We start from the raw sequence: 57,043 nt of genomic DNA, 5'->3' as shown, positions 1-57,043 counted from the left end.
TGTTGACGCGAAAGCTGTCGGGGCAATATTTGCGCCGCATGCCTTCGTTGAAGACAAAGCCGCCGGTGGCCAGCACCACGCCCCGGTTCGCCCGCACGAACCGGTCCTGATTGTCGATCCGCACGACGAGTCCGGCCACACGGTCGCCGTCGGTGATCAGCGCCACGGCGCGGGCATCGACCTGAATATCCGTGCCCAGATCGCGCGCGCGGCGTTCGAGAATATCGACCAGCGGGCGACCGCCGCCCCAGCCCATGTGCTGAATGACATGGCCGCGCGGCGCGGGCCTCGCCTTCAGCCGGAATGGCGTGGCAGCTTCGCTGCCCGACCAGATCAGCGTGGAATCGTCGGTCGGTTCGATGACTTTGCCGGGCAGGAAATTGCCGCGATAGGGTACGCCCTGGTCCTTGAGCCACTGGTAATGCGCCAGCGCTTCGCGGCCATAGAGTTCGCATTTGGCCTCGTCGGCGCAGGGGCCGCCCGCCAATTTCAGATAGGCGGTGAAATCCTCGACCGTGTCGTCGAACCCCGCCGCGATCTGCGCGTCGGTGCCACCGCCGATATAGATTTCCCCGCCCGACAGCGCCGAGGCGCCGCCGCTGCCCGAAGAGCGTTCGAACAGCATGATCTTTGCCCCCGCACCGGCCGCCTCGATGGCCGCGCAAGCCCCGGCTGCGCCGAACCCGACAACCGCGACATCGGTGGTGAAATCCCAGTGCGGCACGTTCGCCAGGGCGAGCGGCTGATATTGGGAATAGGACGGCATCGGCGTTCCTCTCCATTGGCGCCGCGCCCTGTCGCCGGGCGTCGGCCGAACCTGTTCAGGCGCTTCGGGCTTCGTTGATTCGATCAGCGGTGGGAATCGAGGAAATCGATCGCGTAGGCGTTGAACTCTGCGGCGCGTTCGACCTGCACCCAGTGCCCGGTGCGGCCAAAGGTCATGGCGCGCACATCGGGGCAATGGTCGAGGAACAGGCGCGCGTGCGCTTCGGGACAGAATTCGTCGTTGAGGCCCCACAGGACGAGGATCGGTTGTGCGATTTCGCCCAAACGGGGGGACAAGTCGGGAGTGCGCATGCGCACCAGAACGTCCTTGGGCTGGGTGCGTGCGACGGCAAAGCGTTCGGCGATCAGCGCGTCGGAGATGTTCGGCGCAAAATCGGGGTGGACCAGATTTGAAACCAGCCGCTTCTGTTCGGCCAGATTGAAATCGGGGCCGCCGAAATTCGACACCATCCTGGCGATGCCCGGCATGACGAAATAGGATTCGCGCTCTGCCACGCAGCCCGGCGCCATCAGCACGAGATTGCGTGCGAATTCCGGGTGGTCGAGTGTCAGCAGCAGAGCGATGCCGCCGCCCAGCGAATTGCCGACCAGGCCGGCGGCGGAAATGCCGTGCGCCAACAGGGCTTCGTAAACGGTGTCGGTAAACAGTTGCAGCGTATAGTCGATGCCTTCGGGCTTTGACGAGGCGCCATAGCCGATCAGGTCAGGCAGGATCACGCGGTATCCGGCACCGACAAAGGCATCGATGTTCTGACGGAAATTCGAAGCACCCGAAGCGCCCGGGCCGCTGCCGTGCAGGAACACGAGTGCAGGAGCGGCTGCGTCGCCGGCTTCCTGAATGTGAATGTCATAGCCACCGCTTACGCAATAGGTGGCAGAGCGCAGTTCAGCCATGGCTCTGGGGTCCCGGTTGTCAAAGGAAAGTGAATGTCGGCGCCTGGCCAAGAATACCCCCGACAAGATCCTGCGTGCGGTTGTTGGGATCGTTGGCGACATGGGCGCGTCCGGCATGGAGGTCGAGCCAGGGCTGAATGATCGGGCTGGAGGTGTAGATCGCCCGCCCGCCGAGCAATTCCATCATCCCGTCGACCAGTTCGGCCATGCGCCGTACCACGCTCGATGAATTGTAGGCATAAAGCGTGCGCTTTTCCATCGGGATGGCCTCACCCCGTTCGGCATGGCCCATCAGGTCTTCGAAGGTCAGGTGCAGCGTCTGCTCCATCTCCGTGACCTGGGCATGGGCCTTGGATATTGCGGCCAGCAGGAACGGGTCGCTTTTCGATGCCTTGCCGGTGTTGGTCGACACGCGATTTTGCGCGATCTCGATGGCCGCATTGATCGCCGCCCGCGCCCCGCCGAACGCGGCCGTCGAGACCGAGCGCATGAACACTTGCGCCCAGGGCAGGGTATAGAGCGGCCCCGGATTGGTTTCCTGCCCCGGATTGGTGCACAAGAAGCCATCGACCGAGCGGTGCGTGCGATAGTCCGGCACGAACACGTCGTCGACGATCACGTCATGGCTGCCGGTGCCTTGCAGCCCGAACACATGCCAGGCATCGCGATCGATGGTGTAATCGCTGCGCGGCAACAGGAATGCGCGCATGTCGGGCGCACCGCCCGGCTCGGTCGGCGGCACCAGCGCGCCCAGCACGACCCATTGGCAATGCACCGATCCGGTCGAAAAACCCCATCGGCCCGACAGGCGGAAACCGCCGTCGACCACGGTGACCTTGCCGACCGGCTGATAGCTCGACGACACCAGCGTCGAAGGATCGCTGCCCCAGACTTCGGCCTGCGCCGCTTCGTGGAACAGCGCGATTTCATAGGGGTGGCACCCCACCACGCCATACATCCAGCCGGTTGACATGCAGCCTTCGGCCAGGGCTTTCTGCACTTCGTAGAAGGCATTGGGATGCATTTCGAACCCGCCCCAGCGCCGGGGCTGGAGGATGCGGAAAAATCCGGCTTCCTGCATGTCCGCGATCGATTCCGCCGGTACGTCGCGATCGGCAACGCAGCGCGCGGCGCGCGCGCGCAGCGCCGGGATCATTGCCCGCGCGCGCGCGGCCAGATCTTCTGCTGTCGGGCCGGTTGCTGTCTGGCCCGTTGCTGTCTGGCCGGTGTCGCCCGCCGCGACGAGAGTGGCAGGTGTTGCCATTGCTGGTGATCTCTCCCTTGCATCAATGCCGTGATGCGTCGACTCGTTGCCGCACATTTTATGATCATTCGTAAATTTGAATGCCACCTGATACGCAAATCGTCAATTGAAAACCGCAAAGTCTTTCGAAAGCGCGGTTCCTGATCGACCTGTTGGCCGCGCATGGCGGCGTGCGATCAGAACGTGCGCGTCTGGCCGCCGTCGACCATCAGCGTCTGCCCGGTAACATAGCTCGCAAGATTGCTGGCGAGGAACACGGCCGAGGACCCGATGTCCATTTCCGGATCGCCGATGCGGCGCAGCGGAACCCTGCTGATCTGCCCGGCATAGGCCTCGGGAAAATGCTGGCGCCACATTTCGACGCCGGGCGACAGCGCAAACGGGCAGATCACGTTCACCCGCACGCCGTGTTCACCCCATTCGATTGCCGCCGTCTTGGACAGCGACCGGATCGCTTCTTTGGCCGCGCCATACGACGCTTGCGTCGGCATGCCCTGGATGCCCGCGCCGCTGCCGAAATTGATCACCGAGCCGCGCGATGCGACGAGATGAGGAAACGCGGCCTTCATCAGCAGGAAGGTCGGCCAGAATCCGGTATCAAAGGCCAGGTTCATCGCCTCGGTCGAGGTGTCGATCAGCGGCATTTGCGCCGAGGCCTGCGCCGCGTTGACCAGCGTATCCAGCCGCCCGAACCGCCGCACGGCCTCGTCGACGATGCCGGGCAGGGCGTCGCGATCGGCAAGATCTACGGCCATGAAATGGACCGGGCCCAGCGCCCCGAGTTCGGCGGCGGTAGCTTTGCCCAGTTCGACCTCCCGGTCAACGATCAGCACGCTGGCGCCGGCCTTGACCATGGCGGTGGCCACCCCTTTGGCCACGCCGCGCGCGGCGCCGGTGATGATGGCGGCGGTGTCTTTCAGCAGCATACCCTGTTCCCCTGTTGATTTTACCGTTTGCGTTTTGCGATGTCGCTAAAAAACCACATTTCACCTTGAATGTGAATATGAAACTGCCATTTGCGTATTATTATGATAATTTGCCGACGAGTTATCGTGCGCAAGGCGGATTGGTCGAGGCAGAGGGCAGGGCGCGCCGTCAACGGGCGCGTGGCCGGTCTTTGGCTGCGCAGGCCGGGTCAAATTATTTTTGCGGTTTCTGGCTGCACGCGTAATTTTAAAAGCTATGAGGTACGCAAATCATCAATTGAAATGCATCAATGCCTTCGATATAAGCAAATTCGAATCCGGCGCAGGACCGAAAATCAAGACTGCGGAAACCCGGTGAAGGTGGGAGAGGGCGCCCCGTGCAGGGCAGGAAAATCATGAATCCAGCCATTGATCTTGATGGCCGCGTGGCCATCGTCACGGGCGGCACCCGGGGTCTGGGGCTGTGCATCGCGATGGCGCTGGCGGATGCCGGTGCGCGTGTGGTGGTCTGTGGCCGCAACGCACCCGATGCCCTGCCCGAAGGCATCGCCTTTCGCGCGGCCGACATCCGCGATCCCGAACAGGCCAAAGGGCTGGTGGATGGCGTCGCGGCCAAATTCGGTCGGCTCGACATCCTGGTCAACAACGCCGGTGGATCGCCGCAGGCCGCCGCAGCAGACGCCTCGCCGCGGTTCTTCGACGCGATCCTGAAGCTCAACCTGCATTCGGCGATGTACATGGCGCAAGCCGCCCATGCGCATATGCAGGGCCGGGGTCACGCCAGCATCGTCAATATCGCCAGTGTCGCCGGGGTTCGCCCTGCGCCGATGACGGCGGCCTATGGCGCGGCCAAGGCCGGCCTGATCAATCTGACGCAGAGTCTGGCCCAGGAATGGGGCCCGGTCGGCATCCGCGTGAACGCTATCATCGCAGGCCTGATGCAGACCGAAAACGCTGCCGAGACATATGGCGATGCCGAGGCGCAGGCGGCGATCGGCCGTTCGATGCCGCTGCAGCGCATGGGCACCGGCGACGATATCGCCGGCGCGGTGCTCTGGCTGTGTTCCGACCTTGCCGGTTGGGTCAGCGGCGCACGCATCAATGTCGATGGAGGGGGCGAGCGACCCTACTTCCTGGACCTCGTGAAAGGAACCTGAAAACCATGGGGATCAAGGCGCTCGGCTATGTCGTCATCGAGACGGCGAAGCCCGCAGAGTGGGACCGTTTTCTGACGGAGTTCGTCGGCGTCATGCGCGCCGCCGATGCGCCCGACGGTGCCGCGCTGTATCGCGTGGACGACCGCGTGTTCCGCCTGCGCATCCAGCCGGGGACGCGCGAATGGTTTGTCGCGGCCGGTTATGAAGTGACGGACCGGGCCACGCTCGACACGCTGGCGGTGGCTGTTGCGGCGGCGGGGCGTCCGGTGGAATGGGCCAGCGCGCAAGAGGCCGCCGGACGTGGCGCCGAGGCGCTGTTCCACACCACCGACCCGGCGGGCAACGGGCTTGAGCTCTATTGCGGCGATGCGCGGACTGCGGACCCGTTTGTTTCGCCGATCGGCGTGCCCGGTTTCGTCACCGGTGACATGGGATTGGGCCATGCGGTGTTTTCGGCGCCCAACTTTGACGAAACCATCGCGTTTCACCGCGATGTGCTCGGTTTCCACGAAACCGACATGCCGCGTTTCAATCTGTTCGGCCCCGATGGTCCGTCGATGGGCTTTGCCTTTCTCCATGCCGACAACGGGCGGCACCACTCGATCGCATTCGGCGAAGGGCCGGTCCCGCCGTCGGGCGCGGTGCATATCATGCTCGAACTGCCGACACTGATCGAGGTGGGCAAGGCGCACGATCGCATGAAGCGGTTCGCTTATCCCGAAAGCGCGACGCTGGGCCGCCATGTCAATGACGAGACGACCGGCTTTTACGTGCAGACCCCTGGCGGCTTCGATCTCGAGATCGGGTGCGACAGCCTGATCATCGACCCGTCGAGCTGGGTCACCACCCGGCACGAAGGGATCAGTGTGTGGGGTCACGAATGGGCCTGGCAAAAGGCCATGAAAGACCAACAGGGAGAACAGGCGTGACCGTGACCAACGGTACCCTCGATAAACGGATGAGCGCGGCCGATATCGTGGCGCAACTGTCCGACGGCATGACGCTGGGCATCGGCGGATGGGGCCCACGCCGCAAACCGATGGCGCTGGTGCGCGAAATCCTGCGTTCGGACCTCAAGGATCTGACGATTGTCGCCTATGGCGGCGCCGATGTCGGGATGCTGTGCGCTGCGGGCAAAGTGAAGAAGCTCGTCTTCGCGTTTGTCTCGCTCGATGCCATCCCGCTGGAACCCTGGTTCCGCAAGGCACGCGAGGCGGGCAGCATCGAAGTGCTGGAACTGGACGAAGGCATGTTCCAGTGGGGCCTGAAGGCTGCCGCGTTCGGCCTGCCGTTTCTGCCCACACGGGTCGGCCTTGGGACCGATCTTGCGGAGCTGGGCGGATTGAAGACGGTGTCCAGCCCTTATGCCGATGGCGAAACGCTGATCGCGATGCCCGCGCTGAAGCTCGATGCGGCGCTGATCCATGTGAACCGCAGCGACTGGCGCGGCAATGTCCAGTTGTTCGGCGCCGACACGTATTACGACGAATGGTTTGCCAAGGCGGCGGCCAGGTCGTTCGTGTCGTGCGAGGAACTGGTCGACCGGATCGAGGACCATTATCCCGAAGACGCGCAGGCCCAGACTTTCGAACGCTGTTTCGTGACCGGCGTGGTCGAAATCCCCTGCGGCGCGCACCCCGGTTCGATGCCGCCGTTGTACGGTTGGGATTTCAAGGCGCTCAAGGCCTATGCCGATGCCGCAAAAGACCCCGGCGACTGGAACGCGGTGAAAGACCGCTTCGTGGGCGCCGACGAGGCGCAATACCTTGCATCCTTTGGCGGAAAGGAGGCGGTGGCGGCTCTCCCGCTTCCGATTTTCTGATGACCGACGTAACTCTTGCAGAACTCTGCATTTTCGCCGCCTCAGAGGCGTTTTGTGGCAATGGCGAGATCATCGCGACCGGCGTGGGCCCGATCCCGCGTCTGGGCGCGAGCCTCGCCAAGCTGACGCACAGCCCCGAACTGATGATGACCGATGGCGAAGCCTATCTGGTCGAACAGCCGGTGCCGCTGGGGCCGCGCAAGTACGATGACCGCAAAAAGGCCGGCTATCTGCCGTTCAGCCGGTTCTTCGACAGCGCGGTGTGGACCGGGCGGCGCCATGCCATGGTCACCCCCACGCAGATCGACCGCTTTGGCCAGATCAATCTGTCGCGGCTGGGTGGCACGCATCAGCAGCCCAAGACGCAGATGCTGGGCGTGCGCGGCTTTCCCGGCAACACGATCTATCACCCCAATTCGTTCTTTTTTCCGCAGCATTCGACGCGCGTCTTTGTGGCGGGTGAAGTCGACATGATTTCGGGCGTCGGATACAATCCGGCGCGGCGCGTGCCGGGCGGCAACTATTCCGGCGTCGATCTGCGCCGCATCATCACCAATCTGTGCGTGATGGATTTCGGCGGTGCAGACCACGCCATGCGGGTCGTTTCGCTGCACCCGGGCGTTACCTTTGACGCGGTGCAGACGGCAACCGGGTTTGCGCTCGAACGGCTCGAAACCTTGCCCGAAACCGCTTTGCCCACTGCCGACGATCTGGCGGTGATCGCCGCCCTCGATCCGCACGGGATACGGGCCGGCGTGTTCAAGGACAATCCGCCCGCACGTCCGGCAGCATGAGAGGAGACGCGCACATGAGCGATCTGGTCGAACCCAAAGCCGTCGAGATCACCTACGAGACCGACGAACCGGTCCGCTATGAGGTGATCGACCATGTGGCCTGGATCACCATGAACCGGCCGCAGTTCAACAATGCGCAGAACGGGCAGATGACTTATGCGCTCGATGATGCGTTCATGCGCGCGACGCAGGATGACGATGTGCGCGCAATCGTGCTGGCGGGCGAGGGCAAGCATTTTTCCGCCGGTCACGACATCGGCACCCCGGGGCGCGACCTGCACCATCAGTTCGACAACCGGCTGATGGTGGCAAAGCACGTCAACAAGCCTGCTGCCGAACTGCTCTATACACGCGAACAGGAACAGTACCTCGGCATGTGCCGACGCTGGCGCGATGTGCCCAAGCCGACGATTGCCATGGTGCAGGGCGCCTGCATCGCCGGCGGGCTGATGCTGGCATGGGTGTGCGACCTGATTGTCGCCAGCGAAGACGCGTTCTTTCAGGATCCGGTCAACCGCATGGGCATTCCCGGCGTCGAATACTTTGCGCACGGATTTGAACTGCCGCCGCGCGTTGCCAAGGAATTCCTGATGCTGGGCGAACGCATGACCGCGGCCCGCGCCGAACAGTTCGGCATGGTCAACAAGGTCGTCCCGCGCGAGAATTTGCGTGAGACTGTCAGCGGCTGGGCAGCCCGGCTGGTGGCGCAGCCGCGTCTTGGAAACTGGCTGACCAAGCAGGCGCTGAACCACGTCGAGGAACTGCGCGGCAAGCGTACCGCGATGGATGCGGTGTTCCACATGCACCATTTCGCCCATGCCCAGAACGATCTCGTGCAGGGCAATTCGATCGGCGGACTGGGTGCAAAGGAAATGGCCGCCGCCAACAAGAAACAGGCCGGCGAAACCTGATGACCGATCCCTTGTGCACTGTACTGACCGAGCGGCTGGGCTGCCGGGTTCCGGTGATCCAGACCGCGATGGGCTGGATTGCCGAACCCTCGCTGGTGATCGCCAGTTCCAACGCCGGGGCGTTCGGCTTTCTCGGCGCGGCGGTGATGACGCCCGATGAATGCCGGGCCAAGATCCTGGCCGTGCGGCAGGGCACCGACCGCCCGTTCGGGGTCAATTTCCATTCGTTTCAGCCGGGCGCCGACGCGATTGTCGACCTGATCCTGGCCAACCGCGAACAAGTGCGCGCGGTCAGTTTCGGGCGCGGGCCCAATGCGAAGATGATCGGGCGTTTCAAGGATGCGGGCATCTTGTGCATTCCCACCGTCGGCGCGGTGAAACACGCGCAGAAGATGGTTGAACTCGGCGTCGACATGGTCACCGTGCAGGGTGGCGAAGGCGGCGGGCATACCGGGTCGGTGCCGACCACCGTGCTTTTGCCGCAAGTGCTCGACGCGGTGCAGGTGCCGGTGATCGCGTCGGGCGGCTTTGGCGACGGGCGCGGGCTGGTGGCGGCGCTGGCCTATGGCGCGGTCGGCGTTGCCATGGGCACGCGGTTTCTGCTGACGCGTGAAAGCCCGGTGCCCGAGGTGACCAAGGCCGCCTATCTCAAGGCCGGGACCGACCAGATCATCGTCACCACCCGGCTCGACGGCATTCCGCAGCGGATGGTGCGCACGCCCCTGCTCGACCGCATCGAAAAGTCGGGCCCGATCGGCATGTGGCTGCGCGCGTTCGAAGCCGGGCGTGAGATGAAGCGCCAGACCGGCGCGTCATGGCTCCATTTCATCAAGGCCGCGCGCGGCATGACAGGGCACGGCGATGTGCCGCTGCGCCAGGCGATGATGGCCGCGACAATGCCGATGCTGATCCAGAAAGCGGTCGTCGACGGCGATATTGCGCATGGCGTGATGGCCACCGGCGTTGTCGGCGGCCGGATTACGGAAGTGCCGAGTTGTGCCGAACTGATCGAGCGCATCATGACCGAAGCGCGCGCGCGCCTCCTCGCGCTGTGCGCGCCCTGTTGAGGAACCGACCATGCCGATTACCCTGACCGTCCGGGACCGCATTGCCGAAATCGTGTTCGACGTGCCGCCGGTCAATGCGTTCGACAGCGAAACCTGGATGTCGATCCCCGCGCTGGTCCGCGAGGCGGCCACCAATCCCGATGCCAATGTCGTGCTGATCCGCGCGGCGGAAACCGCACGCGGGTTTTGCGGCGGCGTCGATATCAAGGAAATGCAGGCCCATCCCGAGCGCATCACCGTGCTCAACCGGGGCAATTTCCTGACTTTCAAGGCGATTCACGAGGCCGAGATCCCGGTCGTTGTCGCCGCACACAAGTTCGTGATCGGCGGCGGCATCGGTATCTGCGGCGCGAGCGACGTGATCATCGCCGCCGACGATGCGTTCTTTTCGCTGCCCGAGGTCGATCGCGGGGCGATGGGCGGGGCGAGCCACCTGTCGCGGATGTTGCCGCTGCACAAGGTCCGCGCCGCGTTCTTCACCGGCGGCACGATCCCCGCGCAAGAGGCCTATCGGCTGGGCGCGGTCGAAAAGATCGTGCCCCGCGCCGATCTGGTGGCCGAAGCGCGCGCGTTTTGCGCAGTGATCGCGGGCAAGAGCCGCAAGGCCCTGGTCATTGCCAAGGAAGCGCTCAACGGGCTCGAACCGCGCGATGTCGATCGCGGCTATCGCTGGGAACAGGGCTTTACCCTGGAAATGTACATGCATGACGACAGCCAGAAGGCGCGCGACGCCTTCGTCGAAACCGGCAAGGCGGCGGCGTTCTGATGCAGCTGTCCTATACGCCCGAACAGCAGGCCTTTCGCGCCGAAGTGCGCGCCTGGCTTGAAGCGCATGTACCGGCGCACCCGCTTGAACACTACGACGCGACGCGCGCCGGATTCGAGGCGCACCGCGCGTGGGAAGCCACGCTGAAATCCGGCGACTGGGGTATGGTCACCTGGCCGAAGGAATACGGTGGACGCGGGCTCGATCTGATCCAGTGGCTGATTTTCGAAGAGGAATACTATCGCGCCGGGGCGCCGGGGCGGGTCAACCAGAACGGGATCTTCCTGCTCGGCCCCACCTTGATGGAATTTGGCAGCGATGACCAGAAGGCGCGCTTTCTGCCGCCGATGGCAAGCGGCGAGGAAATCTGGGCGCAGGCCTGGTCCGAACCGCAGGCCGGGTCCGATCTGGCGGGCGTTCGCGCGACCGCGCGGCGTGATGGCGACGAATATGTGCTCAATGGCCACAAGATCTGGTCGAGCCGTGCCGCTTTTGCGGACTGGGCGTTTGGCCTGTTCCGCGAGCCGGGCAGCGAGCGGCACAAGGGCATGAGCCTGATCTTCTTTCCGCTCGATGCGCCGGGCGTCACGCGCAATCCGATCCGCAAGATCAACGGGCATGTCGGCTTTGCCGAGATTTTCCTCGATGACGTGCGTGTGCCCGCGTTCAACCGGCTCGGCGACGAAGGGGAGGGCTGGCACATCTGCATGGCGACGGCCGGCTTTGAACGCGGCCTGATGCTGCGTTCGCCGGCGCGTTATCAGGTCGCAGCGGCGGCGCTGGCCGACTTGTGGCAAGCGCGCAAGGACCGCGCCGACCCCGCGCTCGAAGCAGACGTGGTACGCGCGTTCATGAACGCCGAAGCCTATGCGCTGAACATCTACCAGACCGCATCACGCCTGATTGCGGGCGCGAAGATCGGGCCGGAGGCCAGCACCAACAAGATCTTCTGGTCGGAAATGGACATCCATCTCAACCAGACCGCGCTCGCCATTCTCGGCCCGGAGGCAGAGCTTTTGCCCGAACCGGGCGGGCACGACTGGCTCGATGATTTCATCTTTTCGCTCGCCGGTCCGATCTATGCCGGATCGAACGAGATCCAGCGCAACATCATCGCCGAGCGCATGCTCGGCCTGCCGCGCTGAGCGGGGAGGGACACGGCCCATGGACTTCACTCTCAGCGACGAACAGGTCATGTTTGCGCAAACCGCTGCCACCCTGTTTGGCGACACGTGCACGCCCGACCATTGGCACCGGATGATGGAACAGGACACGGCCTTTGACGCCGGGCGCTGGGCGCAGATCGTCGAAAACGGCTTTACCCTGTTGCTGCTGCCCGAAAGCGCGGGCGGGCTGGGCCTGACCGAGCTCGACTTTGCCCTGATCGCGCAAGCCGCCGGCTATGTCGCGCTGCCCGAGCCGCTGGTCGAAAGCGCCGGGATAGCCGCGCCGATGCTGGCCGCGCTCGCGCCCGACCATGCCCTGTCGGCCGATCCGGCAGCAATCATCGCCATCGCGCCCGCGTGCAACCCGGTTGTCGCCCATGCCGACGTGGCCGATGCGATCCTGATGGAACAGGATGGCCATGCCTTCCTCGTCCTGCCGGATCAGGTCACGCTGATGCCCGCCGCGACGATCGACCCGCTGCGCCGCCTGTTTCGCGTGACGTGGGATCCGGCCCGTGCCGAGGATCTCGGCCCCGCAGACTGGACGCTCGCGCTCGACCGCGCCGCCGTGTTCGCCGCAGCGCAAGCGCTGGGGCTGGCGCAGCGCGCGGTCGATCTGGCGGTCGCCTATGCGAAGGATCGTCAGCAGTTCGGCAAACCCATCGGCAGCTATCAGGCGGTCAAGCATCACCTGGCCAGCGCACAAGTGGCGATCGAATTCGCCCGCCCGGTGGTGATCGCCGCCGCCGCCCAGATCGGCCAGCGCGACATCTTTGCACAGGCGCGGATCAGCCATGCCCGCCTTGTCGCGACGGAGGCGGCGGACAAGGCCGCCCGCGCCTCGATCCAGGTGCATGGTGCGATGGGTTATTCGTGGGAAGTGGACGTCCACTTGTTCCTCAAGCGCGCCCTGGCCTTGTCGGGAAGCTGGGGAACCTCCGCTTTCCATCGTGCCCGTGTGGGCACCCGCCTGTTCACCCGGCCCACCGGGCCGGACCAGACTTTTGCCAGAGAGGCCTGAGATGCCCGAAGCCTATATCATCGATGCCATCCGTGCCCCGGTCGGTCGCAAGAAGGGCAGCCTTGCCCATCTGCATCCCGCCGATCTTGCCGCCCATCCGATCCGGGCCCTGATGGCGCGCAACGCGTTCGATCCGGCGCTGGTCGAAGATGTGGTATGGGGGTGTACCGAAACGATCGGCGGCCAGGCCGGCGATATCGGCCGGACCGCATGGCTGGTTGCCGGTTTGCCCGAAGACGTGCCCGGCGTGACCATCGACCGGCAATGCGGCAGCGCGCAGCAGGCGGTTCACTTCGCCGCGCAAGGCGTGATGAGCGGTACGCAGGACATCGTCGTTGCCGGTGGCAGCCAGGCGATGAACCGTATTCCGATCATGGCGGCGATGATTGCCGGCCAGACGTATGGTTTCGACAGTCCGTTCGTCGGCTCGACGGGCTGGGACGCGCGGTATGGCAACGAGGAAGTGAACCAGATCCGTTCGGCCGAGATGATCGCCGAAAAGTGGGCCATCAGCCGCGAGGAACTGGACGCCTTTTCCCATGCCAGCCACATGCGCGCGCAAGCCGCGACCGAAGCGGGCTGGTTCAAGGCCGAAATCGCGCCTTTGGCCGGGCTTGATCGTGACGAGACGATCCGTCCGGGCACCACGCTGGAAGGGTTGGCCTCGCTGAACCCGGTGCGCGAAGGCGGGCGGGTGACGGCCGGCAACGCCAGCCAGAATTCCGATTGCGCCGCCGCGCTGCTGATTGCGAGCGAACGCGCGGTAAAGGAGCACGGGTTCAGGCCGCGTGCACGCATTCACCACATGTCGGTCCGTGCCGACAATCCGGTGTGGATGCTGACCGGCCCGATCACCGCCACGCGCTATGCCCTGAAGAAGTCGGGCATGAAGCTGGAAGATATCGACCTGTTTGAATGCAACGAGGCGTTTGCCTCGGTCACTCTGGCGTGGATGAAGGAACTTTCGATCCCGCACGAAAAGGTCAATGTTCAAGGCGGCGCGATTGCGCTCGGCCACCCGATCGGTTCGACCGGCGCGAAGCTGATGACGACGTTGCTCAACGCTCTTGAACGCACCGGCGGCCGCTATGGCCTGCAGACGATGTGCGAAGGTGGCGGGCAGGCCAACGTGACGATCATCGAGCGGCTCTGACCCATGGCGAGCCATACCAAGCCTGTGGCTTCGCTGCCGTCCTGTCGCCGGAATTCGCTTGTCCAGGCGGAGGGCAGGGCATGAGCCCCGAAACGCAGATCACCAACCTGCTGTATCGCTATGCCGAATTGATGGACGCGGGCGAACTGGAAAACGTCGCCGCGCTGTTCGATCACGCGGAGGTGACGCTCGGCGGCGGGCGCGTCGTCCATGGCGCCGCGCCGCTGCTGGAACAATGGCGCGCCTTTGTGCGTATCCATCCTTGCGGTACGCCGCGCACAAAGCACGTCATTACCAACGCGATTGTCGAAGTCGATGATATCGCCGGCACTGCCTCGTGCCGCTCGACCTATACCGTATTTCAGCAAACCGGGGCGCTGCCGCTTCAGGCGATTTGCGCCGGACGCTATCATGACACGTTTGTGCGCGCGGATGGCGCGTGGCGCTTTGCCACGCGCGACTATTCGCTGCTCGACATGGTCGGGAACCTTTCGCAGCACTTGCTGCTGCCGGTTCCCGCGCAAGCCAATTGAAGGAGAGAACCGTGGGCATCTGCGACAATCGCACTGTCATCATTACCGGCGCCGCAGGCGGGCTGGGCCGGGCCTATGCGCTGGCCTTTGCCGCCGAGGGCGCCAACGTCGTGGTCAATGACATCGGTACGTCTCTGGGTGGCGAAGGGCGCGATACGAGCGCCGCCGACGCCGTGGTGGCGCAGATCATCGCCGCCGGTGGCAAGGCGGTGGCCAATTACGAGGACATCACCGACTGGGACGCGGCAAAACGGATCGTCGATGCGGCGCTGGCCGCGTTTGGCGACTTGCACGTGGTGGTCAACAACGCCGGGATCGTGCGCGACCGCATGTTCGTTTCGGCCACGCCCGACGAATGGGACGCGACCATGCACGTCCATCTGCGCGGCCATTTCTGCCTCAGCCGCCACGCGGTCGATTACTGGCGCGGCAAGCAGAAAACCGGTGGCCAGCCCGATGCGCGAATTATCAACACGTCGTCGGGCGCCGGGTTGCAAGGTTCGATCGCGCAGGCGGCCTATGCAACGGCCAAGGGCGGGATTGCGGCGCTGACGCTGGTGCAGGCGGCTGAACTGGGCCGCTATGGCATTACCGCCAACGCGCTCGCCCCTTCGGCGCGCACGCGCATGACCGAGCAGGCCTTTGCCGACAAGATGGCGACGCAGGACGCCACCTTTGACGCGATGGACCCGGCCAATGTCGCGCCCACCGTCGTTTGGCTGGGCAGTGGCGAAAGCGCCGATGTCACCGGCTGCGTCTTCGAACTCGAAGGGGGCAAGATCATGCTGGAAGACGGGTGGCGCGAAGGCCCGTTCGTGGATCGGCGCGCGCGCTGGAACCCGGCGGAAGTCGGCGAAGCGGTCGAACGGCTGCTGGCCGAACGCGTGCCGCCGCGCAAGGTGTGGGGGACTGCCTGACATGGAATTCGCCTTTACCGACGAACAGCGCATGATCGCCGAGACCGTGCGCGGTTTCTTCGCCGAAAACGCCACCAGCGAACGCACGCGCAAGGCGATGGCGGGCGACGGGCTCGACCGCGCGTTGTGGAACGCCTTTGCAAGCGATCTGGGTCTGACCGGGATTGCCGTGCCCGAGGACCACGGCGGCGCCGGGCTCGGCATGATCGAACTGGCGCTGGTCGCCGAAGCCGCCGGCGCGCAAGTCGCCGCACTGCCGCTGCTCGGCCATGTCATGGTCGGGCAGGCCATCGCCAAAGGCGGCAGCGAAGAGCAGAAGGCCGAATGGCTGCCTCGCCTCGCCGCCGGAGACATGATTTCGACCACGACCTGGGCGGCGCGGGCGAGCGCGGCGGATGGTCGGTTGTCGGGTACGTTTTCGTTCGTGCCGCATGGCGCAGTGGCCGATCTCCTGCTCGTTTATGGCGGGAACGATGCCTGGCTTGTCGATCTGAAAGGCAAAGGTGTGGCCATTACGCCCCATGTCACGCTGGACCAGACGCGCCCCCTTGCCACCGTGGTCCTGACCGATGCGCCCGCCGAAGCGCTGGAAGATGGTGACGCCGCCATACCCGCTGCGCTGGCTGCCGGGTGGATCTGCCTTGCCGCCGAAGCCTTGGGCGGGGCGCAGGCCGCGCTTGACCGCACGGTCGCCTATGCGCGCGAACGCGTCCAGTTCGGTCGCCCGATCGGCTCGTTCCAGGCCTACAAGCACCGTCTTGCCGACATGATGATCGAGATCGAACAGGCGCGCTCGGCGGTCTATTGGGCGGCCTGCGCGGTCGACGAGAATTCCGACGAGACCGCGATTGCGCTGCACGCGGCCAAAAGCTTTGCCGCCGACACCTATTTCATGTGTGCGGGCAACATGATCCAGCTCCAGGGCGGGATCGGCTTTACCTGGGAACACGACGCGCACCTGTTCTTCAAGCGCGCGCGTTCGATCCAGACCCTGTTGGGCAATGGCACCTACCACCGCGAAGCTGTCGCGACGATGATCCTGGGAGGCGCAGCATGAAGCTTGGATTTTCGCCGGCCGAAGAGCTGTTTCGCGCCGAATGCGCCGACTGGTTGCAGGCGCAGATGGCAGGGCCCTTCAAGGATATCAAGGGCATCACCACGCTTACCGCCAAGGCGGAGCGGCGCAAGGAATGGGAACAGCACCTGGGCGAAAACGGCTGGTCGTGCATCGGCTGGCCCAGCCAATGGGGCGGGCGCGACGCGACGCTGGCCCAGCAGGTGATCTTTGCCGAGGAATATGCCCGTGCCGGGGTGCCGGGCCGGGTCAACCATATCGGTATCGAACTGGCCGGTCCGACCATCCTCACCTTTGGCAGCGAAGAGCAGAAGCAGCGCTTTTTGCCGGGCATCGCGGCTGGCAAGACGATCTTTTGCCAGGGGTTTTCCGAACCCAATGCGGGGTCGGACCTCGCATCGGTGCGCACCAAGGGGCGGCTGGAGAATGGGGAGTGGGTGGTCAACGGGCAAAAAATCTGGACCAGTCTGGCGCACATTTCCGACTGGATCTTTGTCATCACGCGGACCGAGGAAGGCTCGAAAGGCCCCAAGGGCCTCACTTTCCTGATGATGCCGATCGACCAGCCGGGCATCGACGTGCGCGGCATCACCCAGATCAATGGCGATGCCGAATTCAACGAGACATTCTTTACCGATGCCCGTTGCCCGGCGGACAGCCTGATCGGCAGGATCGGTGATGGGTGGAAAATCGCCATGGGCCTGCTTGCGTTTGAACGCGGCGTGTCCACGCTTGGCCAGCAGATGTCATTCCGCAACGAACTCGATGCGCTGATCACGGCGGCCAGGGCCAATGGCACGGCGCACGATCCGCTGATCCGCCAGCGTATCGCCAAAGCGGAAATCGGCCTGCGCCTGATGCGCTATGGGGCGCTCCGCATGCTGTCCAACACCGACCATTCCGCGATCGACGGCGCAGCGCTGACTTACAAGATCCAGTGGGCGACATGGCGCCGCGCGCTGGGCGAACTGGCGATGGACGTGCTGGGGCAGGCGGGCGAACTGGCCGAAGGCGACGCCTATGAATGGAGCACGCTGCCCAATCTGTTCCTCTTCAGCCGCGCCGACACGATCTACGGCGGCACCAACCAGATTCAGCGCAATCTGATCGCCGAGCGCGGGCTCGGCCTTCCCCGCGAACCGAGAGGCGACCTTTGACAATGCTTGAACCGAGAGGCGACCTGTGACCGTTCCTGTTCCGCCCTATCCAGTCCCGCTCGGCATGCTGAAAGGCAAGAGCGTCGTGATCACCGCCGCCGCCGGCACCGGCATCGGCTTTGCCGTGGCCAAGCGCGCCGCCGAAGAAGGCGCGCGGCTGCTGATCAGCGATTTCCATGAGCGCCGACTGGGTGAAGCCGCCGACCGGATCGCTGCCGAAGTGGGCTGTGAACGCCCGGCGACCTGCGTTTGCGACGTGACCAGCGAGGCGGCGGTACAGGGGTTGCGCGATGCGGCCCTGGCGGCTTTCGGCAAAGTCGATGTGCTGATCAACAATGCCGGGCTGGGCGGTGAAGTCGATGTGGTCGACATGACCGACGAGCAATGGAGCCGTGTGCTCGATGTTACGCTGACCAGCCTGTTCCGCATGACCCGCGCATTCCTGCCGTCGATGTATGCCCATCGCTCGGGCGTGATGGTCAACAACGCCTCGGTGCTGGGCTGGCGCGCGCAGAAGGGCCAGGCGCATTACGCCGCCGCCAAGGCGGGGGTCATGGCCTTTACCCGCTGCACCGCATTGGAAGCCGCCGACCATGGCGTGCGTATCAACGCGGTCGCGCCAAGCCTTGCCATGCATCCCTTCCTGGCCAAAGTGACGACCGAGGAAAGGCTGGCGGAACTGGTCAGGACCGAGGCCTTTGGCCGTCCCGCCGAAGTGTGGGAAGTGGCCAATGTCATGCTGTTTCTGGCCTGTGACCTGTCTTCCTACATGACCGGCGAGATTGTCCCGGTCTCCAGCCAGAGGGCCTGATCATGACGCGCGTCTATGACCGACCCACCGATCTGATCGGACAGGAAGGCACCAAGCTGGGGCCGACCGACTGGCTGGCGATCGAACAGGAGCGGGTCGACGGCTTTGCCGATGTCACCGGCGATCACCAGTGGATCCATGTCGATGTCGATCGCGCCAAAGACGGACCGTTCGGCGGGACCATTGCGCATGGCTATCTGACGATGAGCCTCGCCAATTATTTCCTGCCCCGGTTGATCGAAGTGCGCGGCTTTGCCCATGCGGTGAATGTCGGGGCCGATCGCCTGCGTTTCCTCAACCCGGTCAAGGTCGGCAGCCGCATCCGCGCCACGGGCGAAATCGTTTCGATCGAGGACATCAAGGGCGCGATCCAGTCCGTCGTGCGCGTGACGATTGAAATCGAAGGACAAACCAAACCGGCCTGCGTGCTCGACACGATCAGCCGGTATTTTCCGAAAGTGTGAGCGATGCCAGACCCCAAAGTGATGGAAGCCGCAGTCCATGCCTACGTCGAAGCGTTTGCCAAAAGCGACGCTGCCGGCGTTGCGGCCCTGTTTGCACCCGACGCAACGGTCGAGGATCCGATCGGCAGTCCGCCGCATGTGGGCCACGACGCGATTCTCGGCTTTTACACCGCGTCGATGCAGACCGGGGCGAAACTGCGGCTTGAAGGCCCGGTGCGCATCGCCGGCGATTATGCCGCGTTTGCCTTCAGCGTGCTTCTTCACTGGGACGGCAGCGACAAGCGGGTCGACGTGATCGACACATTCAAGTTCAACGAAGCGGGCAAGGTGACGGAAATGCGCGCCTATTTCGGCCCGACCAATATGCATGGATTTACCTGAAAGGACGCATGATGCGCGAAGCCGCCATTGTTTCCACTGCGCGCACCGGGGTCGGCAAGGCCTATCGCGGCGCGTTCAACGACACCGAGGCACCGGTCCTGTCTGCCCATGTGGTCAATGCCGCGCTCGACCGCGCCGGGATCGATCCGGCGCGGGTCGATGACGTCTATCTGGGCGTCGGCAACCACTGGAACACGCAAAGCTACAATCTGGGCCGCCTGACGGTCCATGCCTCGAATCTGCCCGACAGCACGAGCGGTTTCACCATGGACCGGAAATGTTCGTCGGGGCTGAACGCGATCGCGTTTGCGGCACGGTCGATCATGACCAACGAGATCGACGTGGCCGTTGCCGGGGGCATGGAAAGCATCTCGCTGACGCTCAACAAGCATGCGCCGACATTCCGCAACCGCTCCGAAGCGGTCAAAGCGCACGATCCCTATGCCTATATGGCCATGATCGAGACGGCCGAGATCGTCGCCGAACGCTATGGCATCAGCCGCGAGGATCAGGATCGTTTCGCCGCGCTGTCCCAGCAACGCGCCGCTGCGGCACAAGCCGCGGGCAAATTCGATGACGAGATCGTGCCGATCGCCGTCGCCAAGGCCTTGTTCGACAAGGAAGGCAACGAGACCGGCAAGCAGGACATCACGCTCGCCAGCGACGAAGGCATTCGCGCCGGCACGACCTATGAAGCGCTCGCCGCGCTCAAGCCGGTGTTCCGCGACGGTCTGGTCATCAAGGAGGGCCGGCACGTCACCGCGGGCAACGCCAGCCAGTTGTCCGATGGTGCCTCGGCCCAGGTGCTGATGGATCTGGGCATGGCGCAGCGCGAAGGCTTGCCGGTGCTGGGCCTCTATCGCGGGTTTCAGGTCGCGGGTTGCGGTGCCGACGAAATGGGCATCGGCCCGGTTTTCGCCATTCCCAAACTGCTTGAACGGACCGGGGTAAAGCTCGCCGATATCGGGCTTTTCGAAATCAACGAGGCCTTCGCCAGCCAGGCGATCTATTGCCAGCGCAAGCTGGGGATCGATCCCGAACGGCTCAACGTCAACGGCGGCGGGATCGCCATCGGCCATCCGTTCGGCATGACCGGATCGCGGCTGGTCGGTCATGCGCTGATCGAGGGCAAGCGGCGCGGCGTCAAATATGTTGTCGTGTCGATGTGCATCGCCGGTGGCATGGGCGCGGCCGGCCTGTTCGAAGTGGCCTGACCTGCGATGACCGAAACTCCGGGCATCTGGCCCCCGACGATTCCAGAGGCGGCGCGGCGCGCCGCCGAGACCTGGCCCGATGCGCCAGCGCTGCTTGCGGGTGACAGGTGCTGGACTTTCGCCCAGCTTTGGGCCGATGCGCGCGCCACGGCTTCGGCCATGCTTGCTGCCGGATTGCGGCATGGCGATCGCGTCGGCATCTGGGCGCCGAACACGCGCGAATGGATTCTGGCGGCGTTGGGCGCGCAGAGCGTGGGCGCGGCGATCGTGCCGATGAACACGCGCTTCAAGGGCGGCGAGGCGGGCGACATCCTGCGCCGGTCGCGGGCCAAACTGCTGTTTGCTCCGGCCCACTTTCTGGGTCAGGATTATGGCGCGTTGATCGCCGGGGAAGACTTGCCCGACCTTCGCGAAGTGATCGCCATCGACCGCGATTTCGACGCCTTTGTCGCACGGGGGCAGGGCAGCGATGATCCGGCGGTTGACGCGGCGCTCGCCGGGGTAGGCCCCGACGACATCTGCGACATCATTTTCACCTCGGGCACGACCGGCCGCCCCAAGGGCGCGCTGACCGCGCACCGGCAAGTGCCGCAAAGCTTTGGCGACTGGGCGGTGCGCGTCGACTTGCGTGCCGGGGACCGATACCTGATCGTCAATCCGTTCTTCCACACCTTTGGCTACAAGGCGGGCTGGGTCGCCTGTCTCGTGCGCGGGGCGACGATGATTCCGCTGCCGACCTTCGACGTGGCCGAAGTCGTGCGACAGGTGGAACAGAACCGTATTTCGTTCATTCCCGGCCCGCCGACGATCTATCAATCGCTGTTGCAGGAGCTGGGAAGCGGCGAGCGGCGCGACTTTTCCTCGCTGCGTGTGGCCGTCACCGGGGCGGCGCCGGTGCCGCCCGCGCTGGTCGAACGCATGCGGCACGAATTGGGCATGCAGAATATCGTCAACGGCTATGGCATGACCGAATGCGGGGTCATCGCGATGACCCGTCAGGGCGACGATGCCGAAACCGTGGCGCATACCTGCGGCTATCCGATGCCCGGTATCGAAGTGCGCTGCGTCGATGACGAGGGGCATGACCGGCCGTCGGGCCAGGCCGGCGAATTGTGGGTGCGCGGGCATGGCGTGACGCGCGGCTATCTCGACGATCCGGCGGCCACGGCCGAAGCGGTCGACGCGGACGGCTGGCTGCATACCGGCGATGTCGGCACGATTGATGCGCGCGGTTATCTCGCGATCACCGACCGCAAGAAGGATCTGTTCATTTCCGGCGGGTTCAACGTCTATCCTGCCGAAGTCGAAAAGCTGCTCGCCGGGCATCCGGCGGTGGCGCAGGCGGCTGTGATCGGCGTGCCCGACGAACGTCTGGGCGAAGTGGGTCGCGCATTCGTGATCCTGCGCCCCGGGATGACCGCGACCGGGGCCGATCTCACCGCCTGGTCGCGCGAGGCCATGGCCAATTACAAGGTTCCGCGCGGTTTTGTCATCGTGCCCGATTTTCCGCGCAACGCGGCGGGCAAAGTGCTGAAAACCGAATTGCGTGATGTATTGGGAGACAGGGCGTGGGGAGACAAGACATGACCCGATTCACAGGCAAAGTGGCGCTGGTCACCGGCGGCGCGTCGGGCATCGGGCGCGCGGCGGCAATCCGCTTTGCGCAGGAGGGCGCGCGGGTGTTCGTCGCCGATCTCAATCTGGCAGGTGCGGAGGCCGTCGTGGCGGAAATCGGCAATGCGGCCTGCGCGGTGGAAGTCGACATCGCCGATGCGGCAAGCAACCGGGCGATGGTCGACGCGGTCATCGCCGAGGCGGGGCAACTCGACATCGCGTTTCTCAACGCAGGGTATTACGGCGCTGCCGAGGGTCTCGACACGGTCGACGAAGCGTTTTTCGATCGGGTGATCGCGATCAATCTCAAAGGCACGTTCAACGGGATCAAGGCGGTGCAGCCGGTGATCGCAAAGGGCGGTGCGGTCGTGGTGACGGCGTCCGCCGCCGGGGTCATCGGCCATCCCGCCAATCCGGCCTATAGCGCGGCCAAGCATGGTGTCGTCGGGCTCGTCAAATCCTGCGTCACCGCCTTTGCCGAACGCGGCGCGCGTATCAACGCGATTTGCCCCGGCGGCGTGATGACCCCGTTGATCGGTGCGCCGGACGTGGCGATCGTTGCGCCCGGCGATCTGGAGCGTGTCGCGCTGCGCGGCATGGGCAGCGCGCAGCATGTCGCCGAAGTGGCGCTGTGGCTGGCCAGCCCGGCGGCGGGTTTCATCAACGGCCAGGCGCAAGTGATCGACGCCGCGCTGCTGTCGACTTTTGCACCGATCCTGTTGCCAGTCGGTCCCTGATCTAAAGTCGGTCCATGATCTAAAGTCGGGCCCTGATCTACCGGTGCAAGGTATAGCTCCCTGATTCAGGGCGCCGCGTTTCATTGAAGAAATCGACCAGCCGCCAGGGCCACGACAGGAACACGCGGCCTTTCGAATTGTTGTAATAGGAATTGGCGCGCGGGTGGGTCCATATCATCTGCGGCATGCGGGCATCGACCTTGCGGTTCCACGCATCAAATGCGTCCTGCGTCACTTCGAACGCGCGCGCGCCATTGTCAGTCATGCAGTCGAGCGCCTCGATGATCCAGTTTACCTGCACTTCGGAAATCAGGTTTTGACCGGCAGCATGGTTGGGTGCGCTGTTCGGGCCCACGGTGTGGAAATAGTTGGGAAAGCCGGGGATGCACATGCCGAGATAGCTGCGCGGATCTTCCGCGCCCCATTCCTGCCCCAGATCGCGCCCGTCTGCACCCTTGATCGTCAGGTTGCCGACCATCTGCGCCACGTTGAACCCGGTGGCACAGACGATCACGTCGCATTCAAACACCGATCCGTCACGCGCTTCGATGCCGTTTGGCAGGATCTGCGCAATGCCCTGATCCTCCAGGTGCACATTGGGCCGGGCGAGCGCGTCGAGCCACCCGTTATCGAGAATGATGCGCTTGGAAAAGATCGGGAAATCGGGGGTCAGCTTTTCGATCAGGTCAGGCCGGTCGGCGAATTTCTGCTGCAGGTAAGACAGCGCGTATTGCCGCGTCATCTCGTTCCCTTGGGACACCGCCAGCATATTGTCGGCCCACGCCGGATCCTGCAGCACATTGGCGAATAGCCCGTCGGCCGCCGCCCAATAAACGCGGAACCGGAACCATTCCTTGAACGTCGGAATATGCGCCAGCGCCCATTTCATCCCATCGCTCACTTCGTGCGCGATTTCGGGGTTGAACAGCACCCAGTGCCTGGTGCGTTGATAGACGGTCAGTTCGGCGACTTCGGGCGCAATCGCGCCGACCAGTTGCGCTGCACTGGCGCCGGTGCCGATCACCGCGACCCGCTTGCCCGCCAGATCGAGATTCGCCGGCCAATTGGCCGTGTGGACCACCGGGCCATCGAAGCTGTCGAGCCCCGCAATATCGGGAAACTTGTAGCGATTGACCGGGCCGTGGCCGTTGATGACCGCATTGACGACAAGATCCTCGCGCGTGCCGTCGGGGCGGCGCACGGTCACGGTCCAGGTCGCGCTGGCGTCATCCCAGACCAGCGTTTCGACCGTGGTGTCGAACCGCATGTCACGCCGCAGGTCATATTTGTCGGCCACCGTCAGCATATAAGTCTGCATGTCGGCGCCCTTGGGGTGATAATGCTGCCAGTCGGGCCAGATTTCCCAACTGAAACTGTAGAAATGGCTCGGCGTGTCGACTCCGACGCCGGGATAGCGGTTTTCGTACCAAGTGCCGCCGACGTCGCTGTTCTTTTCGATCACGACAAAGTCGTATCCCGCCTCGCGCAGCTTGGTCGCGGCGGCCATGCCGGTCATCCCGGCCCCGATCACCAGCACCTTGAACCCGGCGGGGCGAGGGGCGCGCCCGGGAATCGCGCTACGGTCGATCCATGGGCGAAAACCGCACTGGTCATTGACCAGTTCGATGAATTCATCATCGACCGGTTCACCCACAGTCACCGACATGATCCGCTGCACCAGGGCATCGGACGCGGTCGCCACGCCTTCACCCGTGGTCAGCAGGCGGCGCAGACGCAGGCGCAATTCATCGGCCAGAGCGGTGGGAATATCGGTCGGCGGCTGGGAAAATGCCGGCCGGATATGCGCGGCAAAGCGTTCGAGAAAGGCTGTGTCATGCGACAGGTAAACATACGTCGCCAGCAGGGTCGGCACGTTGGCATCAGCCAGCGCGCGCGCCAATTCGGGTGAATCTTCGACCGGGGCGAATGCCGTATCCTTGGCTGCCTGAACTGTCGCCATTGTGTCGAATCTCTCCCATGCGCACTATATAAGTGTGTACTTACATGAATTGAGTTCGACCGAGAAGCCTGTTCCGACATCATGGTTGCAATTTTGGTAACCGATTGCGCTTCCTTCGCAATTGCATAAAAGGGGGGGCATTGGCCCCCTAGGGCGCGGCCATGACGGCGTTGCGGCCTTGCTCCTTGGCGAGATAGAGCGCCTCGTCGGCGGCGCGCAGCGCATCGCGCGGGTTTTCATAGGCAAAGACATCGGCCACCCCGCCCGAAAAGGTGATGCGACCGATCGGATCGTCGGTCTTGCGATTGATAAAGCGGCGCTCTGAAAAGTTTTCGCGCACGGCATCGAGTTTTTCGCGCGCCTGGGCTTTGGTCAGGCCGCGAAACAGGACGACGAATTCCTCGCCGCCGTGGCGCGCGACGTGACAGTTCTGGTTGCTCAGCTTGTCGAGCGTTTGCGCGACGGCCTGGATGACTCTGTCGCCGGTTTCGTGGCCGTGGTTGTCATTGACTTGCTTGAAATTGTCGATGTCGCAAAAGGCGACGGACAAATGGTCGATTTCGGCCTGTGCCTCGCGGTAATTGCGGTCGAGCACGGCTTCGAACGCGCGCCGGTTGGGCAGTCCGGTCAGGTGGTCGATTTCGGCATCGCGCTGCGCCCGGACGAGCCGCTCGCGCAAGTTGCGCGTTTCGGTTTCGCTGGCCTGAATATCGGCCTCGAGCTTGCGGCTGTGGTCGAGAATGGTCTTGGCCATGGCCAGGACGTCAGCGAGATTGAGGCTGTCGGGTGTGTGCGTTGCGCGATCGACATGGAGTTCAAGCTCGGCATTGCAGTTGGCCGTGCTGGTGCGCGCCTTGTGTGCCGTGGCGGAAAAGCGGTCGAGCGAATCCGACAATTGGGCGATCAGCGCCTGAATCGCCTTTTCCTGATCCTCGCCATGGGTCTGGGCATCGAGCCATTCCTGCGTGATCGGCTCTCCCGCCAGTCGCAGCCGCCCGATGGCGCGCGCCAGTTGCGGGTCTTCGCCGCTGAATGCGGAATGCGCGATCATCAGATTGTGCGTGGTGACCGACAGACGCGCAGAAACAAGGAAATCGGAAATTTCGTTCATCAACCGTTCGTTGGCCCGATCCATCGGCGAAAGCGGATGGTGCGTCGCGGCCGATGGTGCAACCGCGCCGGCCTGCTCGACATCGGAGGCATCGTCGGTCGCCGATGTGAAAAAGCGAAGAAAACGGTGAGCATGCGCGGTCATCGGTGTGATTCTCTATTGGTCGTTATCGCAGCGTGTGGTCGGATGACGAATTACGGTGTTGCCAATGGCCTAGCGCATCTTGGTGAGAATCGTTTTTCCCGGATCTACGCAGGACTGCGCATGATCCGGTGTTCACTGCCTCTGTGCGATTTTTTGCAACACTCCATGAGAATCATTGCGTTTGATCGGATGGGGTCGGCTGCGGGACAAGGGGCGCGAACAGACCCGATCCTGGAGCCCGCCCGCCATGAATGCCCCCGTGACCCCGCCGCCTGCCGTCACATCGGGCCTGCCCGCGGTTCTGCCGCGCGAAGCGACGTTTGATCCCGCCGACCGGGCGATTCTGGCGCGGCACTGGTATCCGGTAGCGCTGGTCTCGGACGTGGCGGACAGGCCTTTGGCGGTACGGCTGCTCGATCAGCGGCTGGTGGTCTATCGCGCCGACGGGGAAATCGTCGTCGCTTCGGAATTCTGCACGCATCGCGGGGTGCCGCTGGGGCAGGGCACGATGGCGGCCGATGGCGGGCCTGAAGGGGTGATCTGCCCGTATCACGGGCTGCGCTTTGGCGCGGGCGGGCGCTGTGTCCATGTTCCGGCGCATCCCGATCGGGCGATACCGGGGCAGTTTCATCTGCGCGCCTATCCTGCTGCAGTCCGCTACGGTCTGGTCTGGACGTGCCTCGATCCTGCGCCCGATACGCCGCCCGTGCTTCCCGCCATGCCGCATTGGGACGAGCCGGCGTTTCAGCAGATCAATTGCCCGCCGGTCGACATCGGCGGCTTTGCCGGGCGCCAGCTCGAAGGTTTCATCGACGTGGCGCATTTCGCCTTTATCCATGTCGCGACCTTTGCCGATCCCGATAATGCGCAAGTGCCGGCCTATCGCCCGCGCCGCACCGATTATGGCTTTGAAGCCGAATACTGGAGCACGATGGGCAATTATCCGGCCAGTGCGGATCACAAGGGCGCCGACGGCTATCGCTGGCTGCGCCACTTCCGGTGCAGCCCGCCGTTTACCGCGACGCTGGAAATCCACTTTCCCCATGACGGTCGGCTGGTGATCATGAATGCGGCATCGCCGGTTTCGGCGCGCATGACGCGGATGTTTGCGCCGATCGCGCGCAATTTCGACAAGGACATCCCGGTTGCCGATGTCCATGCTTTCAACGCACGCGTGTTCGAAGAAGACCGGCAGATGGTCGAAACGCAAGAGCCCGCGCTGTTGCCGCTCGATCCCCTGGCCGAGGCGCACTTGCCCGCAGACATGAGCTCGATGCTTTACCGCCGCCTGCTCAGGGAGATGGGACTGTCTTTCAGCAACCCGGTTTGAGCGTCAGAACGCCGGCTGATAGTCGGGCGGCAGGTCGTCGTCGTTCTGGCCGGGGACATGGATGCCGCATTCGGTCTTGTCCCAGCCTTTCCAGCGGCCCGAGCGCGGGTCTTCGCCGGGGGCGACTTTGCTGGTGCACGGGGCGCAGCCGATCGAGGGATAGCCGCGCGCGACCAGCGGATGGCGCGGCAGATCGTGCGTTTCGAACCAGGCTTCGATCTGCTCGTGAGTCCAGTTGGCCAGCGGATTGATCTTCAGCCGGCCTTCGCCATCGGACCGGTCGATTTCAAAGCGCGGCAATCCGGCGCGGGTCGACGACTGAAACCCCTTGCGCCCGGTGATCGAGGCCTCAAACCCGGCCATCGCGTTTGCCAGCGGCACGACTTTGCGCACTTCGCAGCAGCCATCGGGATCCCACGACCAGCGTAGCCCCTTTTCATCCTTTTTCGCCAGCACCTCCGCATCCGGCGTCAGCACGCGCACATCGCGCAAGCCCAGCCGCGCCACGAGCGTATCGCGATAGGCCAGCGTTTCCGGGAAATGCTTGAGCGTATCGAGAAACAGCACCGGGGTCGCCTGATCGACTTCGGCGACCAGATGCAGCAGAATTGCGCTTTCCGCGCCAAAGCTCGACACCACGGCCAGATCGCCGGCAAGGCTGTCGCCGATCACCGCGCGCAGCATGTCGCGCGTGTCGCTGCCCCGAAACAGGTTGTTGAGCCGGATCGCGTCGGCATCGCTGAAACGCGGTGCCGTCTCGATCCGGTCGATCTTGCGGTCTGTTGCGGGGCGCGCGGCTTCAGCCATGACGCAGCGCCCAGATCGGCTGACGGCCATCGACCGTGCGCTGATAGACTTCGGGCCAGGTGTGGATCGCCTTGTCGACCGCTTCGCGCGTGATCGGCTGATTGGGCAAAAAGGCGTCAAAGCCGACGCGGTGGTAATGGCTGATCTGATCGATCAGGACATCGCCCACCGCGCGCAGTTCGCCGGTATAGCCATGTTCGCGCAAAGCGCGCGCCGAGGAATAGCCGCGCCCGTCGGTATAGGCGGGAAAGGCCACTTCGACGAGTTCGAGCCGATCGAGCAAGGGCAGCAGCGCGCGCGCGTCGTCGCCGGGCGACAGGCGGACGGCGGTGGCATTGCTCGCTTCGCCGAGGTCCGCAAACGGCACGACGGGGGCGGTGCTGGCCGCGTCATCGCGCAGCCGGATCAGGGTATCAACCATAGATCGCTTCCTTGAACGGGGCGGTGCCGATGCGGCGATAGGTGTCGAGGAAGCGTTCGCCCTCTTCACGCTGCGCCAGATAGACGTCGGTGGCCTTTTCGATCGCGTCGACCACGCCGTCTTCGGTAAAGCCGGGGCCGACGATCGTGCCGAGCGAGGTATCCGCGCCTTCCGAGCCGCCAAACAGCAACTGGTAGTTTTCCAGCCCTTTGCGATCGACGCCGAGAATGCCGATATGCCCGGCGTGATGGTGCCCGCAGGCATTGATGCAGCCCGAGATCTTGAGCTTCAGCTCGCCGAGTTCATGCTGGCGGCCGATGTCGGCAAAGCGGGTCGCGATCTTTTGCGCGACCGGGATCGAGCGCGCATTGGCAAGGCTGCAGTAATCGAGGCCGGGGCAGGCGATGATGTCGCTGATCAGGTCGAGATTGGGCGTGGCCAGGCCCGCCGCATCGAGCCTTTGCCAGATCGCGTAAAGGTCGGCCTTTTTGACATGCGGCAGGACGATGTTCTGCGCATGGCTGACGCGCAGCTCGTCAAAGCTGTAATCGCGCCCGATGTCGGCGATCAGACGGATCTGATCGGCGCTGGCGTCGCCGGGAATGCCGCCGGTTGGCTTGAGGCTGACGGTGACGATGGCATAGCCCGGCACTTTGTGCGCATGGACGTTCTGATCGACCCACAGCTTGAAATCGGGATCGGACAAGTCGATCGCATCGGGGGCGGCGGGGTCAAAGCCGGGGTCGGCAAATTGCGCCTTGATCCGTGCCAGCTCGGCCGGCGGCGGTTCGAGGCCGAGCGTCAGGACGTGGGCGAATTCTTCCTCGACCTGACGACGATATTCGTCGGCGCCGAGTTCGTGAACCAGGATCTTGATGCGCGCCTTGTACTTGTTGTCGCGGCGACCGTGCTGGTTGTAAACGCGAAGGCAGGCTTCGAGATAGCTGATCATCTGCAAAGGCGGCAGGAAATCGCGGATCACGGGCGCGATCATCGGGGTGCGGCCCATGCCGCCGCCGACGTAAAAGCGCAGGCCCGTTTCGCCCGCTTCGTTCTTGACCACCTGAATGCCGATGTCGTGCAGCTTCATCGCGGCGCGGTCGGTTTCGCTGCCGATGATCGCGACTTTGAACTTGCGCGGCAGATAGTCGAATTCGGGATGAAACGTCGACCATTGCCGCAACAGTTCGGCATAAGGGCGCGGATCTTCGATTTCGTCGGCGGCGGCACCGGCGAAATGATCGGCAGTGGTGTTGCGGATGCAATTGCCGCTGGTCTGGATCGCGTGCATCCCGACCGAAGCCAGATCGGCCAGGATCGCGGGCGAATCTTCCAGTTTGATCCAGTTGTACTGAACATTCTGGCGCGTGGTGAAATGGGCATAGCCGCGGTCGTATTTGTCCGCGATGTCGCCGAGCATGCGCATCTGGCGCGAATCGAGCGTGCCATAGGGGATCGCAACGCGCAGCATATAGGCATGCAATTGCAGATAGAGCCCGTTCTTGAGCCGCAGCGGGCGGAACTGCTCTTCGCTCAATGTTCCGGCAAGGCGGCGCGCGACCTGGTCGGAATATTCGGCGACGCGGGCATCGACCATCGTCTGATCATGGGTGTCGTACTGATACATCGAAGGATCTTTCGCGAAAAATCAGGCGACCCAGGCAGCAGCGGCCGGGTCGTTGGGGCGAAGCGAGAGGTCGAGCCGGACCGTGGGGCCCAGCGCGCGGATGCGCTCCTTGATATGGACCGGGCGCACAGCGCCGTTCTCGCGCACAGCATCGACCGCATAAGCGCCGACCACGCGGCGCGCGGTTTCCTCGGCGGCGGCGATCGCGGCGGGATCATCGCCGACAGCGGCCGCATCATCGACCGCTTTCGACCAGCCGGAGCCGGTCCACCAGGTCACATCGCCGGTCAAAAGGTCATTGCCGGTCAGGATCTTGAACCGTTCGCTGCTCAACGCACACTCTCCACAAGGCTGGCGAGCTGCGCGGCACCCTGGCGCGCGGCAACTTCGCCGATGATGATCAGCGCCGGGCTCTTGACCCGGTGCGTGGTAACCAGATGATCGAGCCCCGCGAGCACGCCGCGCAGGACGCGCATGTCGGGCCGGGTCGCATTTTCGATCACGGCGACGGGCATCTCGGGCGACAGGCCGTCGGCAATCAGTTTTTCGGTAATCGCCGGGGCCGTGGCGAGGCCCATGTAGATGACCAGCGTGCGGCCCTTGCCGGCAAGGCCTGCCCAATCCTGTTCGGCAAGGCCCTTGCACTGGCCCGCGACGAACGACACGGTCGAGGCCGCATCGCGATGGGTCAGCGGGATTCCGGCCGCCGCCGAGGCGCCCAGCGCCGCGCTGATGCCCGGCACGATCTGCACGGGAACGCTCGCCGCGTGGCAGGCCTCGGCCTCTTCGCCGCCCCGGCCAAAGACGAACGGATCGCCGCCTTTCAGCCGCACCACGTCATTGCCCGCCAGCGCCTCGCGCACCAGCAGCGCGTTGATCGCCTCTTGCGGCATGGTGTGGCGCGATCGGCTCTTGGCAACCGAAACGAACCGCGCGGTCCTTGGCGCCATGGCCAGAATGGCCGGATCGACCAGCCCGTCATGCACGATCAGCCGCGCCTGGATAATCAGGCGGGCGGCGCGCAGCGTCAGGAGATCGGGATCGCCGGGGCCGGCACCGACCAGGTGAACAGTGCCGACGGGCGTGCAGGGATCAGCAGATTGAGCCATGACCTGGCAAATGGGCCCCAGGCGCGCATCTCGCCAGCGAGAATGCCTTGGGGGCCCGCTAGGCCAGCTTTAGGGCTTGGCGTCTTCGCCGGGGACGAGCATTTGGGCCAGGCGGCGCAAGCCGTCGGAATCGCGCAAATGCACGTCCTGTTGCGGATAGGGGATTTCGACCCCGCGTTCGCGAAACAGGTGCCAGGCGTTTTTCAGCACGGCGGAACGGATCGCGCCGATGCCGTTTTCGGGATCGTTGATCCAGCAACTGACCGACATTTCGATCGCGCTCGGCCCCAGGCTCGACAAGAGCACGCTGGGCGGCGGATCGGCCAGCACGCGCGGCAATGCGCTGGCGGATTCGAGCAGCAGTTCCTCGACCTGATCGATGTCGCTGCCATAGGCGATGCTGATCGGGATCGACACCGAGACCCGGCGCGAGGAATAGGACCAGTTTTCGACCTGACTGGTCATCAGGTTTTCATTCGGAATCAGGTATTCGCGGTTGTCGAGCGTGGTGACCGAGACGGCGCGGATGCCGATCTTGTTGACCACGCCCATGGTATTGGTGGTGCCGCTGCTGACCGCGATGACATCGCCCGGCTTGATCGAGCGATCGAGCAGGAGGATGATCCCGGCGATCATGTTGCCAAAGGTTTTCTGCAGACCAAAACCGATGGCAAGGCCAAAGGCGCCCGAAAACACCGTGAACGCGGTCAGGCTGATCCCCAGCGCATCGACTGCCGAGAAAAAGGCAAAGGCCCAGACCGCCAGCGTGATGAGCTTTTCGCCGAGCACCTGCTGCGCCGAATCGAGCCCGCTGATCCGCCGCAACAGCCGCCGCGCGACGCGGCTGCCCACTTGCGCAAAGGCCAGCGCGAGCGCGATGACCAGCACCATCCACATCGCCGTGGCGAGCGAGACGTGATAATGGCCCACATCGATGCTGATGTCGTCGAGCGCGTCGACCACTTCGCGCACGTGAGCGCTGACGCGGTGGGTGGCGGCATTCATGCTTGCGATGCTCCCGCTTTGCGCCACACGGCGAGCGCCCGGGCGAGATCGGCGATCAGGTCGGCTGCGTCTTCCAGCCCGATGGCGAGGCGTACTCCGAAGCGGTCGGCCTGGTCCCAGGCGGCAGGGGGCCATGGCGTTGCGCTGCGCATCGGCGCGGGATCGACCGGCGTTGCCAGGCTTTCGAAACCGCCCCAGCTGTAGCCGATGCCGAAATGATGCAGCGCATCGACCGCCGCATCGCGCGCGGCGCTGGTCCCGCCCTTGAAAACAAAGCTGAACAGGCCGCACCCGCCGGTGAAATCGCGCCGCCACAAGTCATGCCCCGGTGCGCCGGGCAGCATCGGGCAAAGCACATGCGCGATCTCGGGTTGCGCGGCCAGCCATTGGGCGAGCGCCAGCGCGGTCGCGCTCGTGCGTTGCAGGCGGATGTCCATCGTGCGCAGGCCGCGCAGCATCAGCGCGGCGTCATCGGGCGACACGACAATGCCCAGCCCCTGCGCGCGCAGTCGCAATTTGCGATACCAGTCCGCCCCCGCGCTCGCCGATCCCATCATCGCGTCGGAATGGCCGCCGACATGTTTGGTCAGGCTCATCACCGTGATGTCGACGCCATGGCGCAGCGCGGCAAAGCCAAGCGGGCCTGCCCAGGTGTTGTCGATCACGCTGATCACGCCGTGTTCGCGCGCGATTTGCGCCAACTGCGGCACATCGGCCAATTCCATGGTCAGGCTGCCGGGGTTTTCCAGCAGGACGGCGCGCGTGCGCGGACAGATCGCGGCGCGAAAGGCATCGGGATCGGTCGGATCGAACCAGCGCGTTTCGACGCCGAAATCATGCAGCAGCCCGCGGCCCATGCCCCGGCTCGGTTCATAGGCGTTGTCGATCATCAACAGGACATCGCCGGGGCGCAACACGGTCAGCAACGCGCCCGCGATCGCCGCCACGCCCGAGGGATAGAGCACCGTGCCCGCAGCGCCGGGCTCGAGCCGGGTCAGCGCATCGGCCAGCGCCCATTGCGTCGGGCTTCCGCGCCGACCGTAATAGAAATTGCCGTCCTCATTGGCCGGATGCGCGCGCAGCGCCGCCATGTCGGGATAGAGATGCGTGCTGGCGCGCCACACCGGCGGGCTGACCACCGCGCCGGGATGCGCCGGGGTGCCGGTCCATTCGCTGCGGCGCCCTGCGATGGTGACTCGTGTGCCGGGGCCGAGGTTGCTGTCGTCATTGCCGTTCATGCGCCGGGCAAAGCAGGATTGGGCCGCAAAGACAACTGCCTATGGCCGCAGCTTAGCGCGCCGGGCCGGTTTCGACGGGCAACGCGGGGTCGGCGCCCCATTCGGACCAGCTGCCGTCGTAGAGCGCAAAGTCCTCTTTGCCGAGCAGGTGCGCGGCAAACAGCACGACATTGGCCGTCATCCCCGATCCGCACGACGCGATCAGCGGTTTGTCGAGGTCGACTCCGGCGGCAACGAATGCGGCGCGCAGATCGTCGGGCTTTTTCCATGTCCCGTCGGGGGCAAACAGGCTGGCATAAGGCAGGTTGCGCGCGCCGGGGATATGGCCCGAGGCAAGGCCGGGCCGGGTTTCGGCGACTTCGCCGGTAAAGCGCGCCGGGCCGCGCGCGTCGACGACTTGTTCGGCATGGCTGGCGAGATTGGCGATCATCTGCACTTTGTTGCGCACCTGACGATCGTCGCTCCAAACGGTAAAATGACGGTGGCGCAGATGTTCGCGGCCTTGCGCACAGGGGCGCCCTTCGGCTTTCCACCTGGCAATCCCGCCATCGAGCAGCGCGACATTCTGCGCGCCGAACATGGCAAACATGAACCAGGCGCGTGTCGATGAATGGATCGGGCTGTCGTCATAGATGACGATGCGGCTGCCGTCGCCAAGGCCCAGGCTTTGCATCCGGCTGGCGAACTTTTCCGCCGAGGGCAGCGTATTGGCACAAACGGCATTGGTATCGACGAGGTCGTCCAGGTTCATGAAGACCGCGCCGGGGATGTGGCAGGCCGCGTATTCGGCCACCGCGTCGCGCTTGTGTTCGGGCAGGAACGCGCTGGCATCGACCACGCGCAGATCGGTCGCGCCCATTTCCTTGGCAAGCCATCCGGTGCTGACCAGCGAATCCATTCCTGTCGTGCTCCTGCCTGAGGTTTGAGGGGGCGGGCCCTTGCAGCCAACCGTCCGCCGCCATGCGAACCCCATCTTGCAACCCGGGGTGTTTCGTGATGCTTAAACAAGCGTAAGGCAGGCGTCGAGGCGGATCGAGCGCGGTTTTGCGCATTTGTTCCAGTGCGCTTGCCCTGGGGCCACAGGCGCGGCAAAGCGCGCGCGATCGAAAGGACTTTACGCCATGGCTGACCTGAAACCCCTGCATCTTGGCCAGCCGAGCGCCTTGCCCGCTTCACCGGAAGCGGCGGTGCTCGACTATGTGCCCAATCCGCGCGCCGGTTCGCTCTATCTCGTGCGCTTTGCCGCGCCCGAATTCACTTCGCTGTGCCCGGTGACGGGGCAGCCCGACTTTGCCCATCTCGTGCTCGACTATGCGCCGGGCGAGCGAATCGTCGAATCGAAATCGCTCAAGCTGTTTCTCGGCGCGTTTCGCAACCATGCCGGGTTTCACGAAGACGTGACCGTGGGCATCGGCCAGCGGCTGTTTGACGAAATGGCCCCGCGCTGGCTGCGCATTGGCGGCTATTGGTATCCGCGCGGGGGAATCCCGATCGACGTGTTCTGGCAATCGGGCCCCGCGCCCGAAGGGCTGTGGGTGCCCGATCAGGGCGTCGCGCCCTATCGCGGACGCGGCTAATTGCGCTTCAGAGCGCGCCGCCGCCTTCGGATTCGGCCCTGAGCCGGTCGATAAACGCCTGCGCTTCGGCAACCAGCGCGGGGACGCGGGCGCGGGCGGCGGGCGATTGCACGCCGCCGGGCACGTCTTTCAGGTTCTGCTCGATCGTCGCCAAGGCGGCGGTCAGATCGGGCGCGGCATCGGGGTCGGGCGTGGCGGGCGGCGGATTGCCGTGTTCGACGGTGGCCAGGATGCGCGCCACGCCGATGGCGCCGAGCCAGTCGAGCGCATCGGCATCGTGGAGATAGACTGCCTCGGGGCTTGCCGCATGGCGGTAATACATGTGCGTGCGCGTCGCATCGCGCACGGCGCCGAGCTTGGCCGCCGGAAAGCCGAGCCCGGTCAGCACGGGGCCAAGCGCGTCCGCGCCGACGTCGGAATGGTCATGGCTCGGGTCTTTGTCTTCCCAGGGGACAAAGGCGGCGATGTCATGCGCATAGGCTGCGGCAAACAGCACGTCGTCATCGATCGCGACATGATCGGCGCGGGCCAGATCGCGCGCCAGATCGTAATCGCGGCGGCTGTGCTGCCAGCCCCAGGCGGGGTGGCGGAAATGCGCCTTGGCAAAGGCGACGAGCCCGGCGCGCCAGTCGGGCGGGGTCTGCGCGCCGGCCGGAGGCGACAGGACGAGCGCGGCAATAATCACGGCCAGTGGTTTGCATCGGGGATTCATGGCGCGCCTTTCGGTGGTCGATCGCCGTGATCGGAGCGCGCGCCGCGCATGCTGTCAAGCGGGGGATGACTTCGCGGCGTGTCGTGCCTATCTCGGGGGCTATCATGCACAGCAGGGTGCCGACCGATGGATTTCGATTTTTCCCAGCTTCCCGCCGCCGAACGCTATCGCCTGATGACTGCGGCGATCACTCCGCGACCGATCGCCTGGGTTACCACGCAGTCGGCAGCGGGGGCCCGCAACGCCGCGCCCTACAGCTTTTTCAACATGATGGGGTCAGAGCCGCCGATCGTGGTGATCGGCATGGGCCGCCGCGCCGACGGCAGCCACAAGGACAGCACCGCCAACATTCTTGAAACGCGCGAATTCGTGGTCAATCTCGTTTCGGAAACCGATGCTGCAGCGATGAATCTGACCAGCATCGACGCGCCGTCCGACATCGATGAAATCGCGCTCGCCGGGCTGACGACCGCGCCCTCGCTCGCCGTGGCCCCGCCGCGTATCGCCACGGCGCCGGTCGCCATGGAATGCCGGCTCTATCAGGCGCAGGAAATCGGCAGGGCAACGCTGATCATCGGCCAAGTTCTGCGCTTTCACGTTCGCGACGAATTTTATGACCCCGCGAGCCGTCGGCTCGATACGGCGGCGATGCAGATCGTCGGGCGCGTCCATGGTGCCGGTGGGTATGTGCGCGGCACCGACCTGTTCGAGCTCGATCGGCCAAACTGGGCGGCATGGCGGGACGCGTGGGTCGAGTGAATAGCCAATCATGACCATCTGGATCGGAAATTAGGGCATAGCCATGGCGTGGGGTTTTGGGCCATGGAGGGGGGATGAGCGACACGATCGAACCCCAATCCACCGCGCCTGCGCCTTCAGGGCCGAACTCGGCCGAAGCCCGCGACATCCGTTTTCACCTTCATGGCTATACCAACGCCCGCCTGCATGAAAAGGTCGGGCCGCTGGTGATCGAGCGCGGCGAGGGTGTTTATGTCTTCGACAGCGAAGGGCGCCGCTATATCGAGGCGATGGCCGGGCTGTGGAGCGCGGGGCTGGGCTTCAGCGAAGAACGACTGGTCACGGCAGCGACCGAGCAGATGCGCAAGCTGCCTTATTATCATACGTTTACGCACAAGTCGCACGGGCCGGCGATCGATCTGGCAGAAAAGCTGGTCACGCTGACTTCGCCGCTGACGCCGGGCGGGATGAGCAAGGTTTTCTTCTGCAATTCTGGGTCGGAAGCCAACGATACCGCGATCAAGCTGATCTGGTATCGCTCCAACGCGCTGGGCAAGCCGGAAAAGAAAAAGCTGATTTCGCGCCAGCGCGCCTATCACGGGATCACGCTTGCCTCGGCCAGCCTGACCGGCCTGCCCAACAATCACCGCTCGTTCGACTTGCCGATGGCGGGCGTTCTGCACACCGGCTCGCCGCATTTCTGGCGCGATGGTTTGCCGGGCGAGACCGAGGAAGATTTCGCCACGCGCCGCGCCGAAGAGCTCGAAGCGTTGATCCTGGCCGAAGGGCCCGACACGATCGCCGCTTTCTGGGGCGAGCCGGTGATGGGCGCAGGCGGGGTCGTCGTGCCGCCTGCGACCTATTGGGACAAGATCCAGGCGGTTCTGGCCAAATACGACATCCTGCTCGTCGCCGACGAAGTGATCTGCGGCTTTGGCCGGACCGGCAAGATGTTTGCCTGCGAAACATACGCCATTCGTCCCGACATCATGGTCGTGTCGAAGCAGTTGTCGTCATCCTATATGCCGATCGCCGCGCTGATCGCCAATGAGCGCACGATCGGCCCGGTGATGGACGAAACGGCGCGGATCGGCACGCTGGGCCACGGCTTTACCGCCGGGGGGCATCCGGTGGCGACGGCGGTCTCGCTCGAAGCGTTGCGCATCATCGAGGAGCGGGGCCTTGTCGCCAACGCAGCCCAACAGGGCGAGCGGTTGCGCGCCGGGCTGGCCGCGCTGGCCGATCATCCGCTGATCGGCGAAGTGCGCGGTGTCGGCCTGGTCGCGGCGATCGAACTGGTCACCGACAAGTCGGCCAAGCGCGCGCTCGATGTGCCGGGGCAACTGGGCATGCGGGTCTACCATGCCTTGCAGGACGAAGGGCTGATCTGCCGCGCGATCGGCGATGCGATTGCCTTTTGCCCGCCGATGATCATCACGGCGGACCAGGTCGACGCGATCCTTGCCGGCCTGAACGCTGCGCTCGACCGCGTTGCCGGCGAGCTGGGCCTCTAAACACATGGCCGCAGCGCGCGCGCCTGTCGAACTGTCGGTTCGCGGTATTGTCCTTGGCGGGTTGCTGTGCGTGGTGTTTACCGCCGCGAACATCTATCTCTGCCTGCAATCGGGGCTGACTTTTGCGTCGTCGATTCCGGCGGCGGTGATCTCGATGGCGGTGCTGCGGCCATTTCGCGATTCGGGGATTTTGGAAAACAACATCGTTCAGACGATCGCCTCTTCGGCGGGGACGCTGTCGGTGATGGTGTTCATCCTGCCCTGTTTCCTGATGATCGGCTATTGGACGCAAATTCCGTTCTGGCCTGCGTTCTGGATCTGCGCTTCGGGCGGGGTGCTTGGCGTGGTCTATTCGGTGCCGCTGCGGCGCAGTCTGGTGACGGGCTCCGACTTGCCCTATCCCGAAGGGGTCGCGGCCGCCGAAGTGCTGCGCGCGGGCGAAGCGACGCGGGCGGGCGGCGATGCGGGCGATGCGGCCGAAGCGCGGCTGGGCCTGCGCGCGGTGGTGACCGGATCGATCGCTTCGGCGATCATGGCAGTGCTGGTCGGCACGCGGCTGCTCGCGGCCGAAGTTGCCGGTTATGCGCGGTTTGGCGCGGCGGCGACCGGGATGACGGTCAACATGCAGCTCGCGCTGTTTGGCGCGGGGCATCTGATCGGGCTGGCGGCGGGGCTGGCCATGTTGACCGGGCTGGTGCTGGCCTGGGGCGTGGCGGTGCCGGTGATGACCATGATGCATCCCGCGTCCGGCCCTGCCGTCGATCTGGCCATGGACCTTTGGCGGCACAAAGTCCGGTTTGTCTTTGCCGCCGCGATGGCGGTGACCGCGCTGTGGACATTGGTGCAACTGGCGAAGCCCGTCGCCGCCGGGGTCGGCTCGGCCTTTGCCGCGCAGGCGCGCAGGCGCGCGGGCGAAGTGCTCGATCGCACCGAGCAGGATCTGTCGTTCGGCTGGATTGCCGTGCTGATCGTGCTCTTGCTGATTCCGGTCGGGATCTTGCTGCACAGCTTTATCGCGGGCACGCCGCTGGCGGGGCTCGAAGCGCCGCTGATGATTGCGGGTATCCTGTTCGTCGCGCTGACCGGGTTCATGGTCGCGGCGGTCTGCGGCTATATGGCCGGATTGATCGGATCGTCGAACAGCCCGGTTTCGAGCCTGGCGATCATCGGCGTGGTCTGCGCGGCGGGGCTCCTGTCGGTGACGGTCGAGCCGCATCTCGGCATCGAGGCGCGGCCCGCGCTGGTCGCGCTGTCGCTGCTGGTCGCGGGCTTCGTGCTGGGCGTGGCGACGATTGCCAATGACAATCTGCAGGATCTCAAAGCCGGCGAGATGGTGGGTGCGACGCCGTGGCGGCAGCAAGTCGCGCTGATCATCGGGGTGATCGCGGGCGCGCTGGTGATCCCGCCGATCATGGTGCTGCTCGGCCATGCCTATGGCTATGCCGGGGTTGCAGGCGCTGGGCCCAAGGCGCTGGCCGCGCCGCAAGCGCAGTTGATCGCCTCGCTTGCCGGGCAATTCATCGACGGCACGGTCGATTGGTCGCTGCTCGGGACGGGCGCGCTGATCGGGGTCGGGCTGATCGTGTTCGACACTGTGCTCGAGCGGCGCTGGGGCGTGCGTCTGCCCCCGCTGGCGATCGCGTTTGGCGGCTATATCCCGCCCGGCACGATCAGCATCGTGATCATCGGCGCGGTGGCCGGGCATGTGTACGAACGCTACGGTGATGCGCATGCCGCCAATCCCAAACAGGCCGCGCTGTTCCGACGGCTGGGGGTGATCCTTGCCTCGGGGCTGATCGTCGGGGAAAGTCTGGTCAATGTCGTGCTCGCCGGGCTGACTGCGGCGGCCAAGACCGGATTTCTGACCGTGCCCGACAGCGACTGGCCGCTGGCGCTGGTCGGCAATGCGTTTGCGCCATGGGGCATGGTGCTGGCCGTTATGGCGATCTTTGGCATGGTGCTCTGGCTCTATCGCTGGGCGGGTCGGCTGGCTTTGAAGTCCTGATTCGCGAGGGAGCGCGCATCTGCCGCTACGGCATGGCGCTCTCTTCACGGGTCGCTTGCCAGCCCCTGAAATTCGCGCTTTTCTGCGCAGCATGACCCGTATTCTGATTGCCAATCGCGGCGAAATAGCGCTGCGCATCGCGCGCACCATTGCCGAAACCGGCGCCGTGCCGCTGGGCATTCGCGCCGCCGACGAGGCACAGGCGCCGCACCTTGCCGCGATGGCCGCCGCGCATGTCCTGCCGGGGATGGGTGTTGCCGCCTATCTCGACGGCGCGGCGGTGATCGCGGCGGCCCATGCGCTGGGGGCCGATGCGATCCATCCCGGCTATGGCTTTCTGAGCGAAAGCGCGCCGTTTGCGCAAGCCGTGGCCGAAGCAGGGCTGCGGTTCATCGGCCCGGCACCGGAAACGCTAGCGCTGTTTGGCGACAAGACCCGCGCGTTGACGCTGGCGCGTGCCTGCGGCGTTCCGGTCCTGCCGTCGACCACGAACGAGCCCGATTTCGCGGCGTTTTGCACCGAGCATGCGGCGCATGGCGTGATGATCAAGGCGCTGGCGGGCGGCGGCGGGCGGGGGATGCGGCTGGTGCGAGGGCCAGACGATGCGCGGGGCGCGCTGGCGCTTTGCGCTGCCGAGGCCAAAGCCGCGTTTGGCGACGGGCGCATCTATATCGAGCGCGCGATCACCCGCGCGCGCCATGTCGAAGTGCAAGTGATCGGCGACGGCGCGGCGATTGCCGTGCTGGGCTTGCGCGAATGCACATTGCAACGGCGGCGACAAAAAGTGATCGAGATCGCGCCCGCGCCCGATGTGCCGGCGGCGCTGGCCGACCGGCTGGCGGCCCATGCGGTGGCGCTGGGCAAGGCGGCGGGGTTGCACGGCCTGGCCACGGTCGAATTTCTGCTCGACCGCGATGACGCCGATGCGCCGTGGTTCATCGAAGTCAACGCGCGGTTGCAGGTCGAACACACGGTGACCGAAATGACCACCGGGCTCGATCTTGTCGCGCTGCAACTGGCGGTTTCCGGGGGCGCCTCGCTGGCTGCGCTCGACTTGCCCGACTGGCGCGCGGCGCGCGGCTTTGCCGTGCAATGCCGGATCAATGCCGAACGCATCGGCGCCGATGGGGCTCCGCGCCCGGCGAGCGGGACGATTGTCCGGCTCGATCTGCCGGGCGGGCCGGGGGTGCGGGTCGATACCGCCGCTCACGCCGGGTATACCCCGCCGCCCGGCTATGACACGCTGCTGGCCAAGCTGATCGTGCATGTCTCGAACGGCGGTTTGCCTGCGGCCCAGGCAAAGGCGCGCCGTGCATTGGGCGAATGGCGCATCGAGGGTCTTGCGACGTCGGTGCCCTTGCTGATCGCCTTGCTCGACCAACCGCGCGTGCAGATCGGCGATGTCGATACCCGCTATATCGATACGCATGCCGCGCTGCTGGCCGCGGCGGCGCGCGCCCTGGCGCCGGGCGAGGACGATGTGCCCCATGCCCCCGATGCCGGTCTGCCGCCGGAGCCCGGCGCGCAAGCCTTGCGGGCGCCGCTGGCCGGATCGGTCGCGGCGCTGCCCGTCGCACCGGGCGCGGCGATTGCGCCCGGCGCCGATGTCGTGGTGATCGAGGCGATGAAAATGCTGCACCCGGCGACGACCGAGGGCGCGGGCGTGCTGCTCGATCTGCTCGTGGCGGTGGGCGATGTGGTGGCCGAAGGCGCGGTGCTTGGCTGGTGGCGGCGGGGCGAGGGCGGGGCCGAGGCACAGGCCGTGGCCGCGCGCGATCCCGACCATGTCCGCGCCGATCTGGCCGCGCTGCAGGCGCGCCTTGCGCTGACCGGGGATGCCGCGCGCCCCGCCGCGATCGACAAGCGCCATGCCATGGGCTTGCGCACGGCGCGCGAAAATCTCGCGGATCTGTTCGACAACGGGCAGTTTCGCGAAATCGGCGGTCTGGCCATTGCGGCGCAGCGCGGACGGCGCTCGCTCGACGATTTGCGCGCGAATACGCCCGGCGACGGCATGGTGACGGGGATCGGTATGGTCAACGCGGGCCATTGCGGCGAAGACCGCGCCAGCGTGGTCGCGCTGGCCTATGACTTTACCGTGCTTGCCGGAACGCAGGGGCATTTCAACCACAAGAAGACCGACCGCCTGCTTGAAATGGCCGAACGCTGGCACTTGCCGGTGGTGTTCTATGTCGAAGGCGGAGGCGGGCGGCCCGGCGATGTCGATGCCGCGCCGCTCAGCGCCTCATCGCTCGATACGACCAGCTTTACCGCCTTTGCCCGCCTGTCGGGGCAAGTGCCGCGCATTGCGATTGTCGCCGGGCGCTGCTTTGCGGGCAATGCGGTGTTCCTCGGCTGTGCCGATGTGACGATCGGCGTGCGCGGGGCGAATATCGGGCTGGGCGGCCCGGCGATGATCGAAGGCGGCGGGCTGGGCCGGTTTGCGCCCGAAGACATCGGCCCGGCGGAAGAACAATATGCGCTCGGCGTGCTCGACATGCTGGTCGACAGCGAGGCCGAGGCGACCCGCGCGGCACGCGGGTTGATCGGCATGTTCCAGGGCGCCGTCCCGCCCGGCCCGGCGCCAGATCCGCGCGGCTTGCGTGTGTGCGTGCCCGGGGATCGCCAGCGCGTTTATGACATGCGCGCGCTGATTGCCGCGCTCGCCGATGCGGGCAGCGTGCTCGAACTGCGCGGCGGCTATGGGCCGGGGATGATCACCGCATTCGTGCGGATCGGCGGCGAACCGTTTGGCGTGCTGGCCAACAATCCCCGCCATCTGGGCGGTGCGATCGATGCGCCGGGCGCCGAAAAGGGCGCGCGGTTTTTGCAATTGTGCGACGCATTCGACATTCCGGTGCTGTCGCTGTGCGATACGCCCGGCTTCATGGTCGGCCCCGACAGCGAACGCACCGCCGCTGTGCGGCGCGGATCGCGGCTGTTTGTTGCGGCGGCGACGATCGGCGTGCCATGGTTCACCGTGGTCGTGCGCAAGGGCTATGGCCTTGGCGCGCAGGCGATGGCGGGCGGCGATCTGACCGCCAGCCATACCGTCTGCGCCTGGCCCACCGGCGAATTCGGGCCGATGGGTCTGGAAGGCGCGGTCCGCCTCGGTTTCCGCAAGGAGCTTGAGGCCGCCGAAGATCCCGATGCGCTGTTCCGCAAGCTGGTCGATGCGCTCTATGAAAAAGGCAAGGCGATCGGCGTCGCCGAAGTGCTGGAAATCGACGCGGTGATCGATCCGGCGGAAACACGCGATTGGCTGCTGACCGGATTGCGCGCCGCTCGCACGCACCCGCGCCCGCGCCCGCGCGACCGGCGCCGGTTTGTCGACGTGTGGTGACATCGCAATATCGATTGTGGCGGGCCGCTTCCCCAAATGGTCACTTGCTTGACCTGGTTTGTATGTTAATCGATTAATGAAACCGATGGGCGGCGCAGTCACGCCGCCTGCGGCAGGAGAGACAGTGATGGACCTCAAGTTCACGCCCGAGGAAGAGGCGTTTCGCGACGAAGTGCGCGCCTTTCTGGCCGAAAAGCTGCCGCAGCGGCTGTCGGACAAGATGCGCAAGGGTCAGCATCTGACCAAAGCCGAACACGAGGAATGGCACGCCATTCTCAATGCGCGCGGCTGGCTGGCCAACCATTGGCCGGTCGATTGGGGCGGCACCGGCTGGACCGTGATCCAGCGCTTTATCTTTGAAACCGAGACCGCGCTGGCCAATGCGCCGCGCGTGCTGCCGTTTGGCCTGTCGATGATCGGGCCGGTGCTGCTGAAATACGGTTCGGAAGAACAGAAGCGCAAATGGCTGCCGCGCATCCTCGACGGCAGCGACTGGTGGTGCCAGGGCTATTCCGAGCCCGGCGCCGGGTCCGACCTTGCCAGCCTCAAGACCAGCGCCGTGCGCGACGGCGATCATTATGTCGTCAACGGGCAGAAGACCTGGACCACGCTGGGGCAATACGCCAACATGATGTTCTGCCTCGTGCGCACGGCGACCGACGGCAAGAAGCAGGACGGCATCAGCTTTCTGTTGATCGACATGGCAACGCCGGGGATCGAGGTTCGCCCGATCCGGCTCTTGTCCGGCGATCATGAAGTCAACGAAGTGTTCTTTACCGACGTGCGCGTGCCGGTCGAAAATCTGGTTGGCGAGGAAAATCGCGGCTGGACTTACGCCAAGTACCTGCTGACGTACGAACGCACCAATATCGCGGGCGTCGGCTCTTCGATGGCGGCCCTGGGCGATCTGAAGGACATCGCGCGCACGCAGCGCCGGGGCGGCCGTCCGCTGGCCGAAGACCCGCAGTTTGCCGCGCGTCTCGCCCGGCTCGAAATCGAGCTGGAAAACATGAAGACGACGAACATGCGCGTGCTCGCCGCTGCCGGTGCGGGCGCGGCGCCGGTCGCGGAAAGCTCGATGCTGAAAATTCGCGGCACCGAGATCCGCCAGACGATCGATGATCTGATGCGCCGCGCCGCCGGGACTTATGCCCGGCCCTGGGTGCCCGAATCGTTCGAAGGCGGGTGGAACGGCGAACCGGTCGGCCCCGAATGGGCGGGCCCGGTGGCGACGCAGTATTTCAACAATCGCAAGCTGTCGATTTTCGGCGGGTCCAACGAGGTCCAGCGCGAAATCATCACCAAGGCCATTCTGGAGCTCTGACACCATGGATTTCTCTCTGGGTGAAGACCGGCAGATGCTGGTCGATTCGTTGAGCCGCTTTCTCGCCGACAAATATCCTTTCGCGACGCGCACTGCCGCCGCGTTCGAGGGAACCGGCTGGTCGCGCGCTTTGTGGGGGCAGTTGGCCGAATTGGGCGCGATCGGCGCGCTGTTTGACGAGAGCGTGGGCGGCTTTGGCGGTTCGCCGTTCGATGTCGGCGTGGTGTTCGGCGAATTGGGCCGCGCGCTCGTTACCGGCCCCTGGCTGGCGACCTTGCAGGCCGGGCATGTGTTGGCGGCGGCGGGGCTGACCGATGACCTTGGCGCGGTGATCGCCGGGGAGGCGGTGATCGGCTATGCGGAAGAAGAAGCCGATACCTGGTTCGATCCTGCCGAGATTGCGACCCGCGCCACGGTTTCGGGCGACGGCTGGGTGCTCGATGGCGCCAAGACCGTGGTCTCCTGCGCGGGCAGCGTCGATCGCTTGCTGGTCGTTGCGCGCGCCGAGGCCGGGCTGTCGACGTTCCTGGTCGAACGCGATGCGCCGGGGCTGACAGTTCACGATTACCTGCTCGTCGACGGCGGTTCGGCAGGCGATGTCACGTTCGCCGCAACGCCCGCCAGGCTGGTGGGCATTGCCGGTGAAGCCGGGCCGGTGATCGAGGCGGCGCGTGCGCTTGGACTTGTCGCGCTGGCGTGGGAAGGCGTCGCGGTGATGGACGTTCTGCGCGACCAGACGCTCGACTATTTGCGCACGCGCAAGCAGTTCGGCATTCAGATCGGCAAGTTCCAGGCGTTGCAGCATCGCATGGCGACGATCGCGCTCGAAATCGAACAGGCGCGCAGCGCCGCGATCAATGCCGCCGACAGCTTCTCTGCCGATCGCATCGTGCGCGAACGCGCCGCCAGCGCGGCCAAAGTGACGATCGGCAAGGCCGGTTCGCTTGCTGCCGAAGAGGCGATCCAGATGCACGGCGGCATCGGCATGACCTGGGAACTCGCGCTGTCGCACTATGCCAAGCGGCTGATGATGATCGGCCATGAATTGGGCGATGAGGATTACCACCTGGCGCGGTATATCGAACTCGGCCGCGAACGGATCGCCGAAGAAGCCTGATCGTTTTCAAGCCCCTGATCGGTCCTGCCGTCCGGTCGGGGGCTTGACGCGGCCCTGCAAGGCTGCACCATGCGCGCCGACACAGGTGCGGGAGACGGACATGACTTTCAACGGGGCCGAGGCGTTTGTCGCGACATTGTCGGCGTGCGGCGTCGACACCTGTTTTGCCAATCCCGGCACTTCGGAAATGCAGCTCGTTGCCGCGATCGATCGGCAGCCGGGGATGCGCGCGGTGCTCGGCCTGTTCGAAGGCGTGGTGACAGGCGCCGCCGACGGCTATGCGCGGATGGCGGGAAAGCCGGCGATCACCTTGCTGCACCTTGGGCCCGGGCTCGCCAATGGGCTTGCCAATTTGCACAATGCGCGCCGGGCCGCCTCTCCGGTGATCAACATGGTCGGCGATCATGCGACCTATCACCTTCATTTCAATGCGCCTTTGACCTCCGATGCGGCAGGCGTCGCCCGCCCGATGTCGGACTGGGTGCGCCTGGCGCAAAGCCCGCGCGATCTGGCGCAGGCGGGCGCCGAGGCCTTTGTCGCGGCGATGGACTGGCCGGGCAAAGTGGCGACGGTGATCGTGCCGGCCGATCATGCGTGGGGCGCAGGCGCCGCGCCGGTGGCACCGCGCGCCGTGCCGCCTGCGCCGCGCGCGCCCGATGCGGCGATTGCGGCGGCGGCGGAGGCCTTGCGCGGCAGCAAGGGGCCGGTGGCGCTGCTGCTGGGCGGACGAGCCTTGCGCGCTGATGCCTTGCATCAGGCGGGGCGGATTGCGGCGGCGACCGGCGCGAAACTGATCTGCGAAACGTTTGCGGCGCGCGTCGAGCGCGGGGCGGGGCGCGTGGCGCTGGCAAAGCTGCCCTATTTCGCCGAAATGGCGGTGGAGTTCCTTGCCCCCTATGCCACGATCCTGCTCTGCGGCACCGAGCCGCCGGTCGCGTTCTTTGCCTATCCCGGCAAGCCGAGCGAACTGTCCCCGCCCGATGCGCAAGTGGTGCGGCTGGCCGGCCTGCGTGAGGATGCGCTGGCGGCGCTGACCGCGCTGGCCGATGCGCTCGATGCGCCGATCGAGCCGGTCGGCGTGCAGGTGCGCGCGGTCCCGCCTGTGGACGAGGCGTTGACACCCTTGACCATCGGTGCCGTGCTGGCCGAGCTGATGCCGACGGGCGCGATCGTGTCGGAGGAAGGGCTGACGGCGAGCGCGGCGCTGTTCGACGCGACGGCAGGCGCCGCGCCGCATGACTGGCTGATGGTTACAGGCGGGGCGATCGGACAAGGTCTGCCGGTGGCGACGGGCGCGGCGGTGGCTTGCCCCGATCGCCAGGTCATCGCGCTTCAGGCCGATGGATCGGGCATGTACACCTGTCAGGCGCTGTGGACGATGGCGCGCGAACGGCTCGATGTCGTGATCGTGATTTTCAACAATGCGTCTTATGCCATTCTCAATATCGAGCTGATGCGCGTGGGCGTCCAGAATCCCGGCCCCAAGGCATTGTCGATGCTCAGCCTCGATCATCCCCGGCTCGATTGGTGCGCGATTGCCGCCGGGATGGGCGTGCCCGCCGGACGCGTCGATACGACCACCGCCTTTCGCGCCGCATTCGAGCGCGCGCTGGCGACGAAGGGGCCGGTTCTGATCGAAGCGATGCTGTAGCGATTTTGCGGACCCGGACGACCGGGCCGACGGGAAAACGGGAGAGGCGATGATGGCGGTCCTGACGCTGGAAGAGGCGCGCGCGGTGCTTTGTGCGCCGGGTGCTCCGTTCGAGATGGAACAAGTCAGCGCGCATGGGCGCAGCTTTCGCGCGTGGAAAAATGCGCCTGCGCATCTCGGCGCGATCGCGCAAGTCGGGCGCAGCCATGGCGCGCGCGAATTCATCGTGTTCGAGGATGAACGCGTCACGTTCGACGGGTGGTTTCGCGCCGTTGCCGCGCTCGCCGCGCATTTGAGGGAACAAGGGATCGGGCCGGGCGACCGGGTGGCGCTGGCGATGCGCAATTTGCCCGAATGGCCGGTCGCGTTCTTTGCGGTGACCACGCTGGGCGCGATCTGCGTTCCGCTCAACGCCTGGTGGACGGGGGGCGAACTGGCCTATGGGCTGACAACGGCGGGATGCCGCGCGCTGATCGCCGATGGCGAACGGCTCGATCGCGTGCTGCCCTTGCGCGGGGAGATCCCGACGCTCGATTATGTACTGGGGGCGCGGCTCGATGCGGTTCCGCCCGGCGTCGTCGCGCTCGAAAGCGTGATCGGCGTGCCCAACGGCTATGGTGCGCTGCCCGAGCGCGATCTGCCCGAGGCCGATCTGGCGCCCGATGCCGACGCGACGATCTTTTACACCTCGGGGACTACCGGCCATCCCAAAGGCGCGCTCGGCACGCATCGCAATCTCGCCACCAATATCCTGTCGAGCGCCTATGTCGCCGCTTCAGCGCTGATCCGTCGGGGCGAAACGCCGCCGCCGCCGTCTCCGCGTACCGCGCTGGTGTCGATCCCGCTGTTTCATGTCACGGCCTGCAGCGCGATCCTGATGGGCGCGGTTTTTGGCGGCAACAAGCTGGTGTTCATGCGCCGCTGGGATGCGGGCCGCGCGCTCGGCCTGATCGAGCGCGAGCGCGTCAATCTGGCGGGCGGCGTGCCGACGATCGCCTGGCAATTGCTCGAACATCCCGACCGCGAGAAATACGACCTCTCCTCGCTTGAATCGATCTCCTATGGCGGCGCGCCGTCGGCCCCCGATCTCGTGCGCAAGATCAGCGGCGTACTGGGCGCGCGGCCGGGCAACGGCTGGGGCATGACCGAAACGATGGCTACGGTGACCAACATCATCGGCGAAGATTACCTTGCCCGCCCAGACAGTTGCGGCCCGGCGGTGGCCGTTGCCGACTTGCGCGTGGTTTGCCCGGACCGGCTGATCGATCTGCCGCCGGGCGAAGTGGGCGAATTGTGGGCGCGCGGGCCGATGATCGTCAAAGGCTATTGGAACAGCCCGGAGGCGACCGCAAAGACCTTTGTCGACGGCTGGGTGCGGACCGGCGATCTCGCCCGGCTTGACGAGGAAGGCTATTGCACGATCGTCGACCGCGCCAAGGACATTGTCATTCGCGGTGGTGAAAACATCTATTCGGGCGAAGTCGAAAACGCGCTCTACGATCATCCGGCGGTGATGGACGCGGCGGTGATCGGCATTCCCCATCACACGTTGGGCGAAGAACCTGCCGCCGTGGTGCACCTTGTCCCCGGCCAGAGCGCCGACGAGCAGGACTTGCGCGCCTGGGTCGCCGAGCGGCTGGCCGCGTACAAAGTGCCGGTTGCTATCCGCATTTCCCCCGAAACGCTGCCGCGCAATGCCAACGGAAAAATCCTCAAGCGCGAGCTGAAAGCCCTTTTTACAGATGGGGAATAACAAAAATATATAATAAAAACAATATGATTGCATTTAAGGCAATTAACAGCGCTTAACTCTCATTTGTCAGGAATCGGATCAGCCGCCAAAGGGGGCGGGCCTTTCAGGCATCCTCTCCCAAACTTTTCCGGGCCGGCGTTTTCGCCGGCCCTTTTTTTGCGTTCGGGAAAGCCCTTCGGCACAATCGGGCTCAGCCCGCGTAGTAGCCCACGCCGACAATGTGATCGCCGACGCGACGGACCAGCGAACGCTTGTGTTCGACGTGGTTGTCGGCGCGGTTGAGCCAGACATAGTCGACGCGGCCCTGACCCTTGGTCTTGGCGATCTGGATCATTTCGCGGACCAGCAGCTTGCCTTCGGCGTCGGTCATGTCGATCGCATGGGTGCCGACCAGCTTGGGATTGGCGCCGGATGCTTCGTAGACGCCGTCCATCGTGAACACGAAGACATAGAGTTCGTGGGCCTTGTAGGGAGCCTGGCCCGCGTTGAATTCGGCAAAGGCCTTGTCGGGACCGGCGGCGGTGAGTTCGGCTGCGGCCTTGTCGAGCAGGCCTTGCGCCTCTTGCGACGTGGCATGGCCCGCGGCGTGTGCAGTGGTTGCGAGCGACAGGGCGCAAGCGGCGGCGAGCGTCAGGCGGGAAAAGGAAACCATCGGCAGCATCTCCTCAATCGGCGGGCCAGGGTATGGACGGACCAGGGCGTGCGCTTGCCCGCAATCGCGGCACGACCTGCTTGATTGTCCGCGCTGTTGATCCCGATTGTCGGCAGGGTCGTGGAACTGGATCAATTGTCAAAGCGTTTCGCGCCAGGTGTATCGCGATCAGGACAGATCGGGTGCGCGCCCGATCATCCTCAAGCAAATCGGCTGCGGTATTCGGCTGGCGCCAGCCCAAGATTTTCGCGCGCAAAGCGGCGCAGCGAGCGTTCGTCGGACAGGCCCAGCGCTTCGGCGATGTCGGCCAGCGGCATGTCGGTGGCGAGCAGATCCTTGAGACGGCGCGTGCGGAATTCGGCGGAGATGTCGCGGAAAGTCAGGCTGCTTTGCGCCAGGCGTCGACGCAGCGTGGCGACGCTCATGCCCAGGGCGGCGGCAACCTGTTCTTGCGTATGCGCTCCGTTGTGCAGCGCCTCGATCACGCGCGCATGGTCGGTGGCGACGGGGACCGCGTCGCCTTGCGCCAGCATGGCCAGGAACGTCGCGAATTCGGCTTCGCCCCAGGCGGTATATTTGCGCGGCAGGATCGGCGCGGAAAGGTCGTCGGCGGCATAGTCGATGGCGGCGCCTTCGCCGTGCCGCTTGACCGGCGCGCCCAGCGCCAGCAGCAATTCGCCGCCCATTCCCTGCAATTGCGCGGCGCCGCGCACACGCACCGGGTCGAGCCGCCGCCCGGTCATCCAGCGCAGCGCGCAATGGATGACAATGGCAAAGCATTCGCAATAGACTGCCATGCGCGCGGTTGCCGCCGCATTGGCGGGCTGAGGGGGCGTCACGGGCGCAACGGTCAGCCGCATGATCCCGCGCCCGTGCGCGAGGCTGAGCCGCACTTCCTGACGCACCAGTCGCGCCGCTTCGCTCAGCCGGTGCAGTGCGCCGCCCAAGGTGTCCGCCTCTTTGGCTGCCATGACGAGCAGCGACAGGCTGCCGCGCGGCACCGGATGCTGCGCGGTGCCGTGGCTTTCATCATTGCTCAGCCGGATGTTTTCCGCGCAGCATCGCCAGAAATCGGCCATGTCGAGCCGTTCGGGCAGGGGCTCTCCGGCGGCAGCGATACCGGATTCGGCAAACAGCTGCGCAACGCGCATTTCGCCAATCAGTGCAGCAAGATAGCTGGTGTCGACTTGCTGCACCTGGCCCATAGCTTCCTCCCGCATCCGTGTGATTGGCCGGTTTGTGCCGCTTGTCAATGAGCGAAAACAGCCGCCACATTTTGCGCGCTTCAGTCCTCTTTTTGTGCGCGCCAAGCCGGTATCGTTCCATCCAACGATAAAACGGGAGGATTGCATGAAAGCTGTAACCGGCACGACTCTGCTCGCAGGGATTGCATGGATCGCGCTTGCCACATCGGCGCACGCCGCCGACGCGCCGACGACCCAGCCGCAGATCAACGAACCCGAAATCATCGTCACTGCCAACCGCCGCAACGAAGTGGTGCAAAGTGTGGGCGGCGAAGTCACCGCGCTGAGCGGGGCCGATCTCGATCGCATGCACGCCAGCACGTTCAACGATTTCGCCACGCAAGTTCCCGGCCTCAGTTTCCAGTCGTACAATCCGACCAGCAATCTGATTGCCATTCGCGGGGTGGCCTCGTCGACGGCGGAACTCGGCGGCGCAGTCTCGCTCTATCTCGACGATGTGCCGATCGGCGCCAGCACGCAATTCGGCCTCGGTTCGCAAAGCTTCAATTTCAATCTGTTCGACATGGAACGGGTCGAAGTGCTCAACGGGCCGCAGGGTACGCTCTATGGCGCCAACGCGCTCGGCGGGGCGATCAAATATGTCACCGCGCGGCCCAAACTGGGCGAGCTTTCGGCCAAGGTGGAGCTTGACGGGTCGGCCACCGATCATGCCGGGCTTAACGGGGCGGCGCGCGTTGCGCTCAATATCCCGGTGGGTCAGACGCTGGCGATCCGGCTCGACGGCAATGTCGAACATGATACAGGCTGGGGCCACGATCCTGCGCGCGGGCTCAATCATCTGGGCAGCGCCGATGTCGTCGGCGGACGGCTGTCCGTGCTCTATCAGCCCGATGACAAGCTCGAAATTCGTCTGTCAGCCTTTGCCCAGCGCAGCAAGGCCAACGGAGTCGACGTCGGGTTTTACGATCTGACCACGAGCCGGCCTGTCGCCGGGGCCTATGACCAGTCCTATCTGATCGATCAGCCCGCGACGAGCTCGGTCGCTGTTCTGTCGGGGACGATCAGCTATGACTTCGGCTTTGCCAAGGCGGTCTCGGTGACATCCTGGCAGAAGAATCACGGCTATTATCAAAGCGACGACAGCGTGTTCTATGGCATTCTGGTGCCGATCTATACCGCTGCGTTCACCCAGTATTTTGGCAGCGGCAATGTTCCGGCGAGCCCCTATGACTTGCTGGTCGATACCAACACCACCAAATTCACACAGGAAGTGCGGCTGCAATCGGCATCCAATCATCAGCTCGAATGGGTCGGCGGGTTCTATTACGACCATGAATATACCGGCGAGCTCGTCGATCTGCTGTATACCGCCAGCGGCACCGGCAATATGCCCGCGCCCTACAATTCCTATCCGTTCTATGGCTGGCTGCCGAGCCATTACAGCGAAGTGGCCGGGTTTGGCGATGTTACCGGCTATCTCGGCGACATTTTCGACCTGACCGTCGGGGTCCGCTACAGCCATCAGAACCAGACTTATGCGTCAAACCTGTGGTGGCTCGGGTTTGGTCCGACGTATCAGAACGAGAGCTTTGTCTATGGCACGGTCTATCCCTATTCCTCGACATCGTCGCAAGGGGTGTGGACCTATCTGATCAATCCGCGCCTGCATGTGACCAAGGACGTCATGCTGTATGGCCGGGTCTCGTCCGGGTTCCGCCCCGGCGGGCCGAATTTCGTGCTGCCCGCATCCTTCAATTCGCCGGTGCCTTCGACATTCGATCCCGACAAGCTGTGGAACTATGAAATCGGCGAAAAGGGCAGTTTCTTCAACCACCGCCTGACGTTCGACATCGACGGCTACGACATCGAGTGGAAAGGCATCCAGACCACTGAAAATGTCAACGGCATCAACCAGTTGGTCAATGCCGGCAACGGCCGGGTGCAGGGGGTCGAGGCCAATTTCGCACTTCGGGTCGCAGGCGGCCTGTCGTTGACGGGCGCGGGTGCGCATACCGTGGCGAAGCTGACCACGACCGCGCCGGTGCTGGGGATCGGTTATACGGGCGCGCGCCTGCCGCTCAGCCCGCGCTGGAATTTCAGCGTGGGCGCGGCCTATCGCTTTGCCATCGGTCAGGCCAAGGCCGTCGCTTCGATCACCGATACCTGGACCGGGGATCGCACTTCGGGCTATGCGGGCAGCGCGACCAATGTGCTCTACAGCCTGCCCTCGTACAACACCGTCAATGCCAGTCTTGGCGTGACGCTGCCGAGCGGGGTCGAACTGTCGGCCTATGTCCGCAACTTGTTCGACAGCAAGGGGCAATTGTCGGCGGTTACGCTCAACAATGCGTTCGGCCCGTCGTTCCCGGTGCCGGTGACGATGACCCAGCCGCTTACCGGCGGGATCACGCTGCGCTACAACTGGGGCGGGCATTGAAGCTCTGACGAGGGAGACCGGCGATGGCAATGCCAGGCAATGACCAGCCGCCGGTGATCCCGGCCTTCTATCCCGCCCTGTTTGCCGAGGCGGAAACCACCACCGGGCGCATCCGGGGGCTGATCAATCAGGGCATCCGCATTTTTCGCGGGATTCCTTATGGCGAACCGACGGGAGCGGGCGCACGGTTTCGCAAGGCTGTGGCGAAAGCGCCCTGGGCCGGGCGGCGCGATTGCTTCGGCCCGGGGCAGGTCGCGCCGCAAGTGCCCACGCCGGTCAGCAATGCCTATGCCCGGCTGATCCAGTTCGACCGGGCTCCGGCGGACGGCGGGATCGGCGAGGATTGCCTGACACTTAATGTCTATGCGCCGCATGGCGACGGGCAGGCGCGTCCGGTCGTGGTGGTCATCCATGGCGGCGGCTTTGCCATCGGGTCGGGCAATGCCCCGTTTTATGACGGCACGCTGATGGCCCTGACGCACGATGTCGTGGTTGTGGCGATCAACCATCGGCTCAATGCGTTCGGATTTCTGGGGCTTGGACCTCTGGGTGCCGACGAGCGCTTTGCCGGGGCGAATGTCGCGGGATTGCTCGACATCGTGCTGGCGCTCGAATGGCTGCGCGACAATGCGGCGGCGTTTGGCGGCGACCCGGCGCGGATCACGCTGATGGGGCAATCGGGCGGGGGTTGGAAAATCAGCACGCTGCTCGCGCTGCCCGCCGCGCGGGGGCTGTTTCACCGCGCCGTGGTGCAAAGCGGATCGTGGCCGGTGTTTACCGATGCCGATGCTGCCGGAGCGCTGACTCATGCGCTGCTTGCCGAGCTGGGGCTGGGCGCGGGCGAATGGGAACGGCTGGTCGATCTGGACATGGGCCTGCTGCTCGCCGCGACGGTCAAAGTCGGGCCGCTGGCTTTCATGCCGTCGCTCGATCCGCACTTTCTGCCCTGGCAGCCCGATGATCCGCGCGCTCTGGCGCTCAGCGCGCATGTGCCGACGATCATTTCGACGGCGCGCGAGGATGCCGGGCTGTTCTACGATGCGTTCGATCAGACCGATGCCGGGCTGGCCGCGCTGCTGGCCGAACGGTTTGGCCGCGATGCGGGCGACATTCTGTCGCTTTATGGCCATGCCGGGCCGACGCCATATCTGACCCAGGCGCGGATCATGACCGATGGCGGGTTTCGCCGGCTGGCTTATGCGCAGGCCGATGCCCGCGCGGCGGCGGGCGTGCCGGTTTGGCTTTACCGCTGGGACTGGCCGAGTCCGGCGTGGGATGGCCGCTATGGCGCGGCGCATGCGATGGATGTGCCCGCCAGCCTCGCCCGGCCCGATGACCCGCTGCTGGGCGCGGCGAGCGGCGCGGCGGTGCGGATCGTGGCCGAACACAGCGCGATGATCGCCGGTTTTGCCGCCGACGGCGTGCCCGGCGGGCCGCATCGCGAAACATGGCAGCGCTATGAACCGGAAACGCGCGCCTGCCTGCTGGTATCGGATGTCACGCATCTGGTGCATGATCCCGACAGCGCGCGACGCGCGTTTTGGGAGCGCTATCCGTTGCCCGCAACGGTTGCCTGACAGAGGGCGCGCCTGATTGGGGCTGGGCGATGGGGGCTTCTGCCCCGCCGCCTGCTCGGTTAGAGTCTCGCCCTTGCGACCGATCGGTCGGAGGGAAGGACCTGGCATGATGGATTTGCGCGCCCGATTTGGCCAGTTGCTGCCGCTGGCGGTGGTGGGCGGCGCGCTGGTCGGGCTGCTGATTGCCTTTGCCTTGAGCCTTGGCGCGGCATCGCGGCAATTCGAACACGCGCTGATCGCGCAACAACAGGCCTCGTCGGCGGCGGACATCGCGCGCGATGCCGGCACTCGCAGCGCCGACGCGCTGGCGCAAAGTCTGACGCAGTACCGCGATCTTATCGCCGCAGAAGGGCGCTATCTTACCCCGGCGGAGCGTCCGGCGCAGGAAATGGAGATGCGCCGCGCCGAAGATCTGGCCGCGATGGCGCCGATCCTGGGCCAGCGGGCGCGCCTGACCGCGATGGTCAGGCCGATCGCCATCGAGGAGGCGCGCGAAGTCAGCGTTGCGCGGGCGGAGCTTGACCGCGAGCGGCGCGACACGATTGCGCTCGGTGTCCTGCTTGCCGCGATGGCCTTCGCTGCGGCGGCTTTCGGCGCGCGCCAGTTGCTGGGCGCAAATCGCATCCTGACGGCAGAGCTGGCTGCGCGCACAGCCGCGATCCGGGCGGTCGACCGGTCGCGGCGGCTGTTCTTTGCCAAGGCCAGCCATGAATTGCGTACACCCGTCACCGCGATCCGCGTCGCTGCCGAAGTCGCGCTGGAAAGCGGCGGCCCGGCTTGCCAGACGCTGGCCGATATTGTCGCGCAGGCGGGCTTTCTCGATCATCGCATCGCCGACATGCTGGCGCTCGCCCAGGCGGATGAGGGCGGCGGTGAAGGCGGCGGTGAAGGCGGGGGCGCGCCAAGGCTGTCGCTCGTGCGCAGCGATCTCGCGGCGGCGATCGATCTCGCGCTCATGCAGGCGGGGGCCTATGCGCGCGCGATCGACGTCGGGCTGGTGTGGGATCGCCCTGCCGATCCGATCCCGGTCTTGCTCGATGCGCGCTGGCTGGGGCAGGCGATCCTGACGGTGATCGACAACGGGCTGAAATTTTCCGACCCGGGCGCCTCGCTGGCCATCGATTGCAAGTGTGAGGACGGGCGCGTGATCGTCACGATCACCGATAGCGGGCCGGGCGTCCTGGCGCGCGACTTGCCGCTGATTTTCGACGCCTATTATCAGGCCGACGACGGGCGCCTGCGCGGCGGAACCGGATTGGGCCTCGCGCTCGCGCGCTGGGTGGTCGAGGGGCACGGCGGGGTTGTTCATGCCGAAAACCTGGGCCGTGCCGAAGACGGGGGCCTGCACGGCTGTCGCATCGTGATCGCTCTGCCGCTGGCGGCGGCGGCATGATCCTGCTGGTCGAAGACGATGTGATGATCGGCCGCACCGTGGTGCAGGGCCTGTCGGCGCGCGGGCATGTCGTGCGCTGGCTGCGGCATGGGGCGGGGCTGCTCGATGTCTTGATCGTGGGGGGAATCGCGGTGGTCCTGCTCGATGTGGGCCTGCCCGACGGCGATGGCTTTGCCTTGTGCCGCGCCATGCGGGCTGCGGGGCATACCATGCCGGTGCTGATGTTGACCGCGCGCGGGGCGCTCGACGATCGGCTCGAAGGGTTTGACGCGGGCGCCGACGACTATCTGCCCAAACCTTTTGCCTTTGCCGAACTGGCGGCGCGTGTTGCGGTTCTTGTCCGGCGTTCGGCGCAATTGCTGCCGCCGCCGATCGCGTTCGCGGGGCTGACGCTCGATCGGCTGACCGGCGAAGTGCGGCGCGATGATCGCCCTGTCGTGGCCGAGCCGCGTACATTGGCCTTGCTGGGCGAACTCGTTCGCGCGCGCGGGGCGATCGTGCCGCGCCAGCGTGTGATCGATGCCGTCTGGGGCGAAGACGCGGTGATTTCGGACAACACGCTCGATGTCGCGGTCAGCGCCTTGCGCCGTCGGCTCGCCGATGTCGCGCCCGATCTGGCGGTGCGCGCGGTACGGGGGCAGGGGCTGCATCTCGTCGTGCATT

General features: G+C 65.2%; 51 protein-coding genes (1 of these 51 cut by a window edge). 34 read left to right on the top strand and 17 right to left on the bottom strand.

All coding sequences use genetic code 11. The features are described from left to right. From AQZ50_RS00255 to AQZ50_RS00240, 4 genes are all read right to left on the bottom strand, one after another. Nucleotides 1-766 carry the 5' portion of an FAD-dependent oxidoreductase gene (locus AQZ50_RS00255; protein WP_067741031.1) on the bottom strand. The gene continues 692 nt to the left of window position 1, outside the view, so 766 of the gene's 1,458 nt are visible here — the first part of the coding sequence; the start codon lies at nucleotides 764-766; its stop codon lies off the left edge, out of view. Nucleotides 767-849: 83 nt separating this feature from the next. Continuing rightward, nucleotides 850-1,680 carry an alpha/beta fold hydrolase gene (locus tag AQZ50_RS00250; RefSeq protein ID WP_067741029.1) on the bottom strand — a complete coding sequence of 277 codons (831 nt, stop codon included), beginning with the start codon at nucleotides 1,678-1,680 and terminating at the stop codon, nucleotides 850-852. A 19-nt stretch (nucleotides 1,681-1,699) separates the two neighbouring features. Further along, nucleotides 1,700-2,836 (bottom strand): acyl-CoA dehydrogenase family protein, encoded by a 1,137-nt coding sequence (locus AQZ50_RS00245; protein ID WP_369801362.1) that lies wholly within the window; start codon nucleotides 2,834-2,836, stop codon nucleotides 1,700-1,702. Nucleotides 2,837-3,120: 284 nt separating this feature from the next. After that, nucleotides 3,121-3,870, bottom strand: a complete 750-nt coding sequence (locus tag AQZ50_RS00240) for an SDR family NAD(P)-dependent oxidoreductase (protein ID WP_067741027.1) — start codon at nucleotides 3,868-3,870, stop codon at nucleotides 3,121-3,123. A 395-nt stretch (nucleotides 3,871-4,265) separates the two neighbouring features. Between AQZ50_RS00240 and AQZ50_RS00235 the strand changes: the two genes are divergently transcribed. The 20 genes from AQZ50_RS00235 (at nucleotide 4,266) to AQZ50_RS00140 (ending at nucleotide 22,630) form a co-directional block, all read left to right on the top strand. Continuing rightward, complete coding sequence (locus AQZ50_RS00235) at nucleotides 4,266-5,027, top strand: SDR family oxidoreductase (protein ID WP_067741024.1); 762 nt, start codon at nucleotides 4,266-4,268, stop codon at nucleotides 5,025-5,027. A gap of 5 nt (nucleotides 5,028-5,032) precedes the next feature. Further along, complete coding sequence (locus AQZ50_RS00230) at nucleotides 5,033-5,956, top strand: VOC family protein (RefSeq protein WP_067741021.1); 924 nt, start codon at nucleotides 5,033-5,035, stop codon at nucleotides 5,954-5,956. 2 nt (nucleotides 5,957-5,958) lie between these two features. Further along, complete coding sequence (locus AQZ50_RS00225) at nucleotides 5,959-6,849, top strand: CoA transferase subunit A (protein ID WP_369801348.1); 891 nt, start codon at nucleotides 5,959-5,961, stop codon at nucleotides 6,847-6,849. Then, nucleotides 6,849-7,643 (top strand): CoA-transferase subunit beta, encoded by a 795-nt coding sequence (locus tag AQZ50_RS00220; RefSeq protein ID WP_067741018.1) that lies wholly within the window; start codon nucleotides 6,849-6,851, stop codon nucleotides 7,641-7,643. Before AQZ50_RS00225 ends, AQZ50_RS00220 begins: the two co-directional genes overlap by 1 nt. Before the next feature lie 14 nt (nucleotides 7,644-7,657). Further along, nucleotides 7,658-8,554, top strand: a complete 897-nt coding sequence (locus tag AQZ50_RS00215; RefSeq protein WP_067741013.1) for an enoyl-CoA hydratase — start codon at nucleotides 7,658-7,660, stop codon at nucleotides 8,552-8,554. After that, entirely contained in the window at nucleotides 8,554-9,621 is a 1,068-nt protein-coding gene (locus AQZ50_RS00210) for an NAD(P)H-dependent flavin oxidoreductase (protein WP_067741010.1), read from the top strand. The genes AQZ50_RS00215 and AQZ50_RS00210 overlap by 1 nt, the downstream gene beginning before the upstream one ends. Before the next feature lie 10 nt (nucleotides 9,622-9,631). Next, nucleotides 9,632-10,387, top strand: a complete 756-nt coding sequence (locus AQZ50_RS00205; RefSeq protein ID WP_067741009.1) for an enoyl-CoA hydratase family protein — start codon at nucleotides 9,632-9,634, stop codon at nucleotides 10,385-10,387. Continuing rightward, nucleotides 10,387-11,532, top strand: a complete 1,146-nt coding sequence (locus AQZ50_RS00200; protein ID WP_067741007.1) for an acyl-CoA dehydrogenase — start codon at nucleotides 10,387-10,389, stop codon at nucleotides 11,530-11,532. The genes AQZ50_RS00205 and AQZ50_RS00200 overlap by 1 nt, the downstream gene beginning before the upstream one ends. Nucleotides 11,533-11,551: 19 nt before the next feature. Further along, nucleotides 11,552-12,574, top strand: a complete 1,023-nt coding sequence (locus AQZ50_RS00195) for an acyl-CoA dehydrogenase family protein (RefSeq protein ID WP_067741005.1) — start codon at nucleotides 11,552-11,554, stop codon at nucleotides 12,572-12,574. Between the two features lies 1 nt (nucleotide 12,575). Then, on the top strand, nucleotides 12,576-13,727 hold the full coding sequence (locus tag AQZ50_RS00190; protein ID WP_067741003.1) for an acetyl-CoA C-acetyltransferase: 1,152 nt from the start codon (nucleotides 12,576-12,578) through the stop codon (nucleotides 13,725-13,727). Between the two features lie 80 nt (nucleotides 13,728-13,807). Beyond that, entirely contained in the window at nucleotides 13,808-14,260 is a 453-nt protein-coding gene (locus AQZ50_RS00185) for a nuclear transport factor 2 family protein (protein WP_067741000.1), read from the top strand. A gap of 11 nt (nucleotides 14,261-14,271) precedes the next feature. Further along, nucleotides 14,272-15,177 (top strand): SDR family oxidoreductase, encoded by a 906-nt coding sequence (locus AQZ50_RS00180; protein ID WP_067740997.1) that lies wholly within the window; start codon nucleotides 14,272-14,274, stop codon nucleotides 15,175-15,177. Nucleotide 15,178: 1 nt separating this feature from the next. Further along, on the top strand, nucleotides 15,179-16,234 hold the full coding sequence (locus AQZ50_RS00175) for an acyl-CoA dehydrogenase family protein (protein ID WP_067740995.1): 1,056 nt from the start codon (nucleotides 15,179-15,181) through the stop codon (nucleotides 16,232-16,234). Then, nucleotides 16,231-17,409: an acyl-CoA dehydrogenase family protein gene (locus tag AQZ50_RS00170; RefSeq protein ID WP_067740992.1), complete on the top strand. Its 1,179-nt coding sequence runs from the start codon at nucleotides 16,231-16,233 to the stop codon at nucleotides 17,407-17,409. Before AQZ50_RS00175 ends, AQZ50_RS00170 begins: the two co-directional genes overlap by 4 nt. Before the next feature lie 25 nt (nucleotides 17,410-17,434). Next, nucleotides 17,435-18,220: an SDR family oxidoreductase gene (locus tag AQZ50_RS00165; protein WP_082703315.1), complete on the top strand. Its 786-nt coding sequence runs from the start codon at nucleotides 17,435-17,437 to the stop codon at nucleotides 18,218-18,220. Nucleotides 18,221-18,222: 2 nt separating this feature from the next. Next, entirely contained in the window at nucleotides 18,223-18,684 is a 462-nt protein-coding gene (locus AQZ50_RS00160; protein ID WP_067740989.1) for a MaoC family dehydratase, read from the top strand. Nucleotides 18,685-18,687: 3 nt separating this feature from the next. After that, a complete protein-coding gene (locus AQZ50_RS00155) occupies nucleotides 18,688-19,065 on the top strand; it encodes a steroid Delta-isomerase (protein WP_067740981.1) in 378 nt (125 codons plus the stop codon). 11 nt (nucleotides 19,066-19,076) lie between these two features. After that, entirely contained in the window at nucleotides 19,077-20,279 is a 1,203-nt protein-coding gene (locus tag AQZ50_RS00150) for an acetyl-CoA C-acyltransferase (RefSeq protein ID WP_067742234.1), read from the top strand. A 6-nt stretch (nucleotides 20,280-20,285) separates the two neighbouring features. After that, the gene (locus tag AQZ50_RS00145; protein ID WP_067740978.1) at nucleotides 20,286-21,866 is read left to right on the top strand and encodes a FadD3 family acyl-CoA ligase; all 1,581 of its coding nucleotides are present in this window, start codon (nucleotides 20,286-20,288) and stop codon (nucleotides 21,864-21,866) included. Continuing rightward, on the top strand, nucleotides 21,863-22,630 hold the full coding sequence (locus tag AQZ50_RS00140; protein ID WP_067740976.1) for an SDR family NAD(P)-dependent oxidoreductase: 768 nt from the start codon (nucleotides 21,863-21,865) through the stop codon (nucleotides 22,628-22,630). Before AQZ50_RS00145 ends, AQZ50_RS00140 begins: the two co-directional genes overlap by 4 nt. A 37-nt stretch (nucleotides 22,631-22,667) precedes the next feature. Here AQZ50_RS00140 and AQZ50_RS00135 read toward each other — a convergent pair whose 3' ends face one another. Together AQZ50_RS00135 and AQZ50_RS00130 are read right to left on the bottom strand one after the other, a co-directional pair. After that, nucleotides 22,668-24,590 carry a flavin-containing monooxygenase gene (locus AQZ50_RS00135; protein ID WP_067740973.1) on the bottom strand — a complete coding sequence of 641 codons (1,923 nt, stop codon included), beginning with the start codon at nucleotides 24,588-24,590 and terminating at the stop codon, nucleotides 22,668-22,670. 148 nt (nucleotides 24,591-24,738) lie between these two features. Next, the gene (locus AQZ50_RS00130; protein ID WP_067740970.1) at nucleotides 24,739-25,845 is read right to left on the bottom strand and encodes a GGDEF domain-containing protein; all 1,107 of its coding nucleotides are present in this window, start codon (nucleotides 25,843-25,845) and stop codon (nucleotides 24,739-24,741) included. A 259-nt stretch (nucleotides 25,846-26,104) separates the two neighbouring features. Here AQZ50_RS00130 and AQZ50_RS00125 point away from each other — a divergent pair, with 259 nt between their 5' ends. Further along, complete coding sequence (locus AQZ50_RS00125) at nucleotides 26,105-27,175, top strand: aromatic ring-hydroxylating oxygenase subunit alpha (protein WP_304437920.1); 1,071 nt, start codon at nucleotides 26,105-26,107, stop codon at nucleotides 27,173-27,175. A 3-nt stretch (nucleotides 27,176-27,178) separates the two neighbouring features. Here AQZ50_RS00125 and AQZ50_RS00120 read toward each other — a convergent pair whose 3' ends face one another. The 8 genes from AQZ50_RS00120 to sseA form a co-directional block, all read right to left on the bottom strand. Continuing rightward, complete coding sequence (locus AQZ50_RS00120) at nucleotides 27,179-27,982, bottom strand: phosphoadenylyl-sulfate reductase (protein ID WP_067740967.1); 804 nt, start codon at nucleotides 27,980-27,982, stop codon at nucleotides 27,179-27,181. Next, complete coding sequence (locus tag AQZ50_RS00115; RefSeq protein WP_067740965.1) at nucleotides 27,975-28,403, bottom strand: DUF934 domain-containing protein; 429 nt, start codon at nucleotides 28,401-28,403, stop codon at nucleotides 27,975-27,977. The genes AQZ50_RS00120 and AQZ50_RS00115 overlap by 8 nt, the downstream gene beginning before the upstream one ends. Then, on the bottom strand, nucleotides 28,396-30,030 hold the full coding sequence (locus tag AQZ50_RS00110; protein ID WP_067740963.1) for a nitrite/sulfite reductase: 1,635 nt from the start codon (nucleotides 30,028-30,030) through the stop codon (nucleotides 28,396-28,398). Before AQZ50_RS00110 ends, AQZ50_RS00115 begins: the two co-directional genes overlap by 8 nt. Nucleotides 30,031-30,051: 21 nt before the next feature. Then, nucleotides 30,052-30,363: a DUF2849 domain-containing protein gene (locus AQZ50_RS00105; protein ID WP_067740960.1), complete on the bottom strand. Its 312-nt coding sequence runs from the start codon at nucleotides 30,361-30,363 to the stop codon at nucleotides 30,052-30,054. Then, entirely contained in the window at nucleotides 30,360-31,139 is a 780-nt protein-coding gene (gene cobA / locus AQZ50_RS00100) for a uroporphyrinogen-III C-methyltransferase (protein WP_156427184.1), read from the bottom strand. Before cobA ends, AQZ50_RS00105 begins: the two co-directional genes overlap by 4 nt. Before the next feature lie 69 nt (nucleotides 31,140-31,208). Next, entirely contained in the window at nucleotides 31,209-32,144 is a 936-nt protein-coding gene (locus AQZ50_RS00095; RefSeq protein ID WP_067740955.1) for a mechanosensitive ion channel family protein, read from the bottom strand. Beyond that, a complete protein-coding gene (gene metC, locus AQZ50_RS00090) occupies nucleotides 32,141-33,382 on the bottom strand; it encodes a cystathionine beta-lyase (protein ID WP_067740953.1) in 1,242 nt (413 codons plus the stop codon). Before metC ends, AQZ50_RS00095 begins: the two co-directional genes overlap by 4 nt. Before the next feature lie 52 nt (nucleotides 33,383-33,434). Continuing rightward, a complete protein-coding gene (gene sseA / locus AQZ50_RS00085; protein WP_067740950.1) occupies nucleotides 33,435-34,280 on the bottom strand; it encodes a 3-mercaptopyruvate sulfurtransferase in 846 nt (281 codons plus the stop codon). A 223-nt stretch (nucleotides 34,281-34,503) separates the two neighbouring features. On the opposite strand from sseA, the gene queF reads away from it, so the two are divergent. Then, nucleotides 34,504-34,959, top strand: a complete 456-nt coding sequence (gene queF, locus AQZ50_RS00080; protein ID WP_067740948.1) for a preQ(1) synthase — start codon at nucleotides 34,504-34,506, stop codon at nucleotides 34,957-34,959. A 7-nt stretch (nucleotides 34,960-34,966) separates the two neighbouring features. On the opposite strand, the gene AQZ50_RS00075 is transcribed toward queF, so the two are convergent. Next, nucleotides 34,967-35,671: an HD domain-containing protein gene (locus AQZ50_RS00075; RefSeq protein WP_067740941.1), complete on the bottom strand. Its 705-nt coding sequence runs from the start codon at nucleotides 35,669-35,671 to the stop codon at nucleotides 34,967-34,969. 126 nt (nucleotides 35,672-35,797) lie between these two features. Between AQZ50_RS00075 and AQZ50_RS00070 the strand changes: the two genes are divergently transcribed. From AQZ50_RS00070 to AQZ50_RS00035, 8 genes are all read left to right on the top strand, one after another. Continuing rightward, the gene (locus AQZ50_RS00070; RefSeq protein WP_067740938.1) at nucleotides 35,798-36,430 is read left to right on the top strand and encodes a flavin reductase family protein; all 633 of its coding nucleotides are present in this window, start codon (nucleotides 35,798-35,800) and stop codon (nucleotides 36,428-36,430) included. A gap of 74 nt (nucleotides 36,431-36,504) precedes the next feature. Then, entirely contained in the window at nucleotides 36,505-37,923 is a 1,419-nt protein-coding gene (locus AQZ50_RS00065; RefSeq protein WP_067740935.1) for an aspartate aminotransferase family protein, read from the top strand. A gap of 4 nt (nucleotides 37,924-37,927) precedes the next feature. Continuing rightward, nucleotides 37,928-39,928 carry an OPT family oligopeptide transporter gene (locus AQZ50_RS00060; RefSeq protein WP_067740932.1) on the top strand — a complete coding sequence of 667 codons (2,001 nt, stop codon included), beginning with the start codon at nucleotides 37,928-37,930 and terminating at the stop codon, nucleotides 39,926-39,928. Nucleotides 39,929-40,019: 91 nt separating this feature from the next. After that, on the top strand, nucleotides 40,020-43,271 hold the full coding sequence (locus AQZ50_RS00055) for an acetyl-CoA carboxylase family protein (RefSeq protein WP_067740929.1): 3,252 nt from the start codon (nucleotides 40,020-40,022) through the stop codon (nucleotides 43,269-43,271). Between the two features lie 127 nt (nucleotides 43,272-43,398). Further along, on the top strand, nucleotides 43,399-44,595 hold the full coding sequence (locus AQZ50_RS00050) for an acyl-CoA dehydrogenase family protein (protein WP_067742230.1): 1,197 nt from the start codon (nucleotides 43,399-43,401) through the stop codon (nucleotides 44,593-44,595). A gap of 4 nt (nucleotides 44,596-44,599) precedes the next feature. Further along, on the top strand, nucleotides 44,600-45,712 hold the full coding sequence (locus tag AQZ50_RS00045; RefSeq protein ID WP_067740927.1) for an acyl-CoA dehydrogenase family protein: 1,113 nt from the start codon (nucleotides 44,600-44,602) through the stop codon (nucleotides 45,710-45,712). Between the two features lie 100 nt (nucleotides 45,713-45,812). Continuing rightward, the gene (locus AQZ50_RS00040; RefSeq protein WP_067740921.1) at nucleotides 45,813-47,363 is read left to right on the top strand and encodes an acetolactate synthase large subunit; all 1,551 of its coding nucleotides are present in this window, start codon (nucleotides 45,813-45,815) and stop codon (nucleotides 47,361-47,363) included. 49 nt (nucleotides 47,364-47,412) lie between these two features. After that, complete coding sequence (locus tag AQZ50_RS00035; RefSeq protein WP_067740919.1) at nucleotides 47,413-49,116, top strand: class I adenylate-forming enzyme family protein; 1,704 nt, start codon at nucleotides 47,413-47,415, stop codon at nucleotides 49,114-49,116. 190 nt (nucleotides 49,117-49,306) lie between these two features. Here the strand turns inward: AQZ50_RS00035 and AQZ50_RS00030 are convergent, their stop codons facing one another. Further along, nucleotides 49,307-49,768: a cache domain-containing protein gene (locus AQZ50_RS00030; protein ID WP_067742227.1), complete on the bottom strand. Its 462-nt coding sequence runs from the start codon at nucleotides 49,766-49,768 to the stop codon at nucleotides 49,307-49,309. 200 nt (nucleotides 49,769-49,968) lie between these two features. Further along, on the bottom strand, nucleotides 49,969-50,964 hold the full coding sequence (locus tag AQZ50_RS19910) for an AraC family transcriptional regulator (RefSeq protein ID WP_231730027.1): 996 nt from the start codon (nucleotides 50,962-50,964) through the stop codon (nucleotides 49,969-49,971). Between the two features lie 154 nt (nucleotides 50,965-51,118). Between AQZ50_RS19910 and AQZ50_RS00020 the strand changes: the two genes are divergently transcribed. From AQZ50_RS00020 to AQZ50_RS00005, 4 genes are all read left to right on the top strand, one after another. Then, entirely contained in the window at nucleotides 51,119-53,410 is a 2,292-nt protein-coding gene (locus AQZ50_RS00020; protein ID WP_067740914.1) for a TonB-dependent receptor, read from the top strand. Between the two features lie 23 nt (nucleotides 53,411-53,433). Continuing rightward, a complete protein-coding gene (locus tag AQZ50_RS00015; protein WP_067740911.1) occupies nucleotides 53,434-54,987 on the top strand; it encodes a carboxylesterase/lipase family protein in 1,554 nt (517 codons plus the stop codon). Nucleotides 54,988-55,093: 106 nt separating this feature from the next. Next, nucleotides 55,094-56,380 carry a sensor histidine kinase gene (locus tag AQZ50_RS00010; RefSeq protein WP_082703314.1) on the top strand — a complete coding sequence of 429 codons (1,287 nt, stop codon included), beginning with the start codon at nucleotides 55,094-55,096 and terminating at the stop codon, nucleotides 56,378-56,380. Beyond that, on the top strand, nucleotides 56,377-57,043 hold a 667-nt coding region (locus AQZ50_RS00005; protein ID WP_067740906.1), incomplete at its 3' end, for a response regulator transcription factor. The genes AQZ50_RS00010 and AQZ50_RS00005, both read left to right, overlap by 4 nt.

Origin of the sequence: Novosphingobium sp. Fuku2-ISO-50 (genome assembly GCF_001519055.1) — a bacterium.
GTDB lineage: Bacteria > Pseudomonadota > Alphaproteobacteria > Sphingomonadales > Sphingomonadaceae > Novosphingobium.
This window is presented reverse-complemented; position numbering and strand designations above follow the sequence as displayed.

What these genes read in the sequence shown, in the direction of transcription:
- AQZ50_RS00250 (WP_067741029.1), bottom strand. Translation starts at nt 1,680, where the DNA reads ATGGCTGAACTGCGCTCTGCCACCTATTGCGTAAGCGGTGGCTATGAC.
- AQZ50_RS00185 (WP_067741000.1), top strand. Translation starts at nt 13,808, where the DNA reads ATGAGCCCCGAAACGCAGATCACCAACCTGCTGTATCGCTATGCCGAA.
- AQZ50_RS00140 (WP_067740976.1), top strand. Translation starts at nt 21,863, where the DNA reads ATGACCCGATTCACAGGCAAAGTGGCGCTGGTCACCGGCGGCGCGTCG.
- queF (WP_067740948.1), top strand. Translation starts at nt 34,504, where the DNA reads ATGGCTGACCTGAAACCCCTGCATCTTGGCCAGCCGAGCGCCTTGCCC.
- AQZ50_RS00055 (WP_067740929.1), top strand. Translation starts at nt 40,020, where the DNA reads ATGACCCGTATTCTGATTGCCAATCGCGGCGAAATAGCGCTGCGCATC.
- AQZ50_RS00065 (WP_067740935.1), top strand. Translation starts at nt 36,505, where the DNA reads ATGAGCGACACGATCGAACCCCAATCCACCGCGCCTGCGCCTTCAGGG.
- AQZ50_RS00200 (WP_067741007.1), top strand. Translation starts at nt 10,387, where the DNA reads ATGCAGCTGTCCTATACGCCCGAACAGCAGGCCTTTCGCGCCGAAGTG.
- AQZ50_RS00175 (WP_067740995.1), top strand. Translation starts at nt 15,179, where the DNA reads ATGGAATTCGCCTTTACCGACGAACAGCGCATGATCGCCGAGACCGTG.
- AQZ50_RS00015 (WP_067740911.1), top strand. Translation starts at nt 53,434, where the DNA reads ATGGCAATGCCAGGCAATGACCAGCCGCCGGTGATCCCGGCCTTCTAT.
- AQZ50_RS00060 (WP_067740932.1), top strand. Translation starts at nt 37,928, where the DNA reads ATGGCCGCAGCGCGCGCGCCTGTCGAACTGTCGGTTCGCGGTATTGTC.
- AQZ50_RS00075 (WP_067740941.1), bottom strand. Translation starts at nt 35,671, where the DNA reads ATGAATCCCCGATGCAAACCACTGGCCGTGATTATTGCCGCGCTCGTC.
- AQZ50_RS00110 (WP_067740963.1), bottom strand. Translation starts at nt 30,030, where the DNA reads ATGTATCAGTACGACACCCATGATCAGACGATGGTCGATGCCCGCGTC.
- AQZ50_RS00210 (WP_067741010.1), top strand. Translation starts at nt 8,554, where the DNA reads ATGACCGATCCCTTGTGCACTGTACTGACCGAGCGGCTGGGCTGCCGG.
- sseA (WP_067740950.1), bottom strand. Translation starts at nt 34,280, where the DNA reads ATGGATTCGCTGGTCAGCACCGGATGGCTTGCCAAGGAAATGGGCGCG.
- cobA (WP_156427184.1), bottom strand. Translation starts at nt 31,139, where the DNA reads ATGGCTCAATCTGCTGATCCCTGCACGCCCGTCGGCACTGTTCACCTG.
- AQZ50_RS00230 (WP_067741021.1), top strand. Translation starts at nt 5,033, where the DNA reads ATGGGGATCAAGGCGCTCGGCTATGTCGTCATCGAGACGGCGAAGCCC.
- AQZ50_RS00215 (WP_067741013.1), top strand. Translation starts at nt 7,658, where the DNA reads ATGAGCGATCTGGTCGAACCCAAAGCCGTCGAGATCACCTACGAGACC.
- AQZ50_RS00045 (WP_067740927.1), top strand. Translation starts at nt 44,600, where the DNA reads ATGGATTTCTCTCTGGGTGAAGACCGGCAGATGCTGGTCGATTCGTTG.
- AQZ50_RS00040 (WP_067740921.1), top strand. Translation starts at nt 45,813, where the DNA reads ATGACTTTCAACGGGGCCGAGGCGTTTGTCGCGACATTGTCGGCGTGC.
- AQZ50_RS00155 (WP_067740981.1), top strand. Translation starts at nt 18,688, where the DNA reads ATGCCAGACCCCAAAGTGATGGAAGCCGCAGTCCATGCCTACGTCGAA.
- AQZ50_RS00145 (WP_067740978.1), top strand. Translation starts at nt 20,286, where the DNA reads ATGACCGAAACTCCGGGCATCTGGCCCCCGACGATTCCAGAGGCGGCG.
- AQZ50_RS00235 (WP_067741024.1), top strand. Translation starts at nt 4,266, where the DNA reads ATGAATCCAGCCATTGATCTTGATGGCCGCGTGGCCATCGTCACGGGC.
- AQZ50_RS00020 (WP_067740914.1), top strand. Translation starts at nt 51,119, where the DNA reads ATGAAAGCTGTAACCGGCACGACTCTGCTCGCAGGGATTGCATGGATC.
- AQZ50_RS00160 (WP_067740989.1), top strand. Translation starts at nt 18,223, where the DNA reads ATGACGCGCGTCTATGACCGACCCACCGATCTGATCGGACAGGAAGGC.
- AQZ50_RS00190 (WP_067741003.1), top strand. Translation starts at nt 12,576, where the DNA reads ATGCCCGAAGCCTATATCATCGATGCCATCCGTGCCCCGGTCGGTCGC.
- AQZ50_RS00070 (WP_067740938.1), top strand. Translation starts at nt 35,798, where the DNA reads ATGGATTTCGATTTTTCCCAGCTTCCCGCCGCCGAACGCTATCGCCTG.
- AQZ50_RS00035 (WP_067740919.1), top strand. Translation starts at nt 47,413, where the DNA reads ATGATGGCGGTCCTGACGCTGGAAGAGGCGCGCGCGGTGCTTTGTGCG.
- AQZ50_RS00010 (WP_082703314.1), top strand. Translation starts at nt 55,094, where the DNA reads ATGATGGATTTGCGCGCCCGATTTGGCCAGTTGCTGCCGCTGGCGGTG.
- metC (WP_067740953.1), bottom strand. Translation starts at nt 33,382, where the DNA reads ATGAACGGCAATGACGACAGCAACCTCGGCCCCGGCACACGAGTCACC.
- AQZ50_RS00240 (WP_067741027.1), bottom strand. Translation starts at nt 3,870, where the DNA reads ATGCTGCTGAAAGACACCGCCGCCATCATCACCGGCGCCGCGCGCGGC.
- AQZ50_RS00135 (WP_067740973.1), bottom strand. Translation starts at nt 24,590, where the DNA reads ATGGCGACAGTTCAGGCAGCCAAGGATACGGCATTCGCCCCGGTCGAA.
- AQZ50_RS00050 (WP_067742230.1), top strand. Translation starts at nt 43,399, where the DNA reads ATGGACCTCAAGTTCACGCCCGAGGAAGAGGCGTTTCGCGACGAAGTG.
- AQZ50_RS00120 (WP_067740967.1), bottom strand. Translation starts at nt 27,982, where the DNA reads ATGGCTGAAGCCGCGCGCCCCGCAACAGACCGCAAGATCGACCGGATC.
- AQZ50_RS00220 (WP_067741018.1), top strand. Translation starts at nt 6,849, where the DNA reads ATGACCGACGTAACTCTTGCAGAACTCTGCATTTTCGCCGCCTCAGAG.
- AQZ50_RS00115 (WP_067740965.1), bottom strand. Translation starts at nt 28,403, where the DNA reads ATGGTTGATACCCTGATCCGGCTGCGCGATGACGCGGCCAGCACCGCC.
- AQZ50_RS00195 (WP_067741005.1), top strand. Translation starts at nt 11,552, where the DNA reads ATGGACTTCACTCTCAGCGACGAACAGGTCATGTTTGCGCAAACCGCT.
- AQZ50_RS00245 (WP_369801362.1), bottom strand. Translation starts at nt 2,836, where the DNA reads ATGATCCCGGCGCTGCGCGCGCGCGCCGCGCGCTGCGTTGCCGATCGC.
- AQZ50_RS00030 (WP_067742227.1), bottom strand. Translation starts at nt 49,768, where the DNA reads ATGGTTTCCTTTTCCCGCCTGACGCTCGCCGCCGCTTGCGCCCTGTCG.
- AQZ50_RS00205 (WP_067741009.1), top strand. Translation starts at nt 9,632, where the DNA reads ATGCCGATTACCCTGACCGTCCGGGACCGCATTGCCGAAATCGTGTTC.
- AQZ50_RS00150 (WP_067742234.1), top strand. Translation starts at nt 19,077, where the DNA reads ATGCGCGAAGCCGCCATTGTTTCCACTGCGCGCACCGGGGTCGGCAAG.
- AQZ50_RS00170 (WP_067740992.1), top strand. Translation starts at nt 16,231, where the DNA reads ATGAAGCTTGGATTTTCGCCGGCCGAAGAGCTGTTTCGCGCCGAATGC.
- AQZ50_RS00130 (WP_067740970.1), bottom strand. Translation starts at nt 25,845, where the DNA reads ATGACCGCGCATGCTCACCGTTTTCTTCGCTTTTTCACATCGGCGACC.
- AQZ50_RS00095 (WP_067740955.1), bottom strand. Translation starts at nt 32,144, where the DNA reads ATGAATGCCGCCACCCACCGCGTCAGCGCTCACGTGCGCGAAGTGGTC.